Below are 55,338 nucleotides of genomic sequence, written 5' to 3'. Positions count from 1 at the left end.
GTTCGCCGAGGGGCACGTCGTCGCCCTTGTCGTCGACGATCCGGACGACGGTGTCCGGGCCGGGGAGACCGACCGAGAGGGTGCCGGAGGCCGGGTCGACCGGGGCCTCCCGCTCCGGCGGCACGGAGGCGCAGGGGGCGGTGCACTCGGTCAGGCCGTAGCCGTTGCGCAGGTACGGTCCGAGGGCCGCGCGGAACTTCTCCACCAGGGCGGGCGGCACCGGCGCGCCGCCCGAGGAAATGACCTCGAAGGACGAGAAGTGGTCGCGGGTGACGTCGGGGTGGGCGGCGAGGGCCATGAAGGCGGTGGAGGGGCCGACGGTGTAGGCGGGACGGTGCTCGGTGAAGGCGTCGAGGACCACGCCGGCGTCGAAGCGGTACGCGAGGGCGAGGGTGCCGGCGTTGGCGAAGCAGGCGGCGAGCTCGCAGACCATGCCGGTGATGTGGAAGAGCGGGGCGAGCGCGAAGTAGGTCGCGCCCTCGGCGATCGGGTGGCCGGTGCGCTGGCGCTCGGCGTTGTAGGTGAGGGCGCGGTGCGGGTTCATGGCGCCCTTGGGGGTGCCGCTGGTGCCGGAGGTGTAACTGATGAGTGCAATGTCATCGGTCACCGGCTCCCGGCCTTCCGGTGCGGGCAGCCCGGCGCGGGCGACGGCGACGAGGTCGTCGGTGTCGCGCGGCACGGGCAGCCGCTCGAAGCCGAGCACGCGGGGGTCGTCGCGGGTCTGCAGGTCGCGCTCGCAGGCCGTGAGGACGACGCGCACGGAGGGGCAGCCGGCCGCCGTCTGCCGCAGGTACGCCTCCCAGGTGCGGTCCGCGCAGATGACGGCGGTGGCCTCGGAGTCGTCGAGGACGTGCGCCACTTCGGCGGACTTGTACATCGGGTTGAGCGGGACGACGGTCGCGCCGGCCTTCCAGGCGCCGAGGAGCGCGAGGACGAAGTGGGGGCTGTTCTGCAGCATGACGGCGACGCGGTCGCCGCGCGCGACCCCGCGGGCGGCGAGGTGTCCGGCGACGGCGTCGGAGAGGGTGTCGGTCTCGCGGTAGGTCAGCCGGCCGTCGAAGTAGGCGAGTGCGGTCCGCTCGGGGGCTCGGGCGGCGGCGGCGCGGAAGGCGTGGACCACCGTGGCCGGTGGTGCGATCGGGGCCCGCTGGGCGTCGGTGAGCTGGGACAGCCAGGGCTTGGCGGCGTAGACGGAGGTCATCGGGCGGCTCCTTCCGTGGTCTCCCACTTGCGCTGGATGTGGTTCATGTTGCCCAGCCAGCGTTCGGGGTCGGTCGCCCGGGCCTGGTAGTAGGCGGCGACCTCGGGGTGCGGAAGGATCAGGAAGCGGTCGGCCTCGATGCCGTCGATGAGGGCATCGGCGACGTCCTCGGGCTCGATGGCGGTGGGGGTGAGAACGAGTTCACCGGCCGACCCGGCGGCGGTGAGCATGTCCGTCCGTACGCCCTGGGGACAGATGGCGTGTACTTTCACACCGCGGTGGCGGTAGGTGAGCGAGAGCCACTCGGCGAAGGCGTACGCGCCGTGCTTGGAGACGCTGTAGGGCGCGGCGCCGACCATGGTGAGCAGACCGGCCGCGGAGACGGTGGAGACGAAGCGGCCGCTGCCGCGCTCCAGCCAGTCGGGGAGCAGCGCGCGGGCCGCGCGGACATGGGCCATCACGTTGACGTCCCAGGCGGCGGCCCAGACCGACTCGTCGGCGAAGGCGTCGCCGGGGGAGGCCAGTCCGGCGTTGGCGCAGTAGACGTCGACCGTGCCGCCGAGCGCCTCACGGGCCTCGGCCACGATCGTGGAGGCGTCGCCGGGGACGGCGACGGCACCGATCTCCTCGGCGACGGCCTTGGTCCGCACGGGGTCGATGTCGTTGACGACAACCCGTGCCCCCTCCCCCGCGAACCGGCGGGCCAGCGCGGCGCCGATGCCGCCGCCCGCCCCGGTGACCACTACTCCGGCGCCCTGCACTCCGGCATCCCTCACCGCACTCATCCGCCTGCCCGCCTCTCCGTCGTGACGACCTTCCGGCCCCGGCCGCACCAGGCGCGCCCGGACCGCCTCGGCAGACTAACCGGTCGGTATGTTGCTGGGGAAGGGCCGCGGGAGGGGCGGCGCACGGAGCGCGTGCCGGCCTCGTTCCCCCGGGCTCCGGTGCGCGCTAGCGTGCGGGGCCTGGCCTGACCGCTCGACGAGGAGGATCCGTATGAGCCTGTCCAGAAGGGGGCTGCTGGCCGCCGGCGGTGCGCTGGGGGCGGTGGCGGCGGCGAGCCCCGCCGCCGCGCGGGACGGACACGGCGGCCGGCGGCGGGTGCGCACCGGTTTCGACCGGCTGGCCGCCGACGGGTATGCCGCACTGGCCGGGCAGCGGGTCGGAATCGTCACCAACCCGACGGGGGTCACCGCCGATGTCCGGCACGTCGTGGACGTCATGCACGCCGACGACCGCGTGGACCTGGTGGCGGTCTTCGGGCCGGAGCACGGCTTCCGGGGCACCGCGCAGGCGGGCGGCTCGGAGGGCCGCTACGACGACCCGGCGACGGGACTGCCGGTCTACGACACATATCTGAAGAGCGGGCGGCCCCTCGCGGACATCTTCACGGCCTCCGGCGTGGACACGGTCGTCTTCGACATCCAGGACGTCGGGGCGCGCTTCTACACCTACATCTGGACGTTGTACGACTGCATGGTCGCCGCCGCTCTGGCGGGGAAACGTTTCATGGTCCTCGACCGGCCGAATCCGGTGACCGGGCGGGCGGCGCTCGGGCCGGTGCTCGACCGGGCGTACGCGACGTTCGTGGGCCGCGAACCGATCGCGCAGGCCCATGGGATGACGGTGTGCGAGCTTGCGCGGCTGTTCAACGGCGAGTTCCTGGCCGAGCCGGTCGCGCTGGAGACGGTCCGGATGTCGGGCTGGCGGCGTGGCGACTTCCATGACGCGACCGGGCTGCCCTGGGTGCCGCCGAGTCCCAACATGCCGACGCCGGACACCGCGCTGGTGTACGCGGGGACCTGCCTGTTCGAGGGGACGAACCTGTCCGAGGGGCGCGGCACCACCCGCCCGTTCGAACTGCTCGGCGCGGAGGGGGCCGACCGGAGGTGGGCCGAGGCCGCGAACGCGCTGGCGCTGCCCGGGGTCCGCTTCCGGGAGGCGTACTTCACCCCGACGTTCTCCAAGTTCCAGGGGCGCAGGGTCGGCGGCGTGCAGGTGCACGTGTCGGACCGGGCGGTCTTCGATCCGGTACGGACCGGCATCGGGCTGCTGGTGAGCGCGAAGCGGTCGTGGAGCGGCTTCGCCTGGCGGCCCGACCACTGGATCGACAAGCTGACCGGCTCGGCGCGGGTGCGCACGCTGATCGACGCCGGGGCGGACACGGACGAGGTGGTGGGCGCCTGGAGTGACGACCTCGCGGCCTTCCGGCAGCTGCGCCGGGGGTACCTCCTCTACCCCTGACAGGGGGCTCACCCCCCTGTCGACCGGGGTGTTGGCCCCGTGGTTCCCGGGCCGTCCGGCCGACAGCCTTGTTCCATGCGCACAAAGACACGACATCGCCTGCCTCTGGTGGGACTTCTGGTGGCCGCCTGCCTCGGAACCGCGGCGCCCGCGGCCGTCGCCGAGTCACGCCCCGTCGACCCCGCACGCGAACTCGCCCGCACGGCCCGGCCTTTGAGCGACCTCGGCGCACTGGACAGGGTGATCGGCCCGGCGAAGGTGGTCGGCATCGGCGAAGCCACCCACAGCTCGGCCGAGTTCTTCGAGAACAAGCACCGGATCTTCGAGCACCTCGTGGAGAAGAAGGGGTTCACCACCTTCGCCTTGGAGGCCGGCTGGAGTACGGGGCTGCGGATCGACGACTACGTGCGGTTCGGGAAGGGGGACCCGAAGGAGATCATGCGGGAGGAGTTCCAGAACGCGTACCGCTTCTGGAACACCGAGGAGTACCTGGACCTCATCATGTGGATGCGGCAGCACAATCTGCGCCACCCCGACCGGCCGGTGCGGTTCATGGGCAACGACATCGGCTACGCGGGGCCGGGCCAGTTCGACCTGGTCACCGGCTATGTGGCACGCACGTACCCGAAGCTGCTGCCGCGCTTCGAGGAGCTGTACCGCGCGTCCCGCCCGGTCGGGAGCGTCGACGAGTGGATGCGGGCGTACGTGGCCAGGCCGCGCGAGGAGCGGCAGCGGCTGGCGGCCGACGTCCAGCGCGCCCACGCGCTGCTGGCCGCCCGGAAACCGGGCCGGGGCCACGAGGAACACGCCTGGATGGTGCAGCACGCGCGGGTCATCGCGCAGGTCGGCACCGAGTACGCGTACGACCTGACCGGTGACGGTGTACAGGACGCCATGCTCTACCGTGACCGGGCCATGGCCGAGAACACCGTCTGGTGGCAGCGGCGCACCGGGCACCGGATGCTGCTCTCGGCGCACAACGGCCACATCGGCTACGAGACGACGATGCCCGACCAGTACCCCCGGCTCCAGGGCGCCTACATGCGGGACGCGCTCGGCCCGGCGTACGTGAGCGTGGGCACCACCTTCGGACGGGGCTCGTTCAACGCCGCCGACACGCGTGAACCGGGCGAGCCGATACGGACGTTCACCGTGGGCGTGCTGAAGGGCGGCAACGAGGAGACGCTGGGGCGGGTGTCGCGGCGCGACTTCGTGGTGGACCTGCGTAAGGCCACGCCACGCGCGCGTGCCTGGCTGAACGAGTTCCGGCCGACGCGCTCGATCGGCACCGCCTACCCGTGGCCGGGCGATGACCTGCCCGCCCGGCTCGCCACCTCGTACGACGCACTCATCCACCTCCACGACGTGTCGGCCGCGCGGCTGCGCTGAAGCCCCGCCGGAGGTCTGGCCGTCCCTCCGCCCGGGAAGAATGCTGGTCACCAGCGACCTCGACGCGGAGGGACGGGCCATGGCCGGGATGAGTGTGGAGCCGTACCGGGAGATCACCTTCGACAAGGACGGCGACGGGGACAGCGCCCAGCGGGACGCGCTGGGCCGGCTCGGGGTCACGGACCTGGTGGTGTTCGCCCATGGGTGGAACAGCTCCCGCTCCGTGGCCACCCGGCTCTACGACCGCTTCTTCGGCCCGTTCCCCGGGCTGCTGCCCGCGGGGGCGCGGGTCGGGTACGCGGGTGTCGTCTGGCCCTCGATGATGTTCACCGACGAGCCCGTGCCGGACTTCGCGCGCGTGGCCGGCTCCGCGCGCGTGGCCGCCGCTCCTACGGAGCCCGGCCTGGACGCGGAGAGCCGGGACGCCCTCGTCGCGCTGTTCCCCGAGCGGACGGGGGTGATACAGCGGCTGGCGCGGCTGCTGGACGAGCGGCCCGAGGACGAGACGGCGATCCGTGAATTCGGGGCGCTGCTGCGGGAGCTGACCGGGGCGGACGGGGCCGGGGCCACGGCCGGCGACGACGAGGCCACGCCCGCCTTCCTGTTCGGGGATCCGGTGGAGGTGTGTGCCGCGTTCGCGGACGCGCTGGAGTCGCTGGAGGCGGCGCCGCCACCTCAGGAGCCGGAGGGGCCCGGCGGTCGTCAGGAGCTGCTCGGGAGCCGGCTGAAGAGACTCTGGAAGGGCGCCAAGGAGGCGCTGCGCCAGGCCACGTACTACACGATGAAGCGGCGGGCCGGGAAGGTCGGCGAACGCGGCCTGGGACCCCTGCTCGGCGAGCTGGCCCGCTCCTCTCCCGCCCTGCGGATCCATCTGGTCGGCCACAGCATGGGCGCTCGGCTCGTCGCGTTCGCGCTGCGCGGCCTGCCCGGCGGCACGCGCAATGTGAAATCCGTGACGCTCCTTCAGGGTGCCTTCTCCCACTATGCGTTCGCGGCGAGCCTGCCGCACGACCGCGGCTCGGCAGGTGCCCTGCGGGACATGCAGCGGCGCGTGGACGGGCCCGTGGTGGCCTGCCACTCGCGCCATGACACCGCCCTCGGGGTGATCTATCCGCTGGCGTCCCGGCTCGCCAGGGACTCCTCGTCGGTGGCGGGGCTCGACCGGCGGTGGTGGGCGGTGGGCCACTCCGGCGTCCAGGGCGTGCCCGGAACACCGTCGCTCACCCTGGACGAGGCCCTGCGGGCCGGGGTCGCGGCCTCGGGCTGTGTGAACGTCGACGCAGCCTCGGTGGTGCGGCGCGGCGGTCCGCCGAGCGGCGCGCACAGTGACATCTGCCACCCGGAGCTGGCCCGTGTGGTCATCGCCGCGGGCCGGATCGGGGGCGGGTAGGCGAGGGTAGGCCCGGACGGGTCCGGGTAGGCGCGGACAGTCGGGGACAGGCCACGGACCGACCGTCTCAGGCCCTTATGGGCCCCATCGGATTTTCGATGGAACAAGTTGGCGCGCCCGTACGTCCATCCCTTGACGCCGAAGTACCAGCGACGGAGGTGGCAGTGCGATGGCCGGTTTCCGGAGTCTTGCGAGACAGGTGCGTGATCCGGGGTGCGATCTGGCGCTGCGGAGGTATTCGCTGCGCAAGTGCCTGGAGCGGTTCGCTCCCTACGGGCACCGGGCGACCTGGGACCACCTGTGCGTGAGGCATGGGTTCGGGCCCGAGGACCGGGAGCCTGATCCGGCGCGGCTGGTGGCCGCGCTCGACGAACTGGAAGACGCGCGGGCCGTATGGCTCGCCTACGAGAAGGACTTCGCGGCGAGGCGCAGGCGTGAGAAGCACGAGGGTCTGCGGCGCCCCGGAGTCTTCGACGACTGGCACCGACGCACATGGGGCGGCAACGGGGTGGCCCGGTGCGACGATCCGGCGGTGCATCCCGCCGAGCCACTCGGAGAGGTGCTGCGCCGGCTGATCGGCGCGCTGGAGGCGGCGCCCGGGGAACACTGCCCGGTGTGCGCCGGGACCCGGATCGTCTGGCGGCCCGACCTGACGGGCGAACCATGGTTCGGGCCGGTCTGCGAGGGCTGCGGCGTGCTCGTGCCGCAGCCGGTCCTGACCTCCCGCGCCCTGGCACGGGCCAAGGCCCTGACGGACCCGGACGCGGCGGAGCGGGCACCGCTCTCGCTGCGCAAGGAGCTGGCGTCGGTGGCGTGAGGCGCCGCACGGCACGGAACGGGGGCGGTGCGGCATGGGCCGCGAGCGGTACGGCGTGGGGGCGGGCGACGGCGTCGGCGCGCCCCCACGTCCACGGTGCCGACGCACCGGATGACGGCGCGCCGCGTGCACCGTGACACTGCGCTGTGACGCGGGGCCCGTGGAACGTACGCCACGGCGCACCGGCGCCGCGTGCACCGTGATGCGTGACGCGTGAACTGTGACACGTGCACTCCGACGCGGGATCGTGGCACGTACCCCTGCGGTGCACCCGCCCGCCCGGTCAGTCGGTGCCGGGCTTGCCGAACTCCTCGATCAGTACGGGATACTGCTCCCCGCCGTGTCCGGCGGCGATCGCACGGTCGGCCATCGCCTTGAACAGCTTCGGCAGTTCGGCGTTGACGCCCACCGCCTCGCTCTCCTCGATCAGGTGCGCCATCGCCCGCGCGTCGGTCTCCAGCGCCGACACCTCGGCGGGGAAGGACCCGCGGTCGATCTGCTCGGCGTACCCCGGCAGCCATGTCGCCACGCCCTCGGCGATCTGCCGCGCGAACGGCGCGTACGTCGCCGCGTCGACACCGGCGGTCTTCAGCAGGGCCGTGCCCTGGAGCCAGGCGTTCAGGACGCTCCACATCATGGCCAGACCGGCCACGTCGTACAGGGACGCCAGACCATGGTCCGCACCGAGGTGGGTGACCGTGCCGAGCGCGTCGAGAGTTGACTTGTGGGCCTCGAAGTACGGCTTTGGTCCGCTGTGCAGGATCATCGCCTCGGCGGTGCCGATGGCCGGCGGGACGGCCATGATGGCGCCGTCCAGATAGTGGGCGCCGCGCTGCTCGGCCCATTGGGCGGTCTCCCGGGCCTGGGCCGAGTCGCCCGAGGTCAGGTTGATCAGTGTCGTGCCGTCCAGCTCGGCGTCGGCCGCGCCGAGCAGCTCGCGCACGGCCTGGTAGTCGGTGAGGCAGATGATCGTCAGGGGGCCCGCCTTGAGGGCGTCGCCGACCGACGGCGCCAACTGTGCGCCCTGGTCGACCAGTTGGTCGGCCTTGGCGGCTGTACGGTTCCACACGGTGGTGGGATGCCCGGCCTTCAGGAACGCGCCGGCGAGCGCCTGCCCCATCAGGCCGAGCCCGATGACGGTCACGGGTGTGTCGGTTTTGTTGGTCATGGCAGCATCGTCAACGTTGATACCGGTGTGAAGGTCAAGCGAGGTTTTGATGCGGATCGGGGAACTCAGCCGCCGGACGGGCGTCAACGCCCACCAGTTGCGCTACTACGAGGCCCAGGGCCTCCTGGAGGCGGAGCGCGGCGCGAACGGCTACCGCGAGTACGACGAGAGCGCCGTGCTGAGGGTGAGGCAGATCCGGCACCTGCTGGGTGCCGGTCTGTCGTCGGAGGACATCGCGTACCTACTGCCCTGTGCGGTCGGTGAGGCCCCTGAGCTGCTGGGGTGTCCTGAGTTGCTGGCCGCGATGCGGGCGCGGCTTGGGCGACTGGACGAGCAGATGGCCAGGCTCGCGCAGTCACGCGAGGCTCTCGCCGACTACATCGACGCGGCCGAGCGCATGGGCAGCCGGACGTACCCACCCTTCGACAACACCGGCCGGGAGCCCGTCCCCGCCTGAGCGGAAGCCCGGGTGGCCGACGGCGAGGGCGTTGTCAGTGGCGCCTGGCACCATCGTCCGTGTTGCGCCCAACGCGAGTTGGCGGCGGCGGCCAGGGAGGCTACCAGTCGCTAAATCGATGGCTCCAGCGGTTCGCCGCCGGAGAAGGTGGGGGCGATGAAACACGACCGAGGAGCCTGACATGTCGACGCTGCGCGTCACCGCCGAACTGCTGACCGTTCACGACCATCCCAACGCCGATGCCCTGGAGCTGGCCCAGGTCGGCCTCTACCGCGCGATCGTCGCCAAGGGTGCGTACCGCAGTGGTGATGCCGCCGTGTACATCCCCGAGCAGGCGGTCCTGCCCGCCGCGCTCGTCGACGAGCTGGGGCTCACCGGCCGCCTCGCGGGGAAGGCGTCCGACCGGGTCAAGGCGGTGCGGCTGCGCGGTGAGCTGTCGCAGGGCATCGTCTGCCGCCCCAAGGCGCTCGACGGGGTGGACCTGACGCGGGCGGCCGCCGAGGGCACCGACTTCGCGGAGGTGCTGGGGATCACGAAGTGGGTTCCGCCGATACCGACGTCGATGAGCGGGGACGTGGAGCAGGCGACGGATCTGCTGCCCTGGGTCGACATCGAGAACCTGCAGCGCTATCCGGGGATCTTCGAGCCCGGCGAGCCGGTCGTGCTGACCGAGAAGCTGCACGGCACGGCGTGCCTGCTGACGTACGTCGTGGACGACAAGAGGGTGTTCGTCTCCTCCAAGGGGTTCGGGGCCAAGGGGCTCGCGCTCAAGGAGGACCCGCGCAATCTGTACTGGCGGGCGGTGCACGGCCACGGCGTGCCGGAGGTGGCGGCCCGTATCGCGGAGCGGCTCGGCGCGACGCGGGTGGGCGTGTTCGGCGAGGTGTACGGCGCGGGGGTGCAGGATCTGGCGTACGGCGCCGACGGCCGCCGGGAGACGCTGGGTTACGCGGTCTTCGACATCTCGGCCGAGATCGACGGGCAGGTCCGCTGGCTCGCTCCGGCGGAGCTGAGCGAGCTGGTGGAGTCGCTGGGCGGGGTGCTGCCTCTGGTGCCCCAGCTGTACGCGGGGCCGTACGACCGGGAGACGGTACTGGAGCTGGCGAGCGGACGCGAGACGGTGTCCGGGCGTGAACTGCATCTGCGGGAGGGCGTGGTGATACGCCCGGCCGTGGAGCGGTACAGCCGGGTGGTGGGGGGACGGGCCATCGCGAAGGCCGTCAGCCCGGCCTATCTGACCCGTAAGGGCGGCACCGAGTACGAGTGAGGACCGGTCGGCCACGGGGGCCCGCCCACGGGGGTGGTGGGCTCCCGTGGGCGGCCTCTCACTCGCTCACGTGGTGGCGGGGCGCCGCTCGGGGAGCAGGCGGGAGCCGGTGAGGCGTTCACCGAAGACGTCGTCGGGGTTGGACAGGACACAGGTGTCCAGGGAGAGACAGCCGCATCCGATGCAGTCGGTGAGATGGTCGCGGAGGCGGCCGAGCTGCTTGATACGTTCGTCGAGCTCGGAGCGCCACGTCTCGGAGAGCCGCGCCCAGTCCTCGTGGGTGGGGGTGCGCTCCTCGGGGAGTTCGGCGAGTGCGGCCCGGATGGTCGCGAGCGGGATGCCGACGCGCTGGGCGGCCCGCACGAACGCGACGCGGCGCAGCGCGTCACGGCTGTAGCGGCGCTGGTTGCCGCTCGTGCGGCGGCTGCTGATCAGGCCCTTGGACTCGTAGAAGTGCAGGGCCGACACCGCCGCGCCGCTGCGCGCGGACAGCTGGCCGACCGTGAGTTCGTGGATCTTCTCTGGAATCTGCGGCACCCCTCGAACCCTACTGCCCTTCCGTTGACAGACGGCCGCACAGCCCACATGCTGAGCAAGCGCTTAGACAGCGCCTTGCGGAGACACCGTGTGCGAGAGGCAGGGAGCAGGGACATGGCCGAGCCGAGGATCTTCACCTCCGCCGAGGAGCTGCGCGCCGCCGTCGGCGAGCAGTTGGGGCACAGCGACTGGCTGGAGGTCGACCAGAAGCGGATCGATCTGTTCGCGGACGCCACCGGCGACCATCAGTGGATCCATGTGGACCCGCAGCGCGCGGCGGCCGGGCCGTTCGGCAGGACCATCGCGCACGGCTATCTGACGCTGTCCCTGCTGCCGACGTTCGTTCCGCAGATCATGCGGGTCGAAGGCATGAAGATGGGCATCAACTACGGCACGGAGAAGGTGCGTTTCCCCGCGCCCGTGCCGGTCGGCTCCCGGCTGCGCGCCACCGCGCTCCTGACGGGGGTCGAGGAGGCCGGCGGCGGGGTGCAGGTGACGGCGAAGGTGACCGTGGAACGCGAGGGCGGCGACAAGCCGGTCTGCGTCGCGGAGTCGGTGTCCCGCTACTACTTCTGAGCCGCTGCTCCTTCCGGGCCGTACGAATCGGCAGCGGGGGCGCTACTTCGTGGCCCCGACCATCCGCAGCACGAGGTCGGCGTAGAACACGCCGACCTCGTCCGGAGTCCGGCGCCCCTCCACGTTGAACCAGCGGGCCACGTCGATGCAGAGCGAGAGAACCGCGACGGTGGTGCCGGGCACGTCCGGTACATCGAACTCCCCCGCCTGGACACCCTCGTTGAGGATGCGGCGCACGACGCCGTCGCTCTTGCGGCGCAGTTCCATGATCTCGGCGCGGTGCTCCTCGCCGAGCGCGTCGAGTTCGTACTGCACCACGCGCGCGGTGGCGTGGCGTCCGGCGTGCCAGCGGACGAAGGACCGCACGGCGGCGGCGAGCCGCTCGGCAGCCGTGCCCTCGCTGTCCGCCGCGCCCTGCAGGATCTCCAGCGCCTTGTCGTGCCCGATCCGGCTGATGCGGTGGAGCAGCTCTTCCTTGGTCTTGTAGTGGATGTAGAGCGCGGCCGGGCTCATCCCGGCCCGGCCCGCGATGTCCCGGGTGGTCGTCGCGTGGTACCCGCGCTCGGCGAACGCCTCGACGGCGGCCACAAGCAGCTTCCTGGCCGCCTCGGGGACCACCTCGTCCCACGGCGTGTCGTCGCCGCCGGGCGTCTCGTCCGCCGCAGTCATGGTTCGCCCCTTCTCAGGTCCAGCAGGACGAACACCATACAACGCCGGTGAGCAAGCGCTTAGCCTCTTTGCTCAGAGCTTCTGGAACGGGTCGTGCTCGGCGAGGAGCTTCTCCAGCCGGGCCTGGTCGACACGGCTGACGATCGACCCGGCCTCCTGCCGGTCCCGGACGACCTTGGCGAGGGTGAACGCGGAGGTGGTGAGGTAGAGGACCGCGATGGCGAGGAAGGCGCGGACCCAGACGTCGGCGTCCAGGTTGAAGATGCCGAGACCGACGGCGCCGAGGGCGAGGCCGAAGGAGATGACGGCCTGCATGTAGTACGCCGCCGTGTTCTGCTGCTTGACCGATGAGTCGCTCATGCGACGAGGATCCGCCGGGAATGGCCGGATCGGTATCCGCTCCCGTACTCATGCCCTACTCAACCCGCCCCGCAGCGCGCAATCGCTCAGCACACGGATCAGAACGCGGAGACGCCCGTAAGTGCGCGGCCGATGATCAGCTTCTGGATCTGGCTGGTGCCCTCGTAGAGGGTCATCACGCGCGCGTCGCGCAGCAGCTTGCCGACCGGGTACTCGTCGATGTAGCCGTAGCCGCCGTAGACCTGGAGGGCGTTGCTGGCACAGCGGACGGCGGCCTCGGATGCGTACAGCTTGGCCTTGGAGGCGGCCGTCGCGAACTCCTCGCCACGGTCGACGAGGTCGGCCACGCGCCAGGTGAGCAGCCGGGCCGCGTCCACGTCGACGGCGATGTCGCTGATCAACTCCTGGACGAGCTGGTGGTGGGCGATGGACCGGCCGAACTGCTCGCGTTCGCCGGCGTACCGTACGGCGGCGTCAAGGGCGGCCTGGGCAATGCCGACGCAGCCGGCGGCGACCGACATCCGGCCCTTGGCCAGCGCGGACATGGCGATCGAGAAGCCCTTGCCCTCGGGGCCCAGCAGGGCGCGGTCCGGCACCCGTACGCCCTCCAGGACCAGCTCGGCGGTGGCCTGGCCGCGCAGGCCGAGCTTGCCGTGGATGGTGCGGCGGGTGAGGCCGGGCGTGTCGGTGGGGACGAGGAAGGCGGAGACGCCCTTGGGGCCGGGGGTGTCGTTGGTACGGGCGAAGAGCAGGACGACATCCGCCCAGGTGCCGTTGGTGATGAACATCTTCGAGCCGTTGATCATCCAGTCGCCGCCGTCCCGGACCGCGCGGGTGGCGAGGCTGCCCGCGTCGGATCCCGTACCGGGCTCGGTCAGGCCGAAGCAGCCGAGGGCCTCGCCCGCGGTGAGCCGGGGCAGCCAGGCGCGCTTCTGCTCCTCACTCCCCCAGGCGGCGACGGTCTTGGCAACCAGCCCCAGGGAGACGGAGACGATGCCGCGCACGGAGGAGTCGCCGCGGCCGAGCTCCTCGGTGACCAGGCAGTACGAGAGATGGTCGCCGCCGGAGCCGCCGTACTCCTCGGAGACGGTCAGACCGAGGAAGCCGACCCCGCCGAGCTTGCGCACGATCGCCCGGTCCACCTCCTCGGCCCGGTCCCAGGCGGCGGCGTACGGCGTGACCTCGCGCGCGACGAAGTCCTCGGCGAGCCGCCGCACGGCGGTCTGCTCTTCGCTCAGCTCCAGGTCCACGGCGGCCACCCACCCCTTTAATTACCACTGCTAGTTTCCGCTTGGCAGGCCCTACTATGTGCGCCATGGCCCGACCACGCAAGCCCCTCCTCAGCAGAGAACGCATCGTCGAGACGGCGGGAGCGCTGGTGGACGCCGAGGGCCTCGCCGCGCTCTCGACCCGGCGGCTGGCGGCGGAGCTGGGCGTGAGCGGTCCCTCCCTCTACAACCACTTCCGTACGAAGGACGAGATCCTCGACGCCGTCGCCGACGCGGTCAGCGCCAAGATCGACCTGTCGATGTTCGAGGAGGACGACGGCCGGGACTGGCGTACGGCTCTGCACGACTGGGCCGTCTCCTACCGGGCCGCGCTGGCCGACCACCCCCATGTCGTCCCGGTCCTGGCCCAGGGACCCGGCCGCCGCCCGGCGGGTCTGCGGGTCGCCGACGCGGTCTTCGGCGCGATGGTCCGCGCGGGGTGGCCACCGGCCCAGGCCACGTACATCGGCGCGCTGATGCGGTACTTCATCACCGGCTCGGCGCTCGGCTCCTTCGCCCGGGGCTTCGTCGACGACGAGGGGGCCTACGACCCGGCCGAGTATCCGCACCTGGGCCAGGCTCATCTGCTCGCCGAGCGGCGCCAGAAGGTCGACGAGGGGGCGTTCGAGACCGGGCTGCGGGCGCTGCTGGACGGGCTGGCGGTGCAGTACGAGGCTCGGGGCGGGGCGAGAGCGGCGGGAGGAACGGACGGGGACGGGGCGGACTGAGGGGGCCGGGACGGACGGGGTGGGCGGGAACGGGCGGCCCGGCCTGGTCCGGTCCGGTCCGGTCCGGTCCGGTCCCGAGACGTGCCGGCCCGGTCCGAAGACGTGCCGGCCCGGTCCGAGACGTTTCGGCCCGGTCCGGAGACGTTGCGACAGACGCTTCGTGCCTGGCGGGTGTGGCGGTGTCGCGGTCCCGGCCGCGGGTGGCGTCACCCGCGGCCGGGAGCGTCGGACGTGTCTGAGCGGGGAATTCGCGGCTAGAAGACGACCAGCGCCCGGCCGCCCTTGCCCGCGAGCATGTTGTCGAACGCGCCGGGGATGCCGTCGAGCGTGATCCGCTCGGTGACCAGTGCGCTCAGGTCCATCCGTCCGGCCCGGATGTGCTCGGCGAGGACCGGAAGGTCCTCGGCGGGGCGGGAGTTGCCGTACACACAGCCGGAGAGGGTGCGGCCCCAGTGGAAGATCTCCAGGGCGTTGAAGGAGACCTGCTGGTCCTTGCCGCCGATGCCGACGACCGTGGTGCGGCCGCCGCGCCGGGTGGAGTCCCAGGCGGTACGGATGGTGGTGGCGCGGCCGACGCATTCGACGGCCACGTCGGCGCCCTGACCGCCGGACAGTTTGCGGATCTCCTTGGCGGTGGTGTCCGAGGCGACGACGTACTCGGTGGCCCCGGCCGCCCGCGCCAGGGCCTCCTTCTCCGGGGAGACGTCGACGGCGACGATCGTCGACGCGCCCGCGACCCGGGCCGCCTGGATCGTCGCGAGGCCCACCCCGCCCACGCCGAACACGGCCACCGACTCGCCCGCGCGGACGCGGGCGGAGTGGTGGACGGCGCCGTAGCCGGTGAGGACGGCGCAGCCGAGCAGCGCCGCGTCGGTGAGCGGGACGCCGTCCGGGACGGGCAGCACACAGCCGGCCGCGACGACCGTCTCCTCGGCGAAGGCGGCGACGTTGAGGCCTGGGTGCAGTTCGCGGCCGTCCTCGGTGACGGTGTACACGTTCGCGGTGCCGGTCAGCGCGTGGGCGCAGAGCCAGACCTCGCCGATCGCGCAGTGGTGGCAGGAGCCGCAGGACGGCGCCCAGTTGAGGACGACACCGTCGCCGGGGGCGACATGGTCGACCCCCTCCCCGACCGAGACCACCGTGCCCGCGCCCTCGTGGCCGAGGACGGCCGGGACGGGGACCCGCATGGTGCCGTTGGACAGGGACAGGTCGGAGTGGCAGACACCGGCGGCGGCGAGCCGGACCCGGACCTGACCGGGGCCGGGCTCCGGCAGGACGATGCCAGTGATCTCCAGGGGAGAGCCGACGGCGGGCAGGACTGCGGCGCGGACCACGCTCATTGCTCCTCGCTCCTCGTTCCTCGGGCTCAGAACTGCAGGGACTTGGTCTGGAGGAACTCGGCCAGTCCGTGGGCACCGAGCTCGCGGCCGATGCCGGACTGCTTGTACCCGCCGAAGGGGGCGAGCGGGTTGAAGCGTCCGCCGTTGATGTCGACCTGTCCGGCCTCCATACGGCGGGCGAAGGCGACGGCCTCGTCGGGTTCGCCCCAGACCGCGCCGGCGAGCCCATACACGGTGCCGTTGGCGATCCGCAGGGCGTCCTCCTCGTCCTCGTAGCGGAGGAAGGCGACGACCGGTCCGAAGATCTCCTCCTGGGCGATCGTCATCTCCGGGGTGACGTCGGCGAAGAGGGTGGGCGTGACGTAGTAACCCTGCGGGAGAGGGGCTTCGGTGCCGCCGACGACGAGCCGGGCGCCCTCCTCGACACCCTTGTCGATGTAGCCGCGCACCCGCTCGCGCTGCACGGCGTTCACCATGGGACCGATGCGGTCGCCGGGGGTGTAGGTGGCGATGGTCTCGGCGGCGTGGGCGACGGCCTCGTCGTACTGGTCGGTGTGGACCAGCACCCGGGTCAGGGCGCTGCACCGCTGACCGGCGTTGGAGAGGGCGTTGGCCAGACCCGTGTCCACGGCCTTGGCGAGGTCGGCGGAGGGCAGGATGACGTTGGCGGACTTGCCGCCGAGCTCCAGGGCGACGCGCTTGACGGCGCCGCCGGCGAGGGCGCCGATCCGCTTGCCGACCGCCGTGGAGCCGGTGAAGGAGACCAGGTCCACGCCGTCGTGCTCGGCGAGCGCCTGGCCCGCGACCGGGCCGAGGCCCGTGACGAGGTTGAACACCCCGGCGGGCAGGCCGGATTCGTGCACGGCCTCGGCGAAGAGCTGTGCGGTCAGGGGCGTGTCCTCGGCGGGCTTGAGGACGACCGTGCAGCCCGCCGCGAGCGCGGGTGCCACCTTGGCAACGACCTGGTGCAGCGGGTAGTTCCAGGGGGTGATCGCGCCGACGACGCCGACCGGCTCCGCGTAGACGGTCGAGTTGCCGACCTTCTCCTCGAAGGCGTAGGTGGCGGCGAGTTCGGCGTACGAGCCGGTGACGAAGATGGGCAGTCCGGCGTGGACGGCGGTGGCGAGCGGCGGCGGGGCGCCGAGTTCGGCGGTGACCGTCTCGGCGATCTCGTCCTGGCGGGCGGCCAGGGCGTCGCGCAGCGCGGTGAGCCGCGCCGCCCGCTCGGCGGGCGGGGTGGCGGCCCAGGCCGGGAAGGCGGCGCGGGCGGCCGACACGGCGGCGTCGACGTCCTCTGCGGTGCCGGCCGGGACATGGCCGATGACCTGCTCGTCGGCCGGGTTCACCACCGCGATGGTGTCGGTGCCGGCGGCGGGCCGCCAGGCTCCGCCGATGTACATCGCGTCGTGGGCCTTCATCCGCATCTCCTTCGTACCGGCCGGGCGTCGCTCGTATCACATACGTGCCCAAACTAGCGCTGATAGTTTTTCAGCGCCAGGGGCCGCCGGAGTGGCGCACGCCTCACCGGACCGGTCCGACGGAGTCCGCCGGTCGCGAGCCCAGCTCAGAAGTCGGCCCGGGTCGGCTCGTCGAGCCTGGCCACCGACTCCTGCGCGAAGGCGCGTTCGTAGGCGTCCCGGATGCGCTCGATCTGGGGGTCACGCACGCGTGCCTCCGTGGCCGGGTACAGCAGGATCAGCTCGTACGAGCGCTCCCGCTCGATGGTGCCGTGCGCGTCCCGCCACTGTCCACGTCCGTCCTGCACAGTCAGGCCACTGGGAAAACTGGGGGTTACCTCCTTGTCGACGAAGGCCATGAACTGCCGGTCGGTGACGTCCGGCCCGCCGTCGGGCCGCTCGGTGCCGAAGAACAGCCGGGTCTCGACGTAGGCCTTGCCGCGCGCCTGGGCCGGGGCGGGGGCGGTCGCGGCCGGGCTCTCGTCGCCCAGGGTGGCGTACGCGGTGGGGGCACCGGCCGCGAACAGCAGGGCGGCCGTGGCGGTGGCGACGCGGGCGCGGCGGCCGGGGCGGGGCAGGGTCGGCAGGGGCATGGAGGTCCCTTCGTACGGGGGTGCGCCGGTTCGTACGGGGAGCACCGGCGCTGATCACTCTGGCAGCGGTGGGCGGCGAGCCGGTGCGGAACACGGATTCCGGCCGAAATCCGCTGCTAACGCCGCGACATTCCTGCTACCGCCGCGACCTGGGCCGTTGTGCGGCAGGGTGGTCCGCCCGCACCGGAGGCCGTACTCCGTCCGTGCGCCGGCTCTTTCTGGTGCCCAGGCCGGCGGCGACGAGCAGCAGGACGCCGAGCGTCACGAACGGGGCGGCGGTGCCGGCGACCCCGGCGATCAGCCCGGCCGAGGCGGGGGCCGCGACCTGGCCCAGGCGGTTGCCGGTCAGCCGCAGGGCGAGGGCGGTCGAGCGGGCCTCGGCCGGGGCGGCCTGGACGACCGTCGTCATGGAGAGCGGCTGGCCGACGCCGAGGCAGAAGCCGAGGGCGGCGAGCATCAGGGCGAGCGCCGGCACAGGGACGGGCAGCGCGATCCCGGCGCACAGGAGCGCGGCGAGCAGGCAGCTGACGGCGAGGAGCGCCGTACGCCCGAGCAGCCGGATCATCGGGGGCATCGCCAGCCGGCAGGCAATGGTGGCGGCGGCGCGCAGGCTCAGCAGCAGTCCGACGGTGACGGGTGCGATGTCACGGTGTTCTCCGATGACGGGGAGGTAGGCCGTGAGGATGTCGGTGGCGGAGAGGACGGCGAGGCTGATGAAGATTCCGGCGGGGACCCCGCGCGTCCGCAGGATGCGGTGGACGGGGACCTTGGGGCCGTGCCGCCGGGTGGGGAGCGGGGCCCGGTGCTCGATGCGCCACAGGGAGGCGAGGGAGAGGACGCCGACCCCGGCGGAGACCACCAGCGCCAGTGCGCTCGTACGTGACATGTCACCGCCGATCAGCCAGCCGGCCGCCATGGGTCCGACGAGCTGACCGAAGGAGGCCCCGATGGTGAAGTGACCGAAGTTGCGGTCCTGTTCGGCCGGGGCCGACTGGCGGGCGACGATCGACTGGGCGCCGATCACGAAGCAGAGGTGGCCCAGGCCCATCACCCCGCTCCAGGCCGCCATGGCGGGCAGGGAGTCCGCGACGCCGCTGAGGGCGCAGCCGCCGGAGATGAGGACGACCCCGAAAGGCAGGAGCGGGGCGCACCGGCCGTGGTCCGTGCGGCGGCCGAGCGGCACGGCGGCGAAGAGCGGCAGCAGCGCGTACACCCCGGCGATCACACCGATGGCGCGTTCGTCCGCGCCCAGGGCGAGGGCGCGGTAGGAGACGGCCGGCCGCGCCATCGACACCGCCGCCTGCGCGAAGCAGAAGGCGATGACGAGGCGCAGCAGCCAGCTCCTGGAAGGTGACACGTCAGATGATCCCGAAGAGGATTCCGGCGGCGAGGACGACCAGCGAGGTGAGCGCCGCCCATTTCACGGTGAAGCGGGTGTGGTCGCCGAACTCGACCTTGGCCATGCCGACCAGGACGTACACCGCCGGGACGAGCGGGCTGGACATGTGCAGGGCCTGGCCGACGAGGGAGGCGCGGGCGATCTCCAGCGGGGAGACGCCGTGGGCGGCGCCGGCCTCCGCGAGGACGGGCAGGACGCCGAAGTAGAAGCCGTCGTTGGACATGAAGTACGTGAGCGGCAGGCTCAGCAGGCCGGTGACCAGGGCCATGTGCGGGCCCATGCCCTCGGGGATGGCCCCGACCAGCCAGTCGGCCATGTGCTTGACCATGCCCGTGCCGGTGAGGACGCCGGTGAAGACGGCGGCGGCGAAGACCATGCCCGCGACGTTGAGGACGTTGTCGGCGTGGGCGGCGATACGGGCCTTCTGGTCGGCCATGTTGGGGTAGTTGACGGTGAGCGCGAGGGCGGCGCCGAGCAGGAACAGCACCGGGATGGGCAGCAGCTCCAGGATCATGGCGGTCAGCAGACCGACGGTGAGCGCGGCGTTGAACCAGTACAGCTTGGGGCGCAGGGTGGGGCGGTGCGGGTCGAGCCCCTGGAAGCCCTCGTCCTCGGCGCGCTCGCCTTCCCCGGCGGGCGCGGCGCCGGCCGGCGGCGGGGTGTCGCCGCCCGGGATGTCCCCGTGGCGCGTGTCCGCCTTGCGCGTGTCCATGTCGTCGGCGCCGCCGCCGGCCTTCACCAGCACCGTCTCGGTCTCGGGCGCCAGGGCCTCGTCCAGGGTCAGGTAGCCGAGGCGCTTGCGCTCGCGGCGGCCGAGGACGTAGGCGAGGACGAAGACGAAGAGGAGGCCGACGCCCAGGGCGGGGATCATGGGGACGAAGATGTCGCCCGCGTCCAGCTTGAGCGCGGTGGCGGCGCGGGCGGTCGGGCCGCCCCACGGGAGGGTGTTCATGACGCCGTTGGCGGTGGCGGCGACACCGGTCATGACGACGAGGCTCATGCCGAGCCGCTTGTAGAGCGGGTACATGGCCGAGACAGTGATCATGAAGGTGGTGGAGCCGTCGCCGTCCAGCGACACGATCGCGGCGAGCACCGCCGTACCGACCACGACCCGCATCGGGTCGGCCTTGCAGAAGCGCAGGATGCCCCGGACGATCGGGTCGAAGAGGCCGACGTCGATCATCACGCCGAAGTAGACGATCGCGAACATCAGCATCGCGGCCGTGGGCGCGAGATTGCCGACGCCTTCGATGACGTAGTCGCCGAGCTTCGCGCCGTCTCCGACGAGGACGCAGAAGAGGGCGGGGATGAGCACGAGCGCCGCGATCGGCGACATCTTCTTCAGCATGATCAGGACCAGAAACGTCGCGATCATGGTGAAGCCGAGGATTGTCAGCATGAGGGACACCTAACGTTCACCCTTGAACTCCCACCGAGCGGCGGTCCGGATGACGTTAGGTGCCGTTCATCGGCGTTAACAAGACGTTGACGCGTGAGCAATACGAGCAAAACCCCAGGTCATCGCCTTGGCGTCAGTTCGACGGGGAAGCCGTTGAGGACAGCGGTGCCGGACAGCGGGTCGAGCCGGGAGCCGTCGAGAAGCTGGTTCACATTGACTCCGGGGCGCCGCGCGGCGACCGAGAGACGGGTCCCGGGCCGGTCGTGGCCCCAGCCGTGCGGCAGGCTCACCACCCCCGGACGCAGCGTGTCGGTGATCTCCACCGTCACCTCCAGCTCTCCGCCGTCGGCCTTGATCCGGGCGGGTGCGCCGTCGGTGAGTCCGAGGCGGGCCGCGTCGTCGGGGTGGACCTGGAGGGTGCAGACGTTGGTGCCGCCGGTGAGCGCGGGGACGTTGTGCATCCAGCTGTTGTTGGAGCGCAGATGGCGGCGGCCGACCAGGACGAGCGGCGCGGCCGGGGTGTCCAGGGCCCGCCGCAGCCGGGGCAGATCGGCGGCGAGGGGCTCCGGCAGCAGTTCGATCATCCCGCTGCGGGTCTTGAGGACCTGTCCGAGGCGGGGCTTGAGCGGGCCGAGGTCGATGCCGTGCGGCGCGGCGCGGAGGTCGTCGAGGGTGAGGTCGTACGGGCCGAGCCGGAGCATCATGTCCAGGCGCCGCTCCGGGCCGCTGTCGCCGGTGAGTTCGGCGGCGAGCTCCTGGGCGTCGCGGCCGTGGACGGGCGAGTGGGGCTGGGCGACGGCCTTGGCGAGGGCCTGGCCGATGACGAGGTCGTCGACGGCGGACGGGTCGGCGCCGTGCATCCCGGTCACGGCGAGGATGAGCCGGGCGTGGATCTCGGCCTCGTCCATACGTCCCTCTTCCAGAGGGACGGGGGCCGGGGTGTAGCGGACCTGGTTGCGTACGGCGAAGTTGTTGAAGGCGAAGTCGAAGTGGGCGCTCTGGGCGGGCGGCGGCGGGGGCAGGACGACATCGGCGTGGCGGGAGGTCTCGTTGAGGTACGGGTCGACGCTGACCATGAAGTCGAGCCGCTCCCCGAGCGCCCGGTCGAGGCGGTGACCGTCGGGGGCGGACAGGACCGGGTTGGCGGCGATGGCGACGACGGCCCGGACGCGGCCCTCGCCGGGCGTGTCGATCTCCTCCGCCAGCGCGGCCATCGGCAGTTCGCCCTTGGCCTCGGGGTGGCCGGCGACGCGGCTGGTCCAGCGGCCGAGGTCGAAGCCGCGGCCCGGCCCGGCCGGGCGGGGTGCGGGGGCGGTGGCCGAGAGCGGGAAGAGGGCGCCGCCGGGCCGGTCGAGGTTGCCGGTGAGGATGTTGAGGACGTCGACGAGCCAGTTGGCGAGGGTGCCGTACTCGACGGTGCTGCTGCCCATGCGTCCGTACACGGCGGCGGCCGGCGCGGCGGCGAGCTCCCTGGCGAGCGTACGGATGGTGGCGGCGTCCACGTCGCAGACGGCGGCGACGGCTTCGGGGGTGAAGTCCCGTACGGCTTCCCGCAGGGCGTCGAGGCCCTGCACCCGCCCGGCGAGGGCGCCGAGGTCGGTGAGGCCCTCCGCGAACAGGACCTGGGCCAGCGCGGCGAGCAGCAGGGCGTCGGTGCCGGGGCGCGGAGCGACATGGCGGTCGGCGAGGCGGGCGGTCCTGGTGCGGCGCGGGTCGACGACCGTGAGCGCCCCGCCGCGGCGGCGCAGGGCGCGGAGCTTGCCGGGGAAGTCGGGGGCGGTGCACAGGCTGCCGTTGGAGTCCATGGGGTTGGCGCCGATCACCAGGAGGTGGTCGGTGCGGTCCAGGTCGGGGACGGGCACCGCGAAGGCGTCGCCGAACAGGAGCCCGCTGGAGACGTGCTTGGGCATCTGGTCGAGCGTGGAGGCGGTGAACAGGCTCCGGGTGCGTACGGAGGCGAGCAGGACCGGCGGGTAGAGGGCGCCGGCCACGGTGTGCACATTGGGGTTGCCGAGGACGACGGCGAGGGCGCCCGGTCCGTGCTCGGCCAGGATCGCGGGGATACGGGCGGCGATCAGGTCGAACGCCTCCTCCCACGTGGCCTCCTGGAGTTCACCGCGGCCGCCGCCGCTGCTGCCCTTGCGGACGAGGGGTGCGCGCAGCCGGTCGGGGTCGGCGTCGACCTCGCCGAAGGCGGCGCCCTTGGGGCAGACGAATCCGCGGCTGAACACGTCGTCCCGGTCGCCGCGCGCGCCGGTGACGCGGGATCCGTCGAGGGTGAGCGTGAGGCCGCAGGTGGCTTCGCAGAGCGGGCAGATGCGCAGGGCGGTGGACATGACGGTCTCCCCGGGGCGGCGGCGTTTCGGCGACGTGCGGCTTCGGTTGCGCGAACACGGCCGAGCATACCGACCGGTATGGACGGCGGCGAGGGGTCGGTGCGGCCGGTTCAGCCGGTCCGGGCGAGGAGGGGCCCGAGGTAGGCGTGGAGCAGGCGGCGGGTCTCGGCGATGAGGGCGCTGTCGCCCGGCGGTCCCGTACGGAAGGCGAGTTGCAGCAGGGCGTCGGTGGCCTCGACGGCGACGAGGACCTGACGGCGGAGGGTCTCGTCGGGGGTACGGCCGAGGTGGGTGGCGAGCAGGGCGCAGAGGCGGTCGGCGACGAGGTGGTTGGGGTCGTCGGTGGGGGTTTCGAGCTCGGCGGCGGGGGCGGGGGCCGGGGCGGGCTCGCTTGCGGCCTCCGGTGTGGGGTCGGGGACGGAGTCGGCGGCGGACGGACCGGGGACGCCGAAGTCGACGAGCGCGAAGCCCGGGACGGTGCGCTTCATCGCGATGTACTCGTCGAGGACGGTGTCGATGGCGCCGTACGCGTCGACAGGCTGCCCGGCCGCGAGGCGGGCGTCGATGCGGGCGGCGTACCGGTCGAGGTTGCGGTGGGCGAGGGCGGCGGCCATGGCCCGTTTGTTGCCGAAGAAGCGGTAGACCGAGCCGATCGGGACGCCCGCGCGGATGGCGACGGCCCGGGTGCTCAGCTGCTCGTAGCCGGTCTCGTCGAGGAGTTCGGCGCACGCGTCGAGGATCCGCGCCAGGCGCTCGGCGCTGCGCTGCTGGACGGGCGCACGGCGGAGGGAGGGGGACGGAGGCACGGGGTCCATGATGCCGTTCCGGACGGTCGGCGGGGTCAGGCGATCAGGAGGCCGATGCCGCCGAGGGTGTACGTGATCATCAGCAGGAGCAGGGGGAGCTGACCGGCGACGGCGCGGGCGGGCGGCAGCAGCCGCACGGAGCGGTCGTGGGCGGCGACGACGCCGACGACGTGGCCGGTGACGACGGCGCCGACCTGGAGGGTGGCGAGGCCGCCCGGGGTCAGCGGCGGGGCGGGGGCGAGGGCGTTGTCAGTGCCGAGTGCCACCATGACGGTGCGTGGCCCTTCCGTCACGAAGAGGGTGGTGTAGTGCGCGACGAGATAGCCGAGGGCGATCGGCAGGAGGGAGTGGGCGAAGGCCGTGAGGGGGTGGGGCAGTTCGCGGTCGGCCAGGCGGACGGCCCCGGAGCACAGGCAGTACAGGCCGGCGACCAGGGCGACGGCGCCGAGCAGTCCGAGGGTGGCGGTGGGGGTGCGGCCGAGGGGTGAGGTCTGGACGGTGGTGATCCAGCTGGGGGCGTCGGAGAAGCCGTCGTAGGCGGTGGACCCGAGCAGGACACAGAGGGTGGCGACGAGGCCGGGGGTCGGCGGGGTGGCGTCGAGGCCGTGGAAGGGGTTACGCAGGACGAGTTGGCCGTCGGCCCGGCGGCCGAGCGGGGAGAGCCGGGCGAGCAGGGTCGAGTAGACCTCGAAGGCGTCGGCGTGGGCGAACCAGCGGTCGCCGTGGCGGGCGGCGCCGATGAGGTGGACGGCGGTGTGGGCGCCGAGGAAGGCGAGGAGGACGGGGGGTGAGGTGGGCTCGGGGGCGACGAGTTCGAGCCAGGTGAAGGCGAGCAGCCCGGCGGCGGCCGGCCACAGCCCGAGGCGGGGTGGCAGTGGGCGGGGGTGACGGGCGGGGAGGAGGCGGTGGAGGGTGCGCAGGGGGTTGAGGAGGCGCCAGACCGGGCCGAGGAGGAGGGAGGCGGGAATGAGTCCGACCCAGAGGAGGACGTAGAGGGCTCCGGGGGCCGGGTTGCGTGCGGGGTCGTCGGGGCCGAGGAGGAGGTGCAGGACGACGAACAGCGCGCCCGCGAGGCCGAGCAGGCGCAGGGCGGCGCGGGTGGCCGGGGCGTCGGCGAGCCGCCGGACGGCGCTGGGGAGCGGGCGGCCCGAACGGTCGCCCTGGAAGCGGGAGTCGGACCACAGGAGCCCGAGCGCGAGGAAGGAGACGAAGAGCGCGGCGAACGCGCCCGCGAAGGCGTAGAAGGGCGAGATCGGCAGGTCGTGCTGGGAGCCGACGCCGTGGGCGAGGGGGGTCACGGGCGCTTCACCGGACGACGAGCTGGGTCAGGACGAGGCCGGAACCATGGGTCTCGACCTCGAAGAGGCCGGTGCGGTCGGCGGTGAACGTCAGGGTGGCGGGGCGGCCGGCGGGCAGCGGAGTGGTGCGGTCGTAGCCGTGGACATGGAGGGTGTCGGCCCGGTCGCTGGTGACCCGCAGGGCGATACGGGCGCCACGCTCGACCTCGATACGGGAGGGCGCGGGCTCGACCGTGCTGCCGGTGACGGTGATCTCGACGGTACGGTCGGCCGCCGGGGGTTGCGGGTGCGTGGCCTCGCCGTTCTTGCCGGGACCGTCGTGCGGGCCGTCGTGCGGGCCGTCGTGCGGGGCGTCCTGCGGGCCGTCGCCTTTCGTGACGGTGGCCGTGGCCTCCACCGGTCGGCCCGCGACCGCCCAGGCGGTGTGGTCGTCGGCGTACAGCCGGACGGTGAGGGTGTGCCGTCCGGGGGTGGCCAGGGCGGTGGCGGGGAGGTGGTGCCAAGGGCCGTAGATCCGGGCCGTCTTGCGGCCGTCGACGAGAAGGTGGGCGTGGCCGCGGCCCGGGAGAGCGGCGCCGCCGGTGCTCTCCGGGGTGAACCGGAAGTGCGCCACCGTGAGATGGAGGTTCCAGCCGTCCTCGGAGTCGGGCCGCGCGCTGAGCTCCACGCGCGGCGCACCCCCGGCCGCCACCTCCCGCAGCCGGTGTCCCGACTCGTCCCGGGCGTCGAGGAGCGCACCGGCGGTTCCGGTCGCCTCCTGGTGGCTGGTGCCGGGCTTGTGATGGGTCGACGCCGGCCCCCCGCACCCGGCGCCGGCGAGCACGACCAGGACGGCGAGTACGAGCCCGGCCGCCCGGCGGGCGCACATGCGCCGGTACGTACACCACCCTCCAGCGCCCCGACCGGCTACCGCCGCACCCACCCGCCGGGTCACGAGGTCGCCCCGGACGTGTCGCCGGGCGTGCTCCCGGGCGTACCGCCGGACGGCCCGTCGCCGGTCGGCCGACCCGCTGCCGGCGGGCCACCGGCCGTCCCGTCAGCCGCGGACACCCGCCCTGCGCCGGCGCCCGCCTCGGCGCCCGAGCCGGCCCCCGGCCCGTCGCCTGCCGCCGCGCCCGGCTCGGCGCCCATCGCCGCGCCCGGCCCTGGGCCGACCCCCCTCGGTGGGCCGGCGGGCGCCGCTCCCCCGGTCCCCGCCGCCGCGATCGCCGCCCACAGGACCCACACCGCCGCGAGCAGACCGCGCAGCCAGGCCGGGCTCAGGGGGATCCAGGGGATCATCAGGACCGCCTTGTCGAAGGCGTCGAGGAGAGTGAGGGCGCCCAGGGCGAGGGTGGTCCAGGCGAGGGCGGGGCGGGCGGGGCGCAGGGCGAGGCCGAGGGCCGTCCACCAGGCGCCCAGGAGGAGCAGGGCGAGCGCGGGTACGTATCCGGCGGTCAGGGGCAGGGTGGAGCCGGCGACGTCGAGGGTGAGGCCCACGGCGCCCAGTGCGGTGGAGACGGCCGCGAGGCGGCTGGCACGCAGGCGGCGGCGCCAGAGCGTGGCGCCCACGAGGCCGAGCACCAGCGCGGTCCCCAGGGCGATCTGGGTCTCGACGCGGGCGAGGCCGCGCGCGCCGTACCAGTCGCAGCCCGCCGGGAGGCGGCGCTCCTGGACGTTGTAGTCGGCGCAGACCAGGAGTTGGACGAGCTTGACGGGTTCGCCGGCGAGCCGGTCGGAGCCGCCGGAGACGTCGCCGCGCCGGGCGCCGCACTCGGGCAGGGTGCGCGGTGAGGAGGGTCCGGTGTCGGACTGCCAGCAGTTGCCGCCGCCCTGGCCGTCCCACCAGACGTCGGTGCGGTTGGGCCGGGAGGCGCCGGCGCGGTCGACGCCGAGGTGGTTGCCGGCGTAACGGTTGTGGTGGGAGGTGTCGGCCTGCTTGGACCAGGCGGACTCGCCGCGGATGAAGGCGGGGACGGCGTTCAGGTAGAAGGCGGTGCGCTTGTGACCGTAGATCCAGTTGTTCTCGTAGAGGTTCCAGTTGCCGCCGGCGGTGATGATGCCGGAGCCCGGGGGCATGGAGATCTGCGGGCAGACGACGCCCTGTTCGTAGCCGCGCTCGACGGGCGGCTTGGCGCAGGTGCCGTCGGCGACGTGCCGGTAGTAGTCCTCGTTGTTGTCGTGGATGTCGTTGCGTTCGAACCGGGCGTGGTTCTGCGGGAGTCCGGGGTGGCCGGGGAAGGCGCTGTCCATGGAGGCGCCGCCCATGTTGTGGTCGAACTCGTTGTCGTGGACCCAGACGGAGTCGCCCGCCGTGCCCGAGTAGCCGACCATGTTGTGATGGCTGCGGCAGCCGGTGATCTCGATCGAGTACCGGGGCACGTCGTAGCCGCGGCCGTTGTTGATGTCGGAGGCGGAGCCCGGGTAGATGCCGGAGTCGCCGTTGCCGTAGGACTCGCAGTTCTTGTAGAGGCCGTGGTCGCTGGCGAAGGTGAGGAAGCCGTACTCGTCGTTCCAGCGGGTCAGCACGTTGTCGATGACGAATCCGTCGCCCGCCAGCACATAGAGGGAGTTGAAGGTGGTGCGCTGGGCGGTGAAGTTGCGGAAGTAGACGCCGTCGGACTCGTCGGCGCGGATCGCGTTGAGCTTCTGGTACTTGGCGTCGATGACGACGTCCGTGCGCGCCGCGCCCGTGCCCTCGATCTGGAGGTCCTTCTTGCCGAGGATGGCGACGAGGTTCTGGTTGTGCGGGCACTGCTTCTGCTGGGCGTAGCTGAGGACCTGGTAGCCGAACGCCGAGCGGGGTGCCTTCAGCCGGGCGCAGGCGCCGGTCGGCGGGGGCAGTGAGGGCTCCTCCTCGTACAGCCCGGGCAGGATCGCGATCGTCATGCCGGGCCGGTCCACGGCGTCGACGGCCTGCTGGATGTGGCGGTGACCGCCGGCCAGGCAGCGGGCGAAGAGGTTCAGGTTCCGGGTGCGCAGCGCGGCCGGGAAGGCGGCGATCCGGCGCTCGAAGTCGGCGCGGTCGCTCTTGCAGACGAGGAGGTCCGGTTCGCCCGTGCGCAGGGTGGGGACGCGGCCGGAGCCGTCGGGGAAGTCCACCGGCCGTTCCTCGTGGGCCTGGGCGAGGGGGGCGGCGGCGAGGGTGCCGGCGAGGGCCGCCAGCAGGACCGAGAGCGCGAGAACGAGCCTGCGAGTCCACGACATGCCGGTGAGAGTAGAGCAATGTTCATCTTTTGGGACCCCCCGTGCACGGACGGGAACCCTCCGCACGCGCGGCACGTCCCAGCGGCGCTCCCGTTGACGGGAGCGGGCGCGGAATCCTACGGTCATGCATAGGATTGTTGTGCGGGCTCAGGACAGGAGCGGGCGATGACCACGGAACTGGCGAGAAAGACGGCCGAAGGGCTGGAGTACTCCACCGGATTCGGCAACGAGCACAGCTCGGAGGCGGTCCCCGGAGCGCTGCCGCTCGGCCGGAACTCGCCGCAGCGGGCCCCCCTCGGCCTGTACGCGGAGCAGCTGAGCGGCAGCGCGTTCACCGAGCCGCGCGCCCACAACCGCCGCTCGTGGCTCTACCGGATCCGCCCGTCGGCGGCCCACCCGCCGTTCGCCCGGATCGACAACGGCCACCTCCGCAGCGCGCCCTTCACGGAGACCGTCCCCGACCCCAACCGGCTGCGCTGGAACCCCCTGCCGGAGCCGGCCCCGGGCACGGACTTCGTCGCGGGCCTGTGGACGCTCGGCGGCAACGGCGACGCCACCCAGCGCACCGGCATGGCCGTGCACCTCTACCACGCCAACGCCTCCATGGACCGCCGCGTGTTCAGCGACGCCGACGGCGAGCTGCTGATCGTCCCCGAGCGGGGCGGGCTGCTGCTCCGCACCGAGCTGGGCCTGCTCGCCGCCCGCCCCGGCGAGGTCGCGCTGATCCCGCGCGGCGTCCGCTTCCGGGTCGAGCTGCTGGACGAGACCGCCCGCGGCTACGTCTGCGAGAACTACGGCGCCCCCTTCCAGCTCCCCGACCTGGGCCCGATCGGCGCCAACGGCCTCGCCAACGCCCGCGACTTCCGGGCCCCGCGCGCCGCGTACGAGGACGTCGAGGGCCCGGTCGAGGTGGTGAACAAGTACTGCGGCAACCTCTGGGCCGCGACCTACGGCCACTCCCCGCTCGATGTCGTCGCCTGGCACGGCAACCACACGCCGTACGTCTACGACCTGCGCACCTTCAACGTCATCGGCTCGATCAGCTACGACCACCCGGACCCGTCGATCTTCACGGTGCTGACCTCGCCGTCCGACACCCCCGGCCTCGCGGGCGTCGACTTCGTCGTCTTCGCGCCGCGCTGGCTGGTCGGCGAGGACACCTTCCGCCCGCCGTACTTCCACCGCAATGTGATGAGCGAGTACATGGGCCTGATCGAGGGCGCGTACGACGCGAAGACTGCCGGAGAAGGGGGTTTCGTGCCGGGCGGTGGCTCGCTGCACAACATGATGTCCGCGCACGGCCCCGACCGGGACACGTTCGACAAGGCCAGCGCCGCCGAGCTGAAGCCGCAGAAGATCGACGACGGCCTTGCCTTCATGTTCGAGACCCGCTGGCCGGTCACGGCGACCGCGCAGGCCGCCGGAGCCGACCATCTGCAGAGCGGCTACGACGACGTATGGCAGGGTCTGGAGCGCCACTTCCGGCCGTGAGGTCCGCTGGTGGTGTCCCGTAGTGCCGTCGTACGGAGAGAGCCGTGACCGCCTTCGCCCCCGACTCGCTGGTCCTGAACCGCAAGCTGCCGCTCTGGTATCAGGTCTCGCAGTCGCTGCGCGCCTCGATACTGGGGCGCGCGCCCGACGCCTCGCTGCGGCTGCCCACCGAGGAGCAGCTCGCCGCGCACTACGGCGTCAGCGTGCTCACGATGCGCCAGGCGCTCAAGGAGCTGGAGGAGGAAGGCCTGATCAGCCGGCACCGGCGGCGCGGGACGTTCATCGAGCCCGGCGCGCGGCGCAGCGCCCCGCGCCGGCTGCTCGGCTCCATCGACGCGATCGTGGCCCAGCAGTCCGGGGAGCGGACGGAGGTCCTGGGCCACGGCCCGGAGCCCGTCCCCGGTGAGCTCGCCGAGTACTTCCCCGACGCGGCGCAGGTGGTCGCCTACCGGCGCCTGCGCTGCGACGGGGAGACGGGCGAGCCGACCAACTGGGCGGAGAACGCGGTACGCCCGGAGATCGCGGCCGGTATAGACCCGGCCGACCTGGAGCGCTGGCCGATGACGAAGGTGCTGCGGGACCTGGTGGGCGTGCGGATCAGCCGCATCACGGACACGGTCGAGGCACGCCTGGCGGACCCGGAGACGGCGACCCTGCTCGCGGTCCCGCTGCTGTCGCCGATCCTGCACTACACGGGCGTGACCTACGACGAGGACGGCCGGGTCGTGGACGTGGCCCGGATCCGCTACCGGGGAGACCGCTTCTCCTTCTCGGTGACGGTGGACGCGCACTGACGGGGCGGGGCGGGCGGACCGCGACGCCCGTCGGCACGTGCGCCTACCCGCCCCGCGGGGGACCCCGCGCCCAGGCGGGCCCGGCAATCCCGCCAAGCCCGAGCCGGCCGCTCGCCGGCCCGACGCCCGTCGGCACGGGCACCGCCGCCACCCGCGGGGCGACCGCACCGGTCCGGCCGCCCGCGAGGGGCGCGCCGGCCCGCCCCTCGCGGGCCACGCCCACTGATACCGGCGTGCCCGGGTCACTAGCATGCGTGCCGTGACCGAAGACGTGCCGCTGCTCTCCGACCTCATGCCCTGGGCCGTGGCGCCGCTGCGGTTCGGGCGCTCGTGGATCGTGGCGCCCGATGCCGCAACGTTGCGGGCGCGGTGGAAGCGGCTCGTCGCGGCCGAGGGGGGCGAGCGGGAGGCGCTGTTCGGGGTCAGCCGGGCGCGGACGCCGGTGAGTTCGGTGGCCGCGCTGCCGGGGCAGGCCACCGGGACCGGGCGGTTCGCGCGGGAGACGGGGCCCTGCCCCGAGCCCGTACGGCTCGCGCACGGGCCCTTCGACGAGCAGTGGCTGATACCGGACCACCGGCTCATCGACACCGCACGGCCCGAGCTGTGGCGGGTCGCCGACGACCGCCAGGTGTTCGCCGTCGAGCAGGGCAACGTCCCCGGCGCCGGCGGCCCGGCGCTGCTGGTGACGGCCGCGCTGCCGGACGGGCGGTCCCCGGCGGGCCGGCCGGGGCGGATCCGGCCGCTCTACCGAAGGCCCGGCGGCCGCGAACCCAATGTGGCGCCGGGGCTGCTGCCGCTGCTGAGTGAGCGGTACGGGCACGAGGTCACCGCCGAGGAGTGGCTGGCCTGGGCCGTGGCCGCCGCACGGCCCTCTCCCGCCGGGTGCGCCGTGCCGCTGCCGCTCGCGCCGGAGACATGGCGGGCGGGGGTGGAGCTGGGCGGGTGGATGCAGGAGGTGCAGTTGCGGGGCGCCCGGGGCGGTGAGCGGCACCGGCTGCCCGGCGGGCGGCGCCCCTACGTCCGCGCGGCGATCCCCGCCCGGCCCGACGCGCTCACGTACGACGCCGCGGAGGAGAGCCTCGCGGTCGGCGCCGGGCGGATCGCGCCCGTCCCGGCGGAGGCCTGGGAGTTCCGGGTCGGCGGGGTGCGGATGCTGGAGCTCTGGTTCGAGCGTCGGACGGCGCCCGCCGAGTCCGGCACCCTGGAGTCGATCGGGCCGGCCGCCTGGCCGCAGGAGTGGACCTCCCAACTCCTGGAGCTGATCACGGTCCTGGCGCTCCTCGGCCGGCGTGCGCCGGAGTGCGCGGCGCTCGCCGAGGGCCCGCAGCTGACGCGCACCGCGCTGCGGGAGGCTGGTGTACTGCCCGTACCGGAGCGCGCGCGGCGGCCCGCGTCCGTGCTCGACCACCAGGAGGAGGGCCCGGAGGGCCAGTTCGCGCTGCTCTAGGCGTCCGGGCGGCTAGAGACGCCGTTCCGCGCCGCCGGGACGAAGGAGTCGAGGACCCGGTTGAGCGTCCGGTCGAAGATCTCCTCGATGCCGAGGGTTTCGGCGCCGGCCTCGATCAGCACGGCGGCCAGCCTCGGATAGCCGCCGCCCGCGAGCCGGCCCATCAGGTAGGCCGTGCGGACGGCCCGCTCCCGCTCCGCGGACCAGGGCAGCGAGCGGGTGCGCTCGGCGATGGCGAGTTCGTTGGCGACGAGGGTCATCACGGTGCCGTTGACCGTCGCGATCAGCTCCATCTTGGCGCCGCCCGGCAGGTCGACCCCGTCCAGGCAGCCCAGGCAGTACTCCAGGAAGCGCAGGGCGTTTGGCCCGTACGCGTAACCCGTCGACATCAGCCGGATCACCCAGGGGTGGCGGTGCATGATGCCCCGGGTCTGCCGGGCGACGGCCCGCATGTCCGCCCGCCAGTCACCGCTCGGCGGCACGTCGGCGTCGTACTCCCCGCTGATGGCGTCGACCATCAGCTCGTACAGATCCTCCTTGCGGGGGACGTAGTTGTAGAGCGACATCGTGCCGCAGCCGATGTCGGCCGCGATGCGCCGCATCGAGAGCGCGTCGATGCCGTCGGCGTCGGCGATGCGCACGGCGGCGGCCACGATGTCCGCCCGGCTGTACGCCGGTTTGGGACCACGGCCCGCGCGCTCGGGGCGCGCCCAGATCACTTCCGGTTCGGCCGCTCGGCCCGCCATTGCTCATCACCTCCCCACCATCCTAGTTACGTACAGCGTACGTAGTGAGGTATGGTCGCCCCATGACAACTACGTACGCTGTACTTAGTGAGGGGCTGCACAAGCGTTATGGCGAGGTGCACGCATTGCGTGGACTGGATCTGGCCGTCCCCGAGGGCACGGTCTGTGGGGTCCTCGGCCCCAACGGCGCGGGCAAGACCACGGCCGTACGGGTGCTGACGACGCTCACCGCCCCCGATTCCGGCAGCGCCCGGGTCGCCGGGTGCGACGTGGTGCGCGACCCGGCCGGGGTGCGCCGGCGCATCGCCGTGACGGGGCAGTACGCATCGGTCGACGGGGAGCTCAGCGGCGCGGAGAACCTTCGGCTGTTCGCGAAGCTGCTGCGGGCGCCGCGGGCGCGCGCCGGTGAGCTGCTGGAGCAGTTCGGCCTGGCGGAGGCGGCCGACCGCCCGGCCCGCACCTACTCCGGCGGGATGCGGCGCCGTCTCGACCTCGCCGCGAGTCTGCTGGTCCCGCCGAAGGTGCTCTTCCTGGACGAGCCCACGACGGGCCTCGACCCGCACAGCCGCAGCGGAATCTGGGACGCCGTACGGGGGTTGGCGTCCCAGGGCACGACCGTGCTGCTCACCACGCAGTATCTGGAGGAGGCCGACCAGCTCGCCGACGACATCGTGCTGATCGACGAGGGCCGGGCCGCCCACCGCGGCTCCCCCGCCGAACTCAAGGCGATGATCGGCAGTTACGCGCAGGTGGTCGTCGCCGATCCCGCCCATCTGGAGTCCGCCGCGGCCGTCCTGGACCAGCTCACCGGCTCCGCGCCGGCCCTCGACGCCGAGCGGCGCACGGTCGGCGCGGTCACCACCGACCCGACGCTCACCCTGCCCCGGGTGGTCCGCGAGATCGACGCGGCCGGAGTGCCCGTCGTCGACGCGAGCCTGCGTCCGCCCACCCTCGACGAGGTGTTCCTGCGCCTCACCGACCGTAAGGAGCTTGCCGTATGAGCGCCCTCGCCCACGACGGGACCGCCGTGCTCGGCCGTCATCTCCAGCGGATCCGGCGCGCCCCGGCGATCCTGGTGATGACCCAGACGATGCCGATCGTCTTCCTGCTCTTCTTCGGCTACGTCTTCGGCAGCGCGCTCGCCATGCCGGGTGCCGACTACCGGTCGTTCCTGGTGCCGGGCATGCTGGTGGCGACCGCCGCGAACGGCATCATGACCGGCATGTTCCAGGCCGCCCAGGACTCCCACCGGGGCGTGATGGACCGCTTCCGGACCCTGCCGATGAGCCGGGCGGCCGTGCCGCTCGGCCAGGCGCTGGCCGATCTGGTCACCAGCGCGGCCGGTCTGGTCCCGCTGATCCTGGTGGGCCTGGCCATGGGCTGGCGGATCGAGGGCGCGGCGCTCGAAGCCGTGGGCGCCTTCGGACTGCTGCTGCTCTTCCGCTTCGCCGCCACCTGGGTGGGCATTCTGCTGGGCCTCGCCTCCAAGAGCGAGGAGGCGGCCGGCCAGCTGGGCAGCGCCACCTTCATGCTGCCGCTGCTGTCCAACGCCTACATCCCGGTGGAGGGCATGCCCGGCTGGCTGCGTACGGTCGCCGAGTGGAACCCGATCTCGGCGGTGACCACGGCGGTACGGGAGCTGTTCGGCAACGCCTCGGTCCCGGCGGACGCCGCCTGGCCGGTGACACATCCGGTCGCCGGGGCGCTGCTGTGGTCGCTCGCCCTGATCGCGCTCTGCGCGCCGCTCGCGGTCCGGCGGTACGCGCGGGGGTGACAAAGGTGGTGCGTACACGATAGGTACGCCTGCCATGAGTACTCAGCCGCTCCCGCTGGACGGGATCACCGTCGTCGCCGTCGAACAGGCCGTGTCGGCGCCGTTCGCCACCCGCCAGCTCGCCGATCTGGGCGCCCGGGTCATCAAGGTCGAGCGCCCGGACGGCGGGGACTTCGCGCGCGGGTACGACACGGCCGCCGCCGGCCTCGCCTCGCACTTCGTCTGGTGCAACCGAGGCAAGGAGTCGCTCGCCGTCGACCTGAAGGACCCCCGGGGGATCGGAATCGTCCGCAGGCTCGTCGCGGACGCGGACGTGTTCGTGCAGAACCTGGCGCAGGGGGCCGCGGCCAGGCTCGGACTGGACGCGGCGACCCTGTGCGCGGCGCACCCACGGCTGATCGCGGTGGACATCTCGGGATACGGCGCCGGCGGCCCGTACGCCCACAAGCGGGCCTACGACATGCTCGTGCAGTGCGAGTCCGGGCTCGTGTCGGTGACGGGGACACCGGAGCAGCCCGTGAAGGCGGGGATCCCGGCGGCGGACATCGCGGCGGCGATGTACGCGTACGCCGGGGTCCTCGCCGCGCTCGTGCGGCGTGGGACGACCGGGCGGGGCGGGCCGGTGGAGATCTCCATGCTGGAGTCGCTCGCGGAGTGGATGGGGCATCCGCTGCACCATGCGATGCACGGGGGCGAGAGCCCGGCGCGTACGGGCGTCGCGCACGCCGTCATCGCGCCGTACGACGCGTATGCGACGGCGGACGGCGGTCAGGTGCTGCTGTCGGTGCAGAACGACCGGGAGTGGCGGCGGCTCGCGCAGCAGGTGCTCGGCCGGCCGGAGCTGGCGGACGATCCGTCGTTCGCGACGAACACGGCGCGGGTGGAGCACCGGGAGAAGACGGACGCGGTGGTGGGCGAGGCGCTGGCGGTACTGACGGCGGCCGAGGCGGTGGCGCGGCTGGAGGAGGCGGGGATCGCGTGCGCCCGGCTGAACACACTGACGGACCTGGCGGCCCATCCGCAGCTGGCGGCACGTGAGCGCTGGCGGGAGGTGGCGAGTCCGGTGGGGCCGCTGAGGGCGATGCTGCCGCCGGTGACGTTCCCGGACGCGGCGGAGTCGGCGGTGATGGGGGCGGTTCCGGCGCTGGGCGCCCATACGGACGCGATCCTGCGGGAGGCGGGTCTCGGGGCGGCGGAGGTGGCGGCGCTGCGGGACGCGGGCGTCGTCGTCTGACGTACGGGCGGCGTGCGGGCGTGGGCCTGGGGGCGTCGTGCCGGTGGGTGGTGCGGAGGTCGTCGCTGCGGTGGTGCCGGCGGGTGTGGGCCGGTGCGGTCGGGTGGGGGCGCGAGCTGGGGCGGGTGCGCGTGGTGGGGCACACGGACCCCACCCGACCGTGCTGGGCAGACCCCTAGCGGTGGCTGCCGAAGAGCGAGCGCCGCAGGCGCCGCAGCGGTGCGAAGAGCGAGACTCGCGCGCTCTTGCTGCCACGGCTGTGCGCGACATCGCGCGACGTCAGTTCCCGCATGAGCAGCGTCGCTTCCGCCGCCTCGCGCTGCGGCACGGCAGGGCCGCCCAGCACCGAAAGGTGGCGGTCGAGACGCGAACTTGTCGCGCTGCTCCCGCAGGTGATCGCAGGCACACGCGGCCTGCTGCGCACCGTTATCTGTTCCATGTCACTCCCCACCCGTACGAGGGCACCCGGCCCGGGCAGATTAACCCTATCGCTCCGCAGTGACACCCGTGTATCCCGTCCCCGCGATTAACCGTACCCGTACGGGGGTTGACGGTCACTCTCTGAATACAGCTGATTCCAGGGCGAGTTGGACAGGTGTCGATCCGTCACCTTCCGTCCGGTACCGCCGCCTCCGAAGACCCTTTGTGATCTCCGCCACCAAGATCACCGAGGGGCTCCCGGAGAGACCCAGTCCAAGGGGGCGGCAAAAAGGCTCGGTTGAGCTAGCTTGGAGGGGTTCGACCCTGCTGCGGAGGGGGGCTCGCTTGAGCGAGGTACCGGGCGACGAGCGTCTGATCGCGGGGCGTTACCGCCTGCTGAGCCCCCTTGGGCAGGGCGGGATGGGCGTGGTGTGGCGGGCCAGGGACGAGGCGCTCGGCCGCGAGGTCGCAGTCAAGGAGGTCCGCGCCCCCGCCGGCCTGGACGACGCGGAGACCAGCAGGCTGTACGCGCGCCTGGAGCGCGAGGCCTGGGCCGCCGCGCGGATCTCGCACCGCAACGTGGTCACGGTCTACGACGTGGCGTCCCAGGACGGCCGGCCCTGGATCGCGATGGAGCTGATCCGGGGGCTGACGCTCGCCGAGACGCTCGACGCGGAGGGGCCTCTGGCGCCTCAGCGGGCCGCGCACATCGGCGGGGAGGTGCTCGCGGCGCTCCGCGCCGCCCATGAGGCGGGGGTGCTGCACCGGGACGTGAAGCCGGGCAATGTGCTGATCGCCAACGACGGCCGGGTGGTGCTGACGGACTTCGGGATCGCCCGGGTGTCCGGGACGAGCGACCTCACGATGACCGGCGAGCTGATCGGCTCGCCCGAATTCCTGGCTCCGGAGCGGGCGTTGGGCCGCACACCGGGACCGGCTTCGGACCTGTGGTCGCTCGGCGTGCTGCTGTACGCGTGCGTGGAGGGCAACTCCCCCTTCCGCCAGGACACTCCGCTGAGCACCCTGAGGGCGGTGGTGGACGAGGAGCTGCCACCGCCGCGCCGGGCGGGGCCGCTCGCCCCGGTCATCGAGGGGCTGCTGCGCAAGGATCCGGCGGAGCGGCTGCCGGCGGCGGAGGCGGAGCGGCTGCTGCGGGTGGTGGGCGCGGGCGGCACGCCCCGTACGGCGACCGTGCACGCGAGCACACCGGTCCCTCCCGTCCCGTACGCCCCCACGGAGACGTCTACGCCCACGCCTCCCCTGCCGCGTCCGGTCTTCCCGGCTCCGTCGCCGGGCCCGGACACGACGGTCTCGGGGACCGAGCGGCCGCGGCGGGCCGTGGCGGTGCTGACCGCCGGGATCGCGGTGCTGCTGGTCGCGGTGGGCGCGCTGACGTACGCACTGGTCGAGCAGGACGGCCTGGGCGGCACACCGGCCGCCGGCACGACCACCAGCCAGGGCGGTACGGATCCGGCGACGGACGGTCCGGGTCCTTCGCCGACGCCCACACCGCCGTCCACGCCCCCGTCCACGCCCCCGTCCTCGGCGCCGGCCACCGGCGCGAGCACCGGCAGCACTTCGGCGTCCTCCACTCCCCCGCCGGCGCAGACCGTACGGGTCCATGTGGCGGCGGTGCGCGACAGCTACACCGGGGCCTGTCCCCCGCCCGCGGACCGGGCGCCTTCGTTCGCCGCCGGGATCACGGTCGGCCGGGTGCCCGCGTCCGTCTCGTACCGCTGGGTGACCGAGAGCGGCGGCGGCTCGGGCGCGGAGTGGAAGACGGTCGAGTTCGGTGCGGGCGGCGCCCGGGAGCGGGTGGTCCACCACACGGAGACGTCCTTCGCCGCGGACTCGGAGCGCCACGACCGGATCCGGGTGGAGATCCGGACGCCGGCCGGGGCGCGGTCGCAGTGGGTGGGCTTCTCGGTGACCTGTGAGCGGGAGACCCCGACGGACGGGGCTTCCTCCCCCGGCCTCGGGGAACACCCGTACAGCGGTCACCGGTGAGAACGATCATGGTCCGTCCGACGCCCGGTCTGGCCGGGACGGTCACCGCGGCACAGCAGCACCCGCTCAGGCTTCGGGCCTGGGAGTGAGGGCGGTGAGGGCGGCGGCGAGTTGGTCGAGGCGCGTCGGGTGCAGGGAGTAGAGGACGTAGTAGCCCTCGCGGCGGCTGGTGGTGAGTCCCGCCTGGGTGAGCTGGTGGAGGTGGCGGGAGATCACGGACGGGGAGAGGCCGAGGAGGGTGGCGAGTTCCTGGGTGGTGCGGCTCTGTGCGGCGAGGTGGGTGACGATCCGCAGGCGTGGGGCCGCGGCCAGGGCGCGCAGGGCGGTGAGGGTGTCTTCCTGGCTGGTGGGGCGGGCTGCCGAGGAGGGGCCGAGGGGCAGGGCGGGGTAGGTGATCCGCAGTGGCCAGGGGGTGTCACAGGTGACGCGTACGTGCGGCCAGACGTAGTGGCTCGCGGTGAAGGTGACGGGGCGGGCGCGGGTGACGGTGAGGTCGTGGTGGTGCGGGCGGTCGAGCCGGAGTGTGCGGGCGCCTGGGTCGACGCGGATCTGAGGGGCCAGGGCGCGTCAGCGGCCCGGACCTGGCTCGCCGGCTCCGACCGTCGCCTGTCGGTGATCGGCGGCGCGGGGGGCATCGCGCTGATCGGCCTCGGGCTCACCGTCGCCGTCACCCGTCATTGAGCTCCACCGGGTGTGTGCCCCACCCCCACGGCCTCGGCCGAGGGGGCGGGCGAAGGGTCGGTCACACCGCGTTCCTGAAGGTGGGCAGGTAGCCGCCGGACTGGCCGGGGGCGGTGGGGTGGTAGGACTCCCCGATGTTGAGCCAGTTGACGCTGTGCAGCCAGGCCGCGCCGGAGCAGATCTCGTGTCCGGTGAAGGAGGGGACGACGTCGGCGAAGGTGTAGCCGTGGTCGGCCGCGCGCTTGGCGATGGCGGTGTTGAGGTGGTCGGCGCCGCCGTTGATGGCACGGCGTTCGTTCTCGCTGAGTCCGGAGGTGCAGGTGCCGCTCAGCTTGTAGAAGCGGGGGTAGCCGATGACGACGACCTTGGCCGTGGGCGCCTTTGATCTGATCGCCGAGTACACCGAGTCGAGCTGGCCGGGCAGGGTGGTGTCGACGTACGCCTTGGCTTGATTGACTCGGTTGATGCAGGCGGCTTCGGACTGGAGGACACAGGTCGTCATGACGTCGGCGAAACCGGCGTCGTTGCCGCCGACGGTGATCGAGACGAGGTCGGTGGCGGCACTGAGCGGGCCGAGCTGACCGGCCGTCACATCACCCGTACGAGCACCTGAGCATGCCGTGAACGCGAACGACGAGGGTGAGTTCGCCGACGCCCACAGCCGGGGGTAGGCCCTGGTGGAGCGCTTGCAGGCGCCGCTGGCGCTGTCGTAACTCCCGGCGCCCACACCGGAGGAGTACGAGTCGCCGAGCGCCACGTAGTCGAGAGCGGCGGTCTCCGCGGCCTGTGCCGCCCCCGAGCCGGTGAGGGCGAGGGCGGCGCCGAGGAGGAGCGAGGAGGAGAATGCCGCGATTCGGGACAGTTTCATGGAACCTCCCTTTAGCAGAACCTCTGTCACATCTGTGGTAGCAGCGCGCATAACTCACTGGAAGTGTCCATGCCAAGAAGATTTGGCGAGGAGTTCGGCGCTCCTTGACGAGGTGTCACCGCCGCCCGAGCATGGCACTCCGACATCCGGCACCTTGGGGGCAAATTCACCCATGCGGACCAATCGAAACCAGCCAACTCCCCGACTCAGGACCCTTTTTGGGCGGGCCGCTTCACGGGACGCGCTCGCGCTGCTGGCCGGGGTCGCGGCGGCCGTCTCGGGTGTCGGCGCCGCACTCGTCGCCGCCGACCTCGATTCACCCCTGCGCGCCCCCTTCGCGCTCTTCCTGCTTCTGGCGGCCCCGGCGCTCGCCATCGGTTCGGTCCTGCGCCGGTTCACCACACTCACGCGCTGTGTGCTCTCGGCGGCGGGAGCGGTCGCAATCGATCTCACCGTGGCCCAGATGATGCTGACGTTTCATCTGTGGTCCTTCCGGGGCGGTGTGGCCACCGTCGCCGGGATCTCCGCCCTGCTGCTCCTGGTCGCGGTGATGCGGAATTCACTCACGCGCCGCGCGCGCAGGAGTTCCGCGCATTAGCGGAGCTCCCGGCCCGGCGGAATTGAATAACTCCCCCGTCACACGCGTCACTTATTCCCACATCCGTTCGGTCGGAACTATTCGAGCGGACCTCGCGTCTGTGCAGTCGGAGAAGGACGAAAAAGGAAATTGCGAGACCGTGGCCGGGTCTTGCCATACAGTCCCATTCATCAATACCGTCGGACATCTCACCCGCAACGGTCCATCATGCAAAGCGGCTCAGGGGAGGGCTCTAGCGTCGCGATGGATCCGTAGCGGAGCGCTGTAGGGGGGTGCCGCGTCCGGTACCGCATGCGTTCTCGCATGGGGGCCGAGTCGCGTGTCACGCGGCCAGTCATGCCAGCTCATCCATTCCGTACGGAGATCGAATTCCGTGCTGCGCGGATGAGAACCCCCCTTTCGAACCGGACAGACAACCGGACCGCCCGGGGGCGGGCGGTCCACCGGACGAGAGGGACACCCAACCATGAGCTCATCGCTCGAAACGTCGCTCGAAACGTCACTCGAAACTCGTTCCGCCACACAGATCGACCGGCAAATAGCGGCTCAGTACCGCGCCATCACCTCGCATCTGGCAATCACTCCGCCGGTGAGCGTCGTCATCCCCGCGATGAACGAAGCCGAAAATCTCCCGTACGTCTTCAAGACGCTTCCGGACTGGATCCATGAAGTGGTCCTGGTCGACGGGAACTCCACCGACGACACCGTCGACGTGGCCCGTGAACTCCGGCCGGACGTCAAGGTCGTCAAGCAGGTCGGCAAGGGCAAGGGAGACGCGCTCATCAGCGGCTTCGCCGCCTGCACCGGCGACATCATCGTCATGGTCGACGCGGACGGCTCGGCGGACGGGCAGGAGATCGTCTCCTATGTGTCCGCCCTGGTCGGCGGCGCCGACTTCGCCAAGGGATCCCGCTTCGCCAACGGCGGTGGTACGGACGACATGACGCCGGTCCGCAGACTCGGGAACCGCATCCTGTGCGGCATCGTCAACGCCAAGTTCGGCGCCCGCTACACCGACCTCTGCTACGGCTACAACGCCTTCTGGCGCCGGTGCCTGGACGAGATCACCCTCGACTGCACCGGCTTCGAGATCGAGACCCTCATCAACATCCGGGTCGTCAAGGCCGGCCTGCGCGTGCAGGAAGTACCGAGCCACGAGTACCTGCGCATCCACGGCGTCAGCAACCTCAACGCCGTACGGGACGGGCTGCGCGTCCTGCGCGTCATCCTCAAGGAGAAGGGCGTCCGGCGCGCGGCGCGCCGCAGGCCCGCCGCCTTCTCCGCCAACGTCCCCCGGGGAGAGGTCTCTTGAGGCCCGAGCCCCCCGCCGATGGAGAGCGCCGGTTCTCCGTGGTGATCTGTGTGTACACCGAGGAGCGCTGGGAGGACATCCTCGCCGCGGTCGACTCGGTACGCCACCAGTCACGGCCTGCCCTGGAGACGCTGCTCGTGGTCGACCACAACGCGGCGCTCCTGGACCGGCTCGCCCGCCACTACGAGCGGGAGCGGGACCGGAAGGAGGTGCGGGTGCTCGCCAACGCGGGCCCCCGCGGCCTCTCCGCCGGCCGCAACACCGGTATCGCCGCCGCCCGCGGCGACATCGTGGCCTTCCTCGACGACGACGCCGTGGCCGAGCGCGACTGGCTGCGCCACTTCGACGAGGGGTACGACGATCCGCGGGTGATGGCGGTCGGCGGGCGGACCGTGCCGGCCTGGGCGTCCGGCCGCCGGCCGGTGTGGTTCCCGGAGGAGTTCGACTGGATCGTCGGCTGCACCTACCGGGGCCTGCCGCCCGGCCGGGTCCGGGTCCGTAACGTCCTCGGCGGCAACGCCTCCTTCCGGCGGGCCGCCTTCGACGCGGCGGGCGGCTTCGCCACCGGCATCGGCCGCGACGGCGACCGGCGCCCGCTCGGCTGCGAGGAGACCGAGCTGTGCATCCGGCTCACCGCCGCCCTGCCCGACGCGGTCCTGCTCATCGACGACCGCGCCGTCATCCACCACAAGGTCCCCGCGGCACGGGAACGGTTCGGCTACTTCCGCACCCGCGCCTACGCCGAGGGCCTGTCCAAGGCGCTGGTCGCCCGCAGTGTCGGCGCGGGCAAGGGCCTGGAGTCCGAACGCCGCTACACCACCCGGGTGCTGCCCGCCGGGGTCGTCCGCGGGCTGTACGACGCGCTGCTCGGGCGGCCGGGCGGCGCGGGGCGGGCCGGGGCGATCGTCACCGGTGTGGCGGTCGCGGCGGGCGGCTATCTGCGCGGCTCGCTCGACGCGCGCAGAGGCGGGCCGCGGTTCTCCCACGGTCCCGTCGAGGCGTACGGCAAGGGCGAGGCGGACGGCAAGGGCAGGGCGTACGACAAGGGCAGGGCGTACGGCCAGGGCGAGGCGGGCGTTGCGGCAGACCCGCTCGACGCGGTCGGCCCGGTCACCCGAGCCGACTCTCCCGGCCCGGCGGGGGTGGCCGCCGGGTCGCCCCACGCGGACGGCTCGCCCGGCACCGGCAAAGGGCGGCCGTGATGAGCAGGGCCGTACCGATCCTGATGTACCACGCGGTCGGCCCCCACCCCGCGAAGGCGGCGTACGGGCTGTCCGTCTCGCCGGAGGCGTTCGCCGGGCAGATGGAGGTGCTCGGCGAGCGCGGCTTCACCCCGCTCACCACCGCCGAGCTCGCCGCCGCCTGGCGTTCGGGCGGCCCGCTGCCCCGCCGCCCGGTCCTGATCACCTTCGACGACGGCTACGAAGGAGTGCACCGGTACGCGCTGCCGGTGCTCGCCAAACACGGCTTCGCCGCCACCCTGTTCGTCTCGACGGGGTGGCTGCGCGGGGCGTACGAGGAAGGAGGCGCCCTGGACACCATGCTCGACTGGGAGCAGGTGCGGGAGCTGGCCGCCGCCGGCACGGAGATCGGAGGACACACCCACACCCATCCCCAGATGGACCAACTCGACGACGCGCGGCTGGCGTTCGAGAGCGTGCGGTGCCGGGACGTCATCGAGGCGGAGACCGGCCGCGCCCCGGTGTCCTTCGCCTATCCGTACGGCTACTCCAGCCGGCGGGTGCGGCGGGCGGTCCGCGCGGCCGGGTTCGCCCAGGCGCTCGCGGTCGGCAACGCGCTCGCGCGCCGCCGGCAGGGGCCGTACGCCCTGGAGCGGGTGACCGTGCGGCGCTCCACCGGCATCGAGGAGTTCGCGCGGCTGGCCGAGGGGCGCGGGATCGGCCGGTCCTTCGCCGCCGACCGGGTGCTGACGAAGGGGTACGCGCTGGTGCGGCGGACCCGCCGGGCGGGTGCCTCGCTGGTTCGAACACGTACATAAACACCGTGCGCCGGGGCGTCGTGTGCCGGATCATGGGCGCCATGTCCGCGAACCCGCACGACGCCCTGCCGATCCGGCTCCATGTCGACGACAGCGATTCACCGGCCGACGTCGTCGACGCGCTGTTCCTCGGCCGTTTCGCGACGGGCGAGCAGCCGTACTCGCACAGCTCCTCCATCGACCGCGTCAAGCCCGGCGCCACCCTGCTGCCGCCGGGCTCGGCCGTCCTGCGCTCGGCGAAGGACGACGACCGCAGCGCGGTGCTCGCCGAGGGCGAGGGCTGGACGCTGCTGGCCTCCCGCTGGAACCGCGGCGCCGACGTCACCGTCACCGCCGTCAGCCGGGAGCTGGCCGAGCGGGTGCTCAAGGAGGCGACGGACGGGGCGCAGGACGAGCCGGAGCCGCAGCCCGAGAACGTGACGATGGGCTTCTGGTACGTGTCGCCGCGGCGCGGACCGCACCGCACGACCCGGCAGATCGCGGCGGGGACGTGGGACGAGATCCGGGCCAACTACACCGCGCCCGTCGCCACGGCGATGGACCGGCTGATGAAGGTCACCCCCGACGACATCGCCGGCCGGCTGCTGCTTCTGCACGGGCCGCCGGGCACCGGCAAGACGTCCGCGCTGCGGACGCTGGCCCGGTCCTGGCGGGAGTGGTGCCAGGTGGACTGCGTCCTGGACCCGGAGCGGCTCTTCAACGACGTCGGCTATCTGATGGACATCGCGATCGGCGAGGACGAGGGCACGGCGAAGGGCCGCTGGCGGCTGCTGCTGCTCGAGGACTGCGACGAACTGATCCGCGGCGAGGCCAAGCACACCGCGGGGCAGGCTCTCTCACGTCTCCTCAACCTCACCGACGGTCTGCTCGGCCAGGGCCGCAACGTCCTCGTCGGCGTCACCACCAACGAGGACCTGGAGCGTCTCCACCCGGCGGTGGTCCGCCCCGGCCGCTGTCTGGCCCGGATCGAGGTGGGGCCGCTGACCCGGCAGGAGGCGGTGGGCTGGCTCGGCCGGGAGGACGGCGTCGGCCGCGACGGCGCGTCGCTGGCGGAGCTGTACGCGCTGCGCCGGGGCCAGGCGCCGTCCGCCATCCCGGACCAGCACAAGGGCGCGGACGCGGGCCTCTACCTCTGAGGCGGACGGCCGCCCCAAGGCGTCGGTTTCTACGGAGGGGTCAGTCCTCGTACGCCGCGCGCAGGGCTTCCTCGATCGCGGCCCGCGCGCCCACCTTCGTCAGGCCGAGGCGGCGCGCCTCGGTCGCGTAGAGCGCCGCCGCCGCTGCCGCGCGGCGCTGGGCCTCGTCCCCGGCCGGTGCGACGAACGTGCCGTGGCGGCCGCGGGTCTCGATCACTCCGTCGCCCTCCAGGGCGCGGTAGGCCTTGGCGACGGTGTTGGGAGCGAGGCCGAGCTCGTCGGCGAGGCCTCTCACCGTGGGGAGTTTGTAGCCGACCGGCAGCGCTCCGGTTCTCGCCTGTTCCGAGATCTGGGCGCGCAGCTGCTCGTACGGGGCGGTCGGGGAGTCCGTGTCCACGGCGATCTTCAGGGTCACGCGGCGATTGTCCCTCACGCCGCGAGGCACCGCCGGGGAACGCCGCCATGGAACGCCGCCGGAAAAGGAGAGGCGGCCGCGCGGCCGCCGCGCGTAGCGTGCGCGCCATGACTGTGATCGTCCGTGATCTACGCCTGGGGGACGCGGCGGACGCCGCCGCGGTGACCCGCGTCCGGCGCGCCGCGCTGCCCTACCTCGTGACCACGCCCGAGGCCCTCGCCTTCGGCGCGGAGAACGCCCATCCCGCCGCGAAGTACCGGCTGTTGGTGGCCGAGCGGGACGGGGAGGTGATCGGGACGGCCCATGCCGGGATCGCGTACGACAGCAGCGAGCCGGGCCTGGGGTATGTCACGCCCCATGTCCACCCCGACCACCGTGGCCGGGGCGCGGGCGGGCTGCTGCTGCGGACCGCCGAGGAGCATCTGGCGGGCGAGGGCGCGACCGCCGTGTACGCGTGGGCGCTGGAGGAGTCCGGTTCGCTGGAGTTCGCGCGCCGGCGCGGGTACGAACCGCGCCGCACGGCCCACTTCCTCCGGCTCGATCTGGCGGACGGGCCGCTGCCGGAGCCGCCCGCGCTGCCCGCCGGGGTCGAGCTGCGGACCGCGGCCGACTTCGCCGCCGATCCCCGGCCGCTGTTCGAGGCGGACGCGGAGACGACCTCCGACGAGCCGAGCGACATCGCGATCGACTTCGACGACTACGAGGACTGGCTGAACCACACCTGGAGCAGCCCGCTCCTGGACAAGGAGCTGACCACGGTCGTCGTGGTGGACGGCGAGGTCGCGGCGTTCACCGCCGCCCAGACCGACGGTCTGACCCGGTACATGTCGGGGATGACGGGCACGCTGCGGGCGCACCGCGGGCGGGGCCTGGCCAAGATCGCCAAGACCGACTCGCTGCACCGGGCCCGCGCGGCCGGCTACACCGAGGCTTTCACCAACAACGACGCCGGCAACGGGGCCATGCTCGCGATCAACCGGTGGTTCGGATACAGCGTCTGTGCTACGGAGGTACGTCATGTCCGCACGCTCGGTTGAGGTGGTGCTCGTCAAGGGCACCCGTACGAAGATCCGTTACCCGGCGGAGCTGGTCGCCGACGACGGTACGCGGCTGACGGTGCGGGCTCCCTGGGCGGCCGAGGGGGTGCGTGACTTCGGGTTCGTACGGTTCGAGCCGGGTGACGTGTTCCTGGAGCACTACTGGCGTGACCGGTGGTACGCGGTGAAGGAGGTCAGGGCGGCCGACGGTTCGCTCAAGGGCTGGTACTGCGACATCACGCGGCCGGCGGCCGTCGCCGGCGGTGAGGTCGTCGTCGAGGACCTGGACCTGGATCTGTGGGTGTCGGCGGACGGTTCGCAGATCCTGCGGCTGGACGAGGACGAGTTCGAGGCGAGCGGCCTGGCCGCGGCCGATCCCCAGGCGGCGGCGCGGGCCCGTGAGGCCCTGGACGAGCTGGAGTTCCTCGCCCGGGACGGGCTCGCGCCGATGCTCGGCCTGTGAGGCGGCGGGTCAGCGCAGTGTGATGTCCGCGTCGTCCTGGGCGAGGAACTCGGGCAGCGGGATCGCGCGGCTGGTGTCGAGCTTCATCAAGTTGGCCTGCACCCGGGCGGGTCCCGGCTCGTAGCGGCCGGGGGCGGTGACGACGGCGGTGTTCGTCCACTCGCGGACCTGTCCGTCGCAGACAGCGCGAGTGCCGCCGATCCCGCTGGACAGGTCCTTCTGCTTGAGGGTGCTGCCCACCAGCACCGGGCCGGTGGAGCCGTCGTCGAGGCACTGGTAGGTGCCATGGAGGGTGACGGTGCCGTCGGCGGTCACCGTTCCGGTGTCCTCGACGGTCACGCGGTCGGTGGGGCCGGCGTGGGCGGGCGCGGCGGCCGCGAGGCCCGCCACGAGCAGGGTGCTCGCGGCGGCGCCGAGGGGGAGGCGGAGGCGCATGGCTGTGTCCCTTTCGGGGGGTGAGGTGATGACGCCCGCCAGGGGTACCGGATCGCACCGCGCCGGTGTCCGCACCTCGCCCGATCGGCGGCGAGTCGTACCCGGGAGGTTCACAGCGCCTTGCGGTAGTGCATACGGTCGTACGGTCCGTCCACGCGCCGCTCGACCAGTTCGTAGCCGCAGCGCTCGTACAGCTTCTGGTTCTCCCACATCATCGCGTTGGTGAGCAGCCGGACTTCGGGGACGCCGAGCTCCCGGGCGTGCGCTTCGACCCACCTCAGCAGGGTGCGGCCCAGGCCGGTGCCCTGGGCCTGCGGGTGGACCGCGATCGTGTCGAGGTAGAGGTGGTCGGCGGCGGGGACGACCACCACGAGGCCCCGCACCGGGTCGCCGGCGACGAACACCCGCCCCGCGGCGACGTTGGCCGCGTGGTCGTTCTCCATCGGGGACGGCACGAGACCGATCCGCTCGATGTAGTGGTGGAAGGCGGCCTCGGTCACCGCCTTCACGGCGGGGACGTCGGCGGCGACCGCGGGGCGGGGCGCGTCGGCTGTCATGCCGTCACATTACGGCGGCGCGTGATCACCTTCTTCAGCAGGGGCCACACCAGCAGCAGCACGATCACGGCGTACACGGACACCGAGAACGGGGTGTTGACCAGGCCGGTGACGCTGCCGTCGCTGATCTGCAGGGCGCGCCGCAGCTGTTGTTCGGCGGCCGGGCCGAGGATGACCCCGATGACGGCGGGGAGCACCGGCAGTCCGTAGCGTCGCATGCCGAATCCGATCACACCGATGACCAGCAGGACGACCAGGTCGAGCGCCTCGCCGCCGACCGCGTAGGCGCCGACGGCGGCGAAGAAGAGGATGCCGGCGTAGAGGTAGGGGCGGGGAATGCGCAGCAGCTTCGCCCACAGGGGGGCGAGCGGCAGGTTGAGGGCGAGCAGCAGCACCATGCCGACGAAGAGCGAGGCGATCAGGCCCCAGACCAGCTCGGGTTCGCGTTCGAAGAGGAGCGGCCCGGGCTGGATGCCGTACTGCTGGAAGGCGGCGAGCATGACGGCGGCGACGGCGGTGGTCGGCAGGCCGAGCGTGAGCATCGAGACGAGGGTGCCGGCGGCGGAGGCCGACGCGGCCGACTCCGGTCCGGCGACGCCTTCGATCGCGCCGCGCCCGAATTCGTGCCGGTGCTTGGAGAGCCGCTTCTCGGTGACGTACGAGAGGAAGGTGGGGATCTCGGCGCCGCCGGCCGGTATCGCGCCGAACGGGAAGCCGATGAGGGGGCCGCGCAGCCACGACTTCCAGGTCCGGCGGACGTCGTCACGGCCGAGCCAGGGGCGGCCGACGGGGAGGGGCTCGCCGGTGGTCCGGCGCAGATGGGCGGCGACCCACAGCGCCTCGCCGATGGCGAAGAGGCCGACCGCGACGATGACGACGTCGATGCCGTCGGCCAGTTGCAGCGATCCGAAGGTGAGCCGCTGCTGTCCGGTCATCTGGTCGAGGCCGACGAGGCCGAGGGTGAGTCCAATGAGCAGGGAGGCCAGTCCGCGGATGCGGGAGGAGCCGAGGACGGAGGTCACGGCGATGAAGGCGAGCACCATGATGGCGAAGTAGTCCGGTGCGCCGATGTCGACGGCGAGCGCGGCGACCGTCGGGGCGAGCGCCACCAGCAGGATCGTGCCGATCATGCCGCCGGCGAAGTGGCCCACGGCGGCGGCCGCGAGGGCCTGGGCGCCGCGCCCCGCCTTCGCCATCGGGTTGCCTTCCAGGGCGGCGACGACGGCGGCGCTCTCGCCGGGGGTGTTGAGCAGGATGGAGGTGGTGGAGCCGCCGAACATGGCGCCGTAGTAGATCCCGGCGAACATGATGAAGGCGCCGGTGGGTTCGAGCCCGTAGGTGACCGGGAGCAGCAGGGCGACCGCCATGGCGGGGCCGATGCCGGGCAGGACGCCGATCGCGGTGCCGAGTAGCACGCCGAGCGCGGCCCAGAGCAGATGCGCCGGGGTGAGCGCGGTCTGGAAGCCGTCGAGGAGGGAGTTCAGGGAATCCATCAGATCACTCCCATGAGCGGACCGCCGGGCAGCGGGACGCCGAGCAGGTTGTTGAAGACGCCGTAGGTGATGAGGGAGAGCAGGGCCGCGACCAGCGGGTCGCGGTGGAGGTGGCGGCTGCCGAGGGCGTAGGCGGATCCCCAGAACAGCAGGGCACCGGAGACGGGGAAGCCGACCGGGCCGACGAGGACGGCGAAGCCGAGGAAGACGCCGATGAGGAGCAGGACCGTACGCCGGTCGCCGGGCTCGGACAGGTCGATGTCCTCGCCGCCCTCGGCCTCGCCGCGGCCGCCGCGCAGGACGTCGACGGCGAGGAGGACGGCGACGACGAGCAGACCGGTGCCGACGACGAGGGGGACGGTGGTGGGGCCGATCGGGCCGCGCTGGGCGATGTCCACGTCCATGGTGAGCGCGTCGGTCAGCACGAGGACGCCGAGGACGAGCAGCAGGGCGCCGACGCCGAGTTCGGAGTGGTCGCGCAGCCAGGACCTGCGGGGGGCGGGGGGTGTGGTCACAGTCCCAGCTCCTTCAGCACCGCGTCGACACGGGTGTTCTGTTCGTCGAGGAAGGCGCCGAACTCCTCACCGGGCAGGAAGGCGTCGCTCCAGCCGTTCTTCTTCATCGACTCGCGCCACTGCGGCGAGTCGTGGAGCTTGGTGACGAGTCCGACGAGCTTGTCGCGTTCGGTGTCGGTCAGGCCGGGCGGGGCGACGATGCCGCGCCAGTTGGTGAAATCGGTGTCGAGGCCTGCCTCGCGGAGCGTGGGGGCGTCCAGGCCCGGGACCCGCTTCGGGCCGGTGACGGCGAGGAGCCGCAGCTCGCCGGAGCGGATCTGGTCGAGGTACTCGCCGACGCCGGAAACGCCGAAGGCGACCTTGTTGCCGAGGATGGAGGCGAGGAGTTCGCCGCCGCCGTCGAAGGGGACGTAGTTGACCGACCTGGGGGCGATGCCGGCGGCCTTCGCCATCAGCATCGGGGCGAGGTGGTCGGGTCCGCCGGGTGAGGAGCCGCCGCCGACGGGCAGCTTGCCGGGGTTCTTCTTCCAGGCGGTGAGCAGGTCCTGGATCGTGCGGTACGGGGAGTCCTTGCCGACGACGACGATGTCCTGCTCTTCGGTGAGGCGGGCGATCGGGGTGGTGTCGGCGAGGGTCCTGGGCGACTTGTTGGTGTGGACGGCGCCGACGACGCCGAGGCCCATGGACATGGCGAGCTTGCCGTTGCCGTGTTCGCCGGCGAGCCGGGTCAGTCCGACGGTGCCGCCCGCGCCGGGCAGGTTGAAGACCTCGATGTTGCCGGTGAGCCCGGCTTCCTCGGCGTTCTTGGCCGCGGTGCGCGCGGTGATGTCGTAGCCGCCGCCGGGGGTGTTGGGCACCATCAGGCGCAGGCCGGGGATCTGGGTGCCGGTGTCGGCGCCGCTGCCGGGGGTGAGCAGCGGCGGCCCCACCAGCACCAGCAGCGCGGCCCCGAGCAGGGCGAGGGGGGTGCGTGGACGCACGTGTGCCGCCTCTCAGGAGGGTGTGTGAAGTGGCCCACATGTTGCCTGCGCGTTAAGAAGCTGTCTCCCTTCCGCAATCAACGGACATTGTGGTCGTTGTGGTCGGGACCTAGCGTGTCGGCGTGACCAAGGTGCTGGTGGTGGACGACGACTTCATGGTCGCGAAGCTGCACAGCCGCTATGTGTCCGCGGTGGACGGATTCACGGTCGTCGGAGCGGCGCACAGCGGCGCCGAGGCGCTGCGCGCCGCCGAGCGGCTGCGCCCCGATCTGGTCCTGCTGGACATCTACCTTCCGGACATGGACGGGCTCGGTGTGCTGCGGGAGCTGCGGGCGGCGGGCCTCGGCGTGGACGCGCTGGTGATCACGGCGGCGCGGGACGCGGGCACGGTCCGCGCGGCGCTGCGCGCGGGCGCGCTGCACTATCTGATCAAGCCGTTCAGCCAGGCGGCGCTGCGCGAGCAGCTGCTGCACGTGGCGGCGCTGCGGACCCGCCTGGAGGCGCTGGAGGAGGCGCGCCAGGAGGACGTGGACCAGATCTTCGGCACGCGGCCGCCGGGTTCGCGGGAGCTCCCGAAGGGCCTGGCCGCGCACACGGCGGAGCTGGTGGAGCGGATCCTGCGGGAGCACCCGGGAGGCCTGTCGGCGACCGAGTGCGCCGAGGCGGGCTCCCTGTCCCGGGTCAGCGCCCGCCGCTACCTGGAGTACTTCGCGGAGACGGGCCGCGCGGAGGTGACGCTGCGGTACGGGGGCACGGGCCGCCCGGAACGGCGGTACCGGAGCGTGGGGGCGTAAGGGGGCGGATCGCGCGCCGCGAGCCGCGAGCCGCGGTTCGCGCGCCGCAGGCCGCTCGGGGCGGGCCGCGAGGGGCGGATTTCGCAGACCGACGACGGCAGCCCCGCGCGCGGCGCCGCCCCGGCGGCGACGGACGGTCTGCGGCCGCGACGACGCGCATCCGCGACCGGCGAACCCGCGGACCCGTCCCCGAAGACACGCCTCCACGACAGCGAGCGCGCAGCCCCGCGCGGCCCGGAGGGTCGTTTCTCAGCCCCCGCTTACGTCCGCCTTAAAGCGACCATAAGGATCGCCCTCACCCCCCTCCAGCAGGCGATTTCGACGTTCCGAGGGGCTAACTTGCTGGTCGCCGGGGCCGGTTCGGGTCGTCGGCGCCGTAGCTCTCGGGGGGCTGCGCCGCCGGCTCGGAGCGGGGCCGGTATCCCCCACACCTCCCCCCTCTTCCGCCGTTGAAGGAGATCGTCACCATGACCGCTCGCCGCAGGGCAGCCTCCCTCGTCACCGCTGTCACCGCCGCCTCTGTTGCGTCGCTCGCGCTGACCGGGCAGGCGGCCGCGCACGGGTCGATGACGGACCCCGTCAGCCGGGTCTCGGCGTGTTACGCGGAGGGGCCGGAGAGCCCGAGGTCGGCGGCGTGCAAGGCGGCCGTCGCGGCCAGTGGCGCGCAGGCGTTCTACGACTGGAACGCGGTGAACATCGCCAACGCCGCCGGCAAGCACCGGCAGCTCATCGCGGACGGCAAGCTGTGCAGCGCCGGCAACGACAAGTACCGCGGCCTCGACCTGGCGCGCGGCGACTGGCCGTCGTCGAAGCTCAGCTCCGGGAAGCACACCTTCCGCTACAAGGGGACCGCCCCGCACCGGGGTTCCTTCGAGCTGTACGTGACGAAGGACGGCTACGACCCGTCGAAGCCGCTGCGCTGGTCGGACCTGGAGCGCAAGCCGTTCGTGAAGGTCACCGACCCGCGGATGGAGAACGGCGACTACGTCTTCCAGGGCACGCTGCCGAAGAAGTCCGGGCGGCACCTGATCTACTCGATCTGGCAGCGCTCCGACTCCCCCGAGGCCTTCTACACCTGCTCCGACGTGGTCTTCGGCAAGGACGGCGGCGGCTCGGGCCGCCCCGCCCCGACCGCGTCGGCGCCGACGCAGAAGGAGATCGAGGCCGGCGCGGGCAAGTCGTCGGTCGAGCACCACGGCCACGGTGACGACAAGGCCGAGACCGGGGCGAAGGTCACCGCGGCGGCGCCAGCGTCCACTCCCCCGTCCACCCGGCCGGCCGCCCCGAAGGCCCCCGAGGCGAACACCGCGAACGCCCCCCAGGCGGCCGGCGCCGGTCAGAACCTCGCCGAGACCGGCGGCAGCGGCACCACGCCGTACCTCGCGATCGGCGGCGCGGCGGTGCTCGCGCTCGGTTCCGCGGTGCTGTTCGGCACGGCCCGCCGCCGCCGCTCCAGCTGACACCGGCGGACACGGGCCGGCCTGAGGGTCAGCCGATCACCGAGAGGCAGGTGGTCTCGGTCGCGTGGGCCGGGTCGAGCGCGTTGGCCACCTCGTGGTACGCGATCCGGTCCAGCGTGCCGATGGCCACGTGCTCGGACAGGTCGAGGGCGCACTTGTCCTGGATGACGACGTTGGTGACGTTGTCGCCGGTGAGGAACCCGCTCCGGTACGGCGTGACGACCTGGTCGTACTTGGTGGCGATGACGGTGTACGTGACCCCGGGGACGGTGTCGCCGCCCGCGTTGAGCTTGGTGAGGAACGCCGAGCCGGCGATCTGGTCGGCGAGCCCCGGGGTCTTCTCGCTGATCAGGTCGGCCGCGCCGGGGAAGTGCTCCAGCAGGGAGGTGAGGCCGGAGAGGGTGGTGCCGTGGTTGTCGGGCCCCAGGCCGACCAGGGCGTTCACCTTCTCGGCCCCGCCGAGGAACTTGAGGTAGTAGCGGGGCATCAGGCCGCCCTGCGAGTGGCCGACCAGGTCGGTCTCGTCGGCGCCGGTCGCGGCGAGCACCTTGTCTACGAAGACGTCGAGCTGTTCGGCCGATTTGTCGATGGGGCCGAGGCCGTGGAAGAAGGGCACTCCGGGCAGTTGGCCGTAGTCGAGGGAGAAGACGCAGTATCCGCGGTTGACGAGGTAGGGGGCGAGAGCCAGCCAGTTGTCGATCGAGTTCCCGAGCGTGCCGTGGACGAGCACGACGGGGCGGGGATGGGCTGCGGACGGTTTGCAGGACCAGTTGTTCCAGCCCCTGCTGGGCGCGGATTCGGCGGCCTGGGCGGAGGCGGTGGGGGTGAGGGTGGCGGCGGCGGCCAGCAGGAGCACGGACAGTGCTCTGCAGAGGCGTTTCCAGGGCAGCATCGGGTGATCTCCTTGCGGCTCAAGGGACATGACGATGGCGGTACGCCCTGCGGTCCGGACCACAAGTGGGGATGCTGTACTTCGGCCAAATTACGCACGGGTAGCGAGAGGTGGGAAGTTACGCGTCGGTAAAAAGTGCTGTGTCGGCAAGTCCGGGGTGGGATAGGGGCCCTGCGGACGGCTCAGGCGGCCAGCGATCCCGGGATGACGGCCCCCGGCCCGAACTTCGCCCGCGCCCGGTCCGCGACCTCCTCGATCCGCCGGGCCTTCTCGTCCGCCGGGTCGAAGGAGAGCTGGTGCGCGGCCCCCTCGGCGGGGCTGAGCCCTTCGGCGCGCAGGGAGATCCCCCGCACTCGGGCCCGCTGGAGCCCGAGCGCGTCGAGGGCGGCGTACGCGGTGGCGGTGAGCGCCGCCGAGTGGGCGGTCGGCTCGGGCAGGGTGCGGGTACGGGTGGTGGTGGAGCGGTCGGCGTAGCGCACGGTGAGGGTCAGCGCCCGGCACACCTGCTCCTCGGCCCGCATCCGCGCGCCCAGTTCCGCGGCGAGCGAGAGCAGCGCGCGGCGGTGGTGGACGGCGTCCAGCTCGTCGCGGGGGAAGGCCCGTTCGGCCGCGACCGAGCGGGAGACCGCGTTGGGGACGACCGGCGTACGGTCGAGGCCCTGGGCCCGTTCCCACAGGTCGCGGCCGGTGCGGGCGCCGACGAGCCGCTGGAGGACGGCGAGCGGGGCCGCGGCGACGCGGCCGACGGAGTCGAGTCCGTATCCGCAGAGGGTACGGGCGGTGGTGCGGCCGACGCCGTCGAGCGCGGCGACCGGGCGCTCGCGCAGGAAGGCCGCCGGGTCGTCGACGACGAGGGTGGCGCCGGGGCGGGCCTCGCGGGCCGCCATCCTGGCCAGCATCGGGTTGGGTCCGGCGCCGATGACGCAGTCGACCCCGTACAGGGCGAGCGCCCTGACCCGGATCACCGCGGCCAGTTCGGCGGCGCCGCGGCCGAAGTAGCGCAGGGCGCCGGTGAGGTCGGCGAGCACGGTGTCGGGCGGGGCGGCCTCCACCACCGGGGTGAACTCGCCGAGCAGGGCGACCAGTCGGGGCAGTACCGACTCGCCCGCCTCGTCCATGGGGCCGATCCTGAACCGTACGCAGAGAATCATCCCGCGCTCCCCTGACTCTGGTGCCACAGCTTCCGCGGCGGTTTCACGGTCTGTTCGCCCGCCGGGCGCAGGTCCGCCCAGGGGTTCAGTTCGTAGCCGGTGGACATCCGGATCCGGCGGCCGGGGTCGCCGGCGGGGGCCCCGGCGGGCGCGAGCGGTTCGGCGAGGCGGGCCGCCACCGCCTCCAGACCGCCGGTGGCGCGCAGTTCGGCCAGTTCGGCGAGGTTCCAGGCGGCGGCGCCGACCACACTGAGGCTGCGCGGGCCGCGGCGCTGGACCACGCCGCGCACGAGCAGCAGCCAGGAGTGGAAGACGGTGTGGGCGCAGGCCTCGTGGCTGTCGTCGAAGAAGGCGAGGTCGACCAGGCCGGTGCCGTCGTCGAGGGTGGTGAAGATGACACGTTTGCCGGACCGGACGGGCGGGGTCTGGGTGGCCGCCTTGGCGCCCGCGACCAGCACGGTCCGGCCGTGCGGGGCCTCGCGCAGCCGGCGGGCCGAGACCACGCCGAGCTCCTGGAGGAAGGCGTGGTGGTCGGCCATGAGATGGCGGGAGGCATCCATGCCGAGGACTCCGAGCTCGGCGCTGAGCCGTTCGGACTCGTCGAGGTCGGGCAGGCCGACGGACGCGGTCTTGCGGCCCTGGGCGAGCGGGAGCTGGCCGCCGTAGGAGGCCGCGCCCCGCTGGACGCGGTGGAGTTCGGTGAGATGGAGCAGCAGATCGCGGCGGTTGGCGCCGAACGCGTCCAGCGCGCCGA

54 protein-coding genes and 1 pseudogene (1 of these 55 cut by a window edge) are annotated in these 55,338 nt (G+C 72.8%); 25 read left to right on the top strand and 30 right to left on the bottom strand.

Features of this window, described 5'->3' with window-relative positions; genetic code table 11:
* Window positions 1-1,201 carry the 5' portion of an AMP-binding protein gene (locus IEZ01_RS19300; RefSeq protein ID WP_189202784.1) on the bottom strand. 455 nt of this gene lie to the left of the window's left edge, so only the first 1,201 of its 1,656 coding nucleotides appear in the window; the start codon lies at window positions 1,199-1,201; its stop codon lies off the left edge, out of view.
* On the bottom strand, window positions 1,198-1,986 hold the full coding sequence (locus IEZ01_RS19295; RefSeq protein WP_040875105.1) for an SDR family oxidoreductase: 789 nt from the start codon (window positions 1,984-1,986) through the stop codon (window positions 1,198-1,200). The genes IEZ01_RS19300 and IEZ01_RS19295 overlap by 4 nt, the downstream gene beginning before the upstream one ends.
* A gap of 211 nt (window positions 1,987-2,197) precedes the next feature.
* Here IEZ01_RS19295 and IEZ01_RS19290 point away from each other — a divergent pair, with 211 nt between their 5' ends.
* The 4 genes from IEZ01_RS19290 to IEZ01_RS19275 all read left to right on the top strand — a co-directional run bounded on the left by IEZ01_RS19290 (window position 2,198) and on the right by IEZ01_RS19275 (window position 7,041).
* A complete protein-coding gene (locus IEZ01_RS19290; protein ID WP_189202782.1) occupies window positions 2,198-3,445 on the top strand; it encodes an exo-beta-N-acetylmuramidase NamZ family protein in 1,248 nt (415 codons plus the stop codon).
* A gap of 108 nt (window positions 3,446-3,553) precedes the next feature.
* Window positions 3,554-4,834: an erythromycin esterase family protein gene (locus tag IEZ01_RS19285; RefSeq protein ID WP_189202780.1), complete on the top strand. Its 1,281-nt coding sequence runs from the start codon at window positions 3,554-3,556 to the stop codon at window positions 4,832-4,834.
* 40 nt (window positions 4,835-4,874) lie between these two features.
* Window positions 4,875-6,224: an alpha/beta fold hydrolase gene (locus IEZ01_RS19280; protein WP_189202778.1), complete on the top strand. Its 1,350-nt coding sequence runs from the start codon at window positions 4,875-4,877 to the stop codon at window positions 6,222-6,224.
* Between the two features lie 169 nt (window positions 6,225-6,393).
* Window positions 6,394-7,041 carry a hypothetical protein gene (locus IEZ01_RS19275; protein WP_028797353.1) on the top strand — a complete coding sequence of 216 codons (648 nt, stop codon included), beginning with the start codon at window positions 6,394-6,396 and terminating at the stop codon, window positions 7,039-7,041.
* A 283-nt stretch (window positions 7,042-7,324) separates the two neighbouring features.
* Here the strand turns inward: IEZ01_RS19275 and IEZ01_RS19270 are convergent, their stop codons facing one another.
* Window positions 7,325-8,209 carry an NAD(P)-dependent oxidoreductase gene (locus IEZ01_RS19270; RefSeq protein WP_189202776.1) on the bottom strand — a complete coding sequence of 295 codons (885 nt, stop codon included), beginning with the start codon at window positions 8,207-8,209 and terminating at the stop codon, window positions 7,325-7,327.
* Window positions 8,210-8,258: 49 nt separating this feature from the next.
* Between IEZ01_RS19270 and IEZ01_RS19265 the strand changes: the two genes are divergently transcribed.
* Window positions 8,259-8,666, top strand: coding sequence for a MerR family transcriptional regulator (locus IEZ01_RS19265; RefSeq protein ID WP_019885070.1), 408 nt, complete (start codon window positions 8,259-8,261; stop codon window positions 8,664-8,666).
* Between the two features lie 181 nt (window positions 8,667-8,847).
* Window positions 8,848-9,933 (top strand): RNA ligase (ATP), encoded by a 1,086-nt coding sequence (locus IEZ01_RS19260; protein WP_189202774.1) that lies wholly within the window; start codon window positions 8,848-8,850, stop codon window positions 9,931-9,933.
* Between the two features lie 66 nt (window positions 9,934-9,999).
* On the opposite strand, the gene soxR is transcribed toward IEZ01_RS19260, so the two are convergent.
* Complete coding sequence (gene soxR / locus IEZ01_RS19255) at window positions 10,000-10,470, bottom strand: redox-sensitive transcriptional activator SoxR (protein ID WP_189202772.1); 471 nt, start codon at window positions 10,468-10,470, stop codon at window positions 10,000-10,002.
* Between the two features lie 114 nt (window positions 10,471-10,584).
* On the opposite strand from soxR, the gene IEZ01_RS19250 reads away from it, so the two are divergent.
* On the top strand, window positions 10,585-11,046 hold the full coding sequence (locus tag IEZ01_RS19250; RefSeq protein WP_019885073.1) for a MaoC family dehydratase: 462 nt from the start codon (window positions 10,585-10,587) through the stop codon (window positions 11,044-11,046).
* 42 nt (window positions 11,047-11,088) lie between these two features.
* Here the strand turns inward: IEZ01_RS19250 and IEZ01_RS19245 are convergent, their stop codons facing one another.
* The 3 genes from IEZ01_RS19245 to IEZ01_RS19235 form a co-directional block, all read right to left on the bottom strand.
* Window positions 11,089-11,715 carry a TetR/AcrR family transcriptional regulator gene (locus tag IEZ01_RS19245; RefSeq protein ID WP_019885074.1) on the bottom strand — a complete coding sequence of 209 codons (627 nt, stop codon included), beginning with the start codon at window positions 11,713-11,715 and terminating at the stop codon, window positions 11,089-11,091.
* A 72-nt stretch (window positions 11,716-11,787) separates the two neighbouring features.
* Window positions 11,788-12,075: a YiaA/YiaB family inner membrane protein gene (locus IEZ01_RS19240; protein WP_019885076.1), complete on the bottom strand. Its 288-nt coding sequence runs from the start codon at window positions 12,073-12,075 to the stop codon at window positions 11,788-11,790.
* Between the two features lie 98 nt (window positions 12,076-12,173).
* On the bottom strand, window positions 12,174-13,325 hold the full coding sequence (locus tag IEZ01_RS19235; RefSeq protein ID WP_189202823.1) for an acyl-CoA dehydrogenase family protein: 1,152 nt from the start codon (window positions 13,323-13,325) through the stop codon (window positions 12,174-12,176).
* Window positions 13,326-13,390: 65 nt separating this feature from the next.
* Between IEZ01_RS19235 and IEZ01_RS19230 the strand changes: the two genes are divergently transcribed.
* The gene (locus IEZ01_RS19230) at window positions 13,391-14,071 is read left to right on the top strand and encodes a TetR/AcrR family transcriptional regulator (RefSeq protein ID WP_189202770.1); all 681 of its coding nucleotides are present in this window, start codon (window positions 13,391-13,393) and stop codon (window positions 14,069-14,071) included.
* Between the two features lie 254 nt (window positions 14,072-14,325).
* Here the strand turns inward: IEZ01_RS19230 and IEZ01_RS19225 are convergent, their stop codons facing one another.
* The 10 genes from IEZ01_RS19225 to IEZ01_RS19180 all read right to left on the bottom strand — a co-directional run bounded on the left by IEZ01_RS19225 (window position 14,326) and on the right by IEZ01_RS19180 (window position 27,885).
* Window positions 14,326-15,405 (bottom strand): Zn-dependent alcohol dehydrogenase, encoded by a 1,080-nt coding sequence (locus tag IEZ01_RS19225; protein ID WP_028797355.1) that lies wholly within the window; start codon window positions 15,403-15,405, stop codon window positions 14,326-14,328.
* Window positions 15,406-15,437: 32 nt separating this feature from the next.
* On the bottom strand, window positions 15,438-16,829 hold the full coding sequence (locus IEZ01_RS19220; RefSeq protein ID WP_019885081.1) for an aldehyde dehydrogenase family protein: 1,392 nt from the start codon (window positions 16,827-16,829) through the stop codon (window positions 15,438-15,440).
* 146 nt (window positions 16,830-16,975) lie between these two features.
* On the bottom strand, window positions 16,976-17,461 hold the full coding sequence (locus IEZ01_RS19215; RefSeq protein ID WP_189202768.1) for a DUF3574 domain-containing protein: 486 nt from the start codon (window positions 17,459-17,461) through the stop codon (window positions 16,976-16,978).
* 136 nt (window positions 17,462-17,597) lie between these two features.
* Window positions 17,598-18,818: an MFS transporter gene (locus IEZ01_RS19210; RefSeq protein WP_189202766.1), complete on the bottom strand. Its 1,221-nt coding sequence runs from the start codon at window positions 18,816-18,818 to the stop codon at window positions 17,598-17,600.
* Between the two features lies 1 nt (window position 18,819).
* Window positions 18,820-20,259 (bottom strand): CitMHS family transporter, encoded by a 1,440-nt coding sequence (locus IEZ01_RS19205; protein ID WP_028797356.1) that lies wholly within the window; start codon window positions 20,257-20,259, stop codon window positions 18,820-18,822.
* A gap of 119 nt (window positions 20,260-20,378) precedes the next feature.
* Window positions 20,379-22,595 carry a molybdopterin oxidoreductase family protein gene (locus tag IEZ01_RS19200; protein WP_189202764.1) on the bottom strand — a complete coding sequence of 739 codons (2,217 nt, stop codon included), beginning with the start codon at window positions 22,593-22,595 and terminating at the stop codon, window positions 20,379-20,381.
* A gap of 110 nt (window positions 22,596-22,705) precedes the next feature.
* Window positions 22,706-23,410: a TetR/AcrR family transcriptional regulator gene (locus IEZ01_RS19195; RefSeq protein WP_189202762.1), complete on the bottom strand. Its 705-nt coding sequence runs from the start codon at window positions 23,408-23,410 to the stop codon at window positions 22,706-22,708.
* Between the two features lie 26 nt (window positions 23,411-23,436).
* On the bottom strand, window positions 23,437-24,699 hold the full coding sequence (locus IEZ01_RS19190) for a hypothetical protein (protein WP_019885087.1): 1,263 nt from the start codon (window positions 24,697-24,699) through the stop codon (window positions 23,437-23,439).
* Window positions 24,700-24,706: 7 nt separating this feature from the next.
* A complete protein-coding gene (locus IEZ01_RS19185) occupies window positions 24,707-25,567 on the bottom strand; it encodes a cupredoxin domain-containing protein (RefSeq protein WP_189202760.1) in 861 nt (286 codons plus the stop codon).
* 62 nt (window positions 25,568-25,629) lie between these two features.
* The gene (locus IEZ01_RS19180; protein WP_189202757.1) at window positions 25,630-27,885 is read right to left on the bottom strand and encodes a right-handed parallel beta-helix repeat-containing protein; all 2,256 of its coding nucleotides are present in this window, start codon (window positions 27,883-27,885) and stop codon (window positions 25,630-25,632) included.
* A gap of 165 nt (window positions 27,886-28,050) precedes the next feature.
* On the opposite strand from IEZ01_RS19180, the gene hmgA reads away from it, so the two are divergent.
* The 3 genes from hmgA (at window position 28,051) to IEZ01_RS19165 (ending at window position 31,617) form a co-directional block, all read left to right on the top strand.
* Window positions 28,051-29,376: a homogentisate 1,2-dioxygenase gene (gene hmgA / locus IEZ01_RS19175; protein WP_019885090.1), complete on the top strand. Its 1,326-nt coding sequence runs from the start codon at window positions 28,051-28,053 to the stop codon at window positions 29,374-29,376.
* A 44-nt stretch (window positions 29,377-29,420) separates the two neighbouring features.
* Window positions 29,421-30,170: a GntR family transcriptional regulator gene (locus IEZ01_RS19170; RefSeq protein WP_019885091.1), complete on the top strand. Its 750-nt coding sequence runs from the start codon at window positions 29,421-29,423 to the stop codon at window positions 30,168-30,170.
* A 250-nt stretch (window positions 30,171-30,420) separates the two neighbouring features.
* Window positions 30,421-31,617, top strand: coding sequence for a type ISP restriction/modification enzyme (locus tag IEZ01_RS19165; protein WP_189202755.1), 1,197 nt, complete (start codon window positions 30,421-30,423; stop codon window positions 31,615-31,617).
* On the opposite strand, the gene IEZ01_RS19160 is transcribed toward IEZ01_RS19165, so the two are convergent.
* Window positions 31,614-32,363, bottom strand: coding sequence for a TetR/AcrR family transcriptional regulator (locus IEZ01_RS19160; protein ID WP_019885094.1), 750 nt, complete (start codon window positions 32,361-32,363; stop codon window positions 31,614-31,616). The genes IEZ01_RS19165 and IEZ01_RS19160 overlap by 4 nt on opposite strands.
* A gap of 62 nt (window positions 32,364-32,425) precedes the next feature.
* Between IEZ01_RS19160 and IEZ01_RS19155 the strand changes: the two genes are divergently transcribed.
* From IEZ01_RS19155 to IEZ01_RS19145, 3 genes are read left to right on the top strand one after another with little or no spacing between them, the layout of a single operon-like run.
* Window positions 32,426-33,364, top strand: coding sequence for an ATP-binding cassette domain-containing protein (locus tag IEZ01_RS19155; protein ID WP_189202753.1), 939 nt, complete (start codon window positions 32,426-32,428; stop codon window positions 33,362-33,364).
* Window positions 33,361-34,137 (top strand): ABC transporter permease, encoded by a 777-nt coding sequence (locus tag IEZ01_RS19150; RefSeq protein WP_019885096.1) that lies wholly within the window; start codon window positions 33,361-33,363, stop codon window positions 34,135-34,137. The genes IEZ01_RS19155 and IEZ01_RS19150 overlap by 4 nt, the downstream gene beginning before the upstream one ends.
* A gap of 34 nt (window positions 34,138-34,171) precedes the next feature.
* On the top strand, window positions 34,172-35,371 hold the full coding sequence (locus IEZ01_RS19145) for a CaiB/BaiF CoA transferase family protein (RefSeq protein WP_189202751.1): 1,200 nt from the start codon (window positions 34,172-34,174) through the stop codon (window positions 35,369-35,371).
* Between the two features lie 175 nt (window positions 35,372-35,546).
* On the opposite strand, the gene IEZ01_RS19140 is transcribed toward IEZ01_RS19145, so the two are convergent.
* A complete protein-coding gene (locus tag IEZ01_RS19140) occupies window positions 35,547-35,810 on the bottom strand; it encodes a hypothetical protein (protein WP_028797358.1) in 264 nt (87 codons plus the stop codon).
* Window positions 35,811-36,136: 326 nt separating this feature from the next.
* Here IEZ01_RS19140 and IEZ01_RS19135 point away from each other — a divergent pair, with 326 nt between their 5' ends.
* Window positions 36,137-37,798, top strand: coding sequence for a serine/threonine-protein kinase (locus IEZ01_RS19135; protein ID WP_189202750.1), 1,662 nt, complete (start codon window positions 36,137-36,139; stop codon window positions 37,796-37,798).
* A gap of 66 nt (window positions 37,799-37,864) precedes the next feature.
* Here IEZ01_RS19135 and IEZ01_RS35060 read toward each other — a convergent pair whose 3' ends face one another.
* Complete coding sequence (locus tag IEZ01_RS35060) at window positions 37,865-38,119, bottom strand: ArsR/SmtB family transcription factor (RefSeq protein ID WP_267907273.1); 255 nt, start codon at window positions 38,117-38,119, stop codon at window positions 37,865-37,867.
* Between the two features lie 228 nt (window positions 38,120-38,347).
* Here IEZ01_RS35060 and IEZ01_RS35055 point away from each other — a divergent pair.
* Window positions 38,348-38,479 (top strand): annotated as a pseudogene (locus IEZ01_RS35055) (LysE family translocator); the annotation flags it as partial.
* 61 nt (window positions 38,480-38,540) lie between these two features.
* On the opposite strand, the gene IEZ01_RS19125 reads toward IEZ01_RS35055, so the two are convergent.
* On the bottom strand, window positions 38,541-39,347 hold the full coding sequence (locus IEZ01_RS19125; protein ID WP_019885102.1) for an SGNH/GDSL hydrolase family protein: 807 nt from the start codon (window positions 39,345-39,347) through the stop codon (window positions 38,541-38,543).
* 172 nt (window positions 39,348-39,519) lie between these two features.
* Here IEZ01_RS19125 and IEZ01_RS19120 point away from each other — a divergent pair, with 172 nt between their 5' ends.
* The 5 genes from IEZ01_RS19120 (at window position 39,520) to IEZ01_RS19100 (ending at window position 44,392) form a co-directional block, all read left to right on the top strand.
* On the top strand, window positions 39,520-39,945 hold the full coding sequence (locus IEZ01_RS19120) for a hypothetical protein (RefSeq protein ID WP_019885103.1): 426 nt from the start codon (window positions 39,520-39,522) through the stop codon (window positions 39,943-39,945).
* A gap of 466 nt (window positions 39,946-40,411) precedes the next feature.
* A complete protein-coding gene (locus IEZ01_RS19115; protein ID WP_028797359.1) occupies window positions 40,412-41,257 on the top strand; it encodes a glycosyltransferase family 2 protein in 846 nt (281 codons plus the stop codon).
* Complete coding sequence (locus tag IEZ01_RS19110; protein ID WP_373287635.1) at window positions 41,254-42,459, top strand: glycosyltransferase family 2 protein; 1,206 nt, start codon at window positions 41,254-41,256, stop codon at window positions 42,457-42,459. Before IEZ01_RS19115 ends, IEZ01_RS19110 begins: the two co-directional genes overlap by 4 nt.
* Complete coding sequence (locus IEZ01_RS19105; RefSeq protein ID WP_189202748.1) at window positions 42,459-43,256, top strand: polysaccharide deacetylase family protein; 798 nt, start codon at window positions 42,459-42,461, stop codon at window positions 43,254-43,256. Before IEZ01_RS19110 ends, IEZ01_RS19105 begins: the two co-directional genes overlap by 1 nt.
* 41 nt (window positions 43,257-43,297) lie before the next feature.
* Window positions 43,298-44,392 carry a DUF5925 domain-containing protein gene (locus IEZ01_RS19100; protein WP_189202746.1) on the top strand — a complete coding sequence of 365 codons (1,095 nt, stop codon included), beginning with the start codon at window positions 43,298-43,300 and terminating at the stop codon, window positions 44,390-44,392.
* Window positions 44,393-44,432: 40 nt separating this feature from the next.
* On the opposite strand, the gene IEZ01_RS19095 is transcribed toward IEZ01_RS19100, so the two are convergent.
* Window positions 44,433-44,807, bottom strand: coding sequence for a GntR family transcriptional regulator (locus IEZ01_RS19095; protein ID WP_019885109.1), 375 nt, complete (start codon window positions 44,805-44,807; stop codon window positions 44,433-44,435).
* A 107-nt stretch (window positions 44,808-44,914) separates the two neighbouring features.
* Here IEZ01_RS19095 and IEZ01_RS19090 point away from each other — a divergent pair, with 107 nt between their 5' ends.
* A complete protein-coding gene (locus IEZ01_RS19090; protein WP_028797360.1) occupies window positions 44,915-45,844 on the top strand; it encodes a GNAT family N-acetyltransferase in 930 nt (309 codons plus the stop codon).
* A complete protein-coding gene (locus tag IEZ01_RS19085; protein WP_019885111.1) occupies window positions 45,825-46,307 on the top strand; it encodes a ribonuclease FAU-1 family protein in 483 nt (160 codons plus the stop codon). The genes IEZ01_RS19090 and IEZ01_RS19085 overlap by 20 nt, the downstream gene beginning before the upstream one ends.
* 9 nt (window positions 46,308-46,316) lie before the next feature.
* On the opposite strand, the gene IEZ01_RS19080 is transcribed toward IEZ01_RS19085, so the two are convergent.
* The 5 genes from IEZ01_RS19080 to IEZ01_RS19060 all read right to left on the bottom strand — a co-directional run bounded on the left by IEZ01_RS19080 (window position 46,317) and on the right by IEZ01_RS19060 (window position 50,287).
* Entirely contained in the window at window positions 46,317-46,742 is a 426-nt protein-coding gene (locus IEZ01_RS19080; protein WP_189202744.1) for a DUF6299 family protein, read from the bottom strand.
* Window positions 46,743-46,852: 110 nt separating this feature from the next.
* On the bottom strand, window positions 46,853-47,299 hold the full coding sequence (locus tag IEZ01_RS19075) for a GNAT family N-acetyltransferase (RefSeq protein WP_189202742.1): 447 nt from the start codon (window positions 47,297-47,299) through the stop codon (window positions 46,853-46,855).
* The gene (locus tag IEZ01_RS19070; RefSeq protein ID WP_019885115.1) at window positions 47,296-48,792 is read right to left on the bottom strand and encodes a tripartite tricarboxylate transporter permease; all 1,497 of its coding nucleotides are present in this window, start codon (window positions 48,790-48,792) and stop codon (window positions 47,296-47,298) included. Before IEZ01_RS19070 ends, IEZ01_RS19075 begins: the two co-directional genes overlap by 4 nt.
* Window positions 48,792-49,307 (bottom strand): tripartite tricarboxylate transporter TctB family protein, encoded by a 516-nt coding sequence (locus IEZ01_RS19065; RefSeq protein ID WP_019885117.1) that lies wholly within the window; start codon window positions 49,305-49,307, stop codon window positions 48,792-48,794. The genes IEZ01_RS19070 and IEZ01_RS19065 overlap by 1 nt, the downstream gene beginning before the upstream one ends.
* Complete coding sequence (locus IEZ01_RS19060) at window positions 49,304-50,287, bottom strand: Bug family tripartite tricarboxylate transporter substrate binding protein (protein ID WP_189202740.1); 984 nt, start codon at window positions 50,285-50,287, stop codon at window positions 49,304-49,306. Before IEZ01_RS19060 ends, IEZ01_RS19065 begins: the two co-directional genes overlap by 4 nt.
* Before the next feature lie 122 nt (window positions 50,288-50,409).
* On the opposite strand from IEZ01_RS19060, the gene IEZ01_RS19055 reads away from it, so the two are divergent.
* Complete coding sequence (locus tag IEZ01_RS19055) at window positions 50,410-51,081, top strand: response regulator (RefSeq protein WP_019885119.1); 672 nt, start codon at window positions 50,410-50,412, stop codon at window positions 51,079-51,081.
* A gap of 467 nt (window positions 51,082-51,548) precedes the next feature.
* A complete protein-coding gene (locus IEZ01_RS19050; RefSeq protein ID WP_019885120.1) occupies window positions 51,549-52,541 on the top strand; it encodes a lytic polysaccharide monooxygenase in 993 nt (330 codons plus the stop codon).
* A gap of 28 nt (window positions 52,542-52,569) precedes the next feature.
* Here the strand turns inward: IEZ01_RS19050 and IEZ01_RS19045 are convergent, their stop codons facing one another.
* From IEZ01_RS19045 to IEZ01_RS35050, 3 genes are all read right to left on the bottom strand, one after another.
* Window positions 52,570-53,433: an esterase/lipase family protein gene (locus IEZ01_RS19045; protein WP_019885121.1), complete on the bottom strand. Its 864-nt coding sequence runs from the start codon at window positions 53,431-53,433 to the stop codon at window positions 52,570-52,572.
* Between the two features lie 182 nt (window positions 53,434-53,615).
* Window positions 53,616-54,584 (bottom strand): DNA polymerase Y family protein, encoded by a 969-nt coding sequence (locus tag IEZ01_RS19040; protein WP_229833068.1) that lies wholly within the window; start codon window positions 54,582-54,584, stop codon window positions 53,616-53,618.
* Window positions 54,581-55,338: OB-fold nucleic acid binding domain-containing protein (locus IEZ01_RS35050; protein ID WP_229833065.1), on the bottom strand; the 758-nt coding region annotated here is incomplete at its 5' end. The genes IEZ01_RS35050 and IEZ01_RS19040, both read right to left, overlap by 4 nt.

It is taken from the genome of Streptomyces purpureus (assembly GCF_014648195.1).
GTDB classification, from domain to species: domain Bacteria; phylum Actinomycetota; class Actinomycetes; order Streptomycetales; family Streptomycetaceae; genus Streptomyces; species Streptomyces purpureus.
Note: the sequence above shows the minus strand (reverse complement) of the source record. Positions and strands in the feature narration are given on the sequence as shown.

Coding starts and splice junctions, on each gene's coding strand:
- IEZ01_RS19180 (WP_189202757.1), bottom strand. CDS start 27,885: ATGTCGTGGACTCGCAGGCTCGTTCTCGCGCTCTCGGTCCTGCTGGCG.
- IEZ01_RS19280 (WP_189202778.1), top strand. CDS start 4,875: ATGCTGGTCACCAGCGACCTCGACGCGGAGGGACGGGCCATGGCCGGG.
- IEZ01_RS19040 (WP_229833068.1), bottom strand. CDS start 54,584: ATGATTCTCTGCGTACGGTTCAGGATCGGCCCCATGGACGAGGCGGGC.
- IEZ01_RS19090 (WP_028797360.1), top strand. CDS start 44,915: ATGACTGTGATCGTCCGTGATCTACGCCTGGGGGACGCGGCGGACGCC.
- IEZ01_RS19240 (WP_019885076.1), bottom strand. CDS start 12,075: ATGAGCGACTCATCGGTCAAGCAGCAGAACACGGCGGCGTACTACATG.
- IEZ01_RS19290 (WP_189202782.1), top strand. CDS start 2,198: ATGAGCCTGTCCAGAAGGGGGCTGCTGGCCGCCGGCGGTGCGCTGGGG.
- IEZ01_RS19050 (WP_019885120.1), top strand. CDS start 51,549: ATGACCGCTCGCCGCAGGGCAGCCTCCCTCGTCACCGCTGTCACCGCC.
- IEZ01_RS19155 (WP_189202753.1), top strand. CDS start 32,426: ATGACAACTACGTACGCTGTACTTAGTGAGGGGCTGCACAAGCGTTAT.
- IEZ01_RS19200 (WP_189202764.1), bottom strand. CDS start 22,595: ATGTCCACCGCCCTGCGCATCTGCCCGCTCTGCGAAGCCACCTGCGGC.
- IEZ01_RS19265 (WP_019885070.1), top strand. CDS start 8,259: ATGCGGATCGGGGAACTCAGCCGCCGGACGGGCGTCAACGCCCACCAG.
- IEZ01_RS19215 (WP_189202768.1), bottom strand. CDS start 17,461: ATGCCCCTGCCGACCCTGCCCCGCCCCGGCCGCCGCGCCCGCGTCGCC.
- IEZ01_RS19120 (WP_019885103.1), top strand. CDS start 39,520: ATGCGGACCAATCGAAACCAGCCAACTCCCCGACTCAGGACCCTTTTT.
- IEZ01_RS19140 (WP_028797358.1), bottom strand. CDS start 35,810: ATGGAACAGATAACGGTGCGCAGCAGGCCGCGTGTGCCTGCGATCACC.
- IEZ01_RS19230 (WP_189202770.1), top strand. CDS start 13,391: ATGGCCCGACCACGCAAGCCCCTCCTCAGCAGAGAACGCATCGTCGAG.
- IEZ01_RS19205 (WP_028797356.1), bottom strand. CDS start 20,259: ATGCTGACAATCCTCGGCTTCACCATGATCGCGACGTTTCTGGTCCTG.
- IEZ01_RS19295 (WP_040875105.1), bottom strand. CDS start 1,986: ATGAGTGCGGTGAGGGATGCCGGAGTGCAGGGCGCCGGAGTAGTGGTC.
- IEZ01_RS19125 (WP_019885102.1), bottom strand. CDS start 39,347: ATGAAACTGTCCCGAATCGCGGCATTCTCCTCCTCGCTCCTCCTCGGC.
- IEZ01_RS19105 (WP_189202748.1), top strand. CDS start 42,459: ATGAGCAGGGCCGTACCGATCCTGATGTACCACGCGGTCGGCCCCCAC.
- hmgA (WP_019885090.1), top strand. CDS start 28,051: ATGACCACGGAACTGGCGAGAAAGACGGCCGAAGGGCTGGAGTACTCC.
- IEZ01_RS19075 (WP_189202742.1), bottom strand. CDS start 47,299: ATGACAGCCGACGCGCCCCGCCCCGCGGTCGCCGCCGACGTCCCCGCC.
- IEZ01_RS19080 (WP_189202744.1), bottom strand. CDS start 46,742: ATGCGCCTCCGCCTCCCCCTCGGCGCCGCCGCGAGCACCCTGCTCGTG.
- IEZ01_RS19250 (WP_019885073.1), top strand. CDS start 10,585: ATGGCCGAGCCGAGGATCTTCACCTCCGCCGAGGAGCTGCGCGCCGCC.
- IEZ01_RS19145 (WP_189202751.1), top strand. CDS start 34,172: ATGAGTACTCAGCCGCTCCCGCTGGACGGGATCACCGTCGTCGCCGTC.
- IEZ01_RS19195 (WP_189202762.1), bottom strand. CDS start 23,410: ATGGACCCCGTGCCTCCGTCCCCCTCCCTCCGCCGTGCGCCCGTCCAG.
- IEZ01_RS19245 (WP_019885074.1), bottom strand. CDS start 11,715: ATGACTGCGGCGGACGAGACGCCCGGCGGCGACGACACGCCGTGGGAC.
- IEZ01_RS19045 (WP_019885121.1), bottom strand. CDS start 53,433: ATGCTGCCCTGGAAACGCCTCTGCAGAGCACTGTCCGTGCTCCTGCTG.
- IEZ01_RS19160 (WP_019885094.1), bottom strand. CDS start 32,363: ATGGCGGGCCGAGCGGCCGAACCGGAAGTGATCTGGGCGCGCCCCGAG.
- IEZ01_RS19115 (WP_028797359.1), top strand. CDS start 40,412: ATGAGCTCATCGCTCGAAACGTCGCTCGAAACGTCACTCGAAACTCGT.
- IEZ01_RS19165 (WP_189202755.1), top strand. CDS start 30,421: ATGCGTGCCGTGACCGAAGACGTGCCGCTGCTCTCCGACCTCATGCCC.
- IEZ01_RS19085 (WP_019885111.1), top strand. CDS start 45,825: ATGTCCGCACGCTCGGTTGAGGTGGTGCTCGTCAAGGGCACCCGTACG.
- IEZ01_RS19275 (WP_028797353.1), top strand. CDS start 6,394: ATGGCCGGTTTCCGGAGTCTTGCGAGACAGGTGCGTGATCCGGGGTGC.
- IEZ01_RS19270 (WP_189202776.1), bottom strand. CDS start 8,209: ATGACCAACAAAACCGACACACCCGTGACCGTCATCGGGCTCGGCCTG.
- IEZ01_RS19150 (WP_019885096.1), top strand. CDS start 33,361: ATGAGCGCCCTCGCCCACGACGGGACCGCCGTGCTCGGCCGTCATCTC.
- IEZ01_RS19100 (WP_189202746.1), top strand. CDS start 43,298: ATGTCCGCGAACCCGCACGACGCCCTGCCGATCCGGCTCCATGTCGAC.
- IEZ01_RS19185 (WP_189202760.1), bottom strand. CDS start 25,567: ATGTGCGCCCGCCGGGCGGCCGGGCTCGTACTCGCCGTCCTGGTCGTG.
- IEZ01_RS19070 (WP_019885115.1), bottom strand. CDS start 48,792: ATGGATTCCCTGAACTCCCTCCTCGACGGCTTCCAGACCGCGCTCACC.
- IEZ01_RS19220 (WP_019885081.1), bottom strand. CDS start 16,829: ATGAAGGCCCACGACGCGATGTACATCGGCGGAGCCTGGCGGCCCGCC.
- IEZ01_RS19260 (WP_189202774.1), top strand. CDS start 8,848: ATGTCGACGCTGCGCGTCACCGCCGAACTGCTGACCGTTCACGACCAT.